The organism is Shinella sp. GW835-FHT14H05 (assembly GCF_058793575.1).
Genome location: NZ_JBXAFY010000024.1, coordinates 1 through 57,671 on the forward strand (window position 1 = coordinate 1; position 57,671 = coordinate 57,671).

Consider the following 57,671-nt stretch of genomic DNA (forward strand, 5'->3'; position numbering starts at 1 on the left):
ATGACTCTCCGCATGATTCATGCAGAAAATGAGCTTCCGCGAACAAACGCGCTACGTGGGATCGCCTACACGCTTACCGTTGGTCAGCCGATGAAGCAGGAAGGCGCCGAGCAGGATCTTGCGGCGCGTATCCAGCACACGCTCCTGCTTGCCCAGGCGCGCTTCAAGTGTCTTTTTCCTGACCTCCAGTTCGGCGATACGCTGTTGAATGGTCTTGCGGGTCATTGTTCGTCCATGCGCTGTTGCTGTTGCGGATGGCCTGATTGAAACCGTATTGGGGCTGACGGCAATGTGCAGATCTGCAGAAGCTCCCCGCTATACCGCCGTGCTACCGTCGCGAAGCAAAGGAAGGACAAGGGCGCACTTACGACTTGCAGCGCAAGTCAGTGCTTGATATCCTCCTTTGAGTTTGGAGGATATCGCTTGGCGATCTACCATCTCAGCGCAAAGCCTATCTCGCGGTCATCCGGCCGCAGCGCTGTGGCATCAGCGGCTTATCGTTGCGCTGTTCGCCTGACCAATGAGCGCGATGGGCTTGTGCATGACTTCACTCGCAAGGGGGGAGTGGAGCATACCGAGATAGTGCTTCCGGAAGGCGTTTCGGCTGATTGGGCTCTGGATCGATCGGCTTTGTGGAATGCGGCCGAGTTTGCGGAAAATCGGAAAGACGCCCGTGTCGCTCGTGAATTCGAGATTGCGCTTCCGCATGAACTATCGGTGGAAGGGCGATTGGAGGTTGCGCGAACGTTCGCTCAGGATTTGGCGAGCCGCTATGGTGCGGCGGTGGATTTTGCGATCCATGCGCCGCATGAGCAGGGCGACATCCGGAATTACCATGCGCATGTGATGATGACGACGCGGCAGGTTGGCGAAGCCGGCCTGGGCGAGAAGACATATCTTGAGCACAAGAATGCGCGGCTGTTGTCGAATGGCATGGCGACGACCGACATGCAGCTTCGCGACATCAGGCAATCATGGGAGAGCATCGCCAACAGCCAGCTTCAGCGTGAGGGGCTGGATATTCGCATCGATCATCGGTCGCATGCGGAACGCGGTCTTGAGCTTTTACCCACCGAGCATATGGGCGTGCACGCCTCGCAGATGCAGCGGCGGGGGATGACCGTCGAGCGGTCGCGGCTGGACGACGATGCGGCGCAGCGTAATGCCGAGTTGATCCGGGAAAAGCCGGAACAGGTTCTGACGCTGATCAGCAATGAGAAGAGCGTGTTCGATCGGCATGACATTGCGAAGACCTTGCATCGCTACATCAACGACGACACGCAGACGTTCCAGAACGCCTTTGCATCTGTCATGGCATCGCCGGCGCTGGTGGAGCTTCAGGCCGAGCGCATCGATCAGGAGACGGGCGAGGTTTCGAAGGCGCGCTATTCGACGCGGGAAATGGTCGATCTGGAATTCGGCATGGCGCGATCGGCGGAGCGGCTGCACCAGGCGCGGAGCCATGGCGTCGATCGGCGGCATGTCGGCCGAGCCATGGAGCGCCAGGACGCGGCGATCCGGAAAAGTTCTGGCGATCCTTCAGCAGGATTGTCTGATGAGCAGCGTCACGCAATCGAACATATTACCGGGCCGGAGCGCGTCGCGGCCGTGGTCGGGTTCGCCGGCGCTGGCAAGTCCACCATGCTTGCAGCTGCTCGTGAGGCATGGGAGGCGCAGGGCTATCAGGTCCACGGCGCGGCGCTGGCCGGAAAGGCGGCCGAGGGGCTGGAGGAAAGCTCCGGCATCCAGAGCCGCACGCTTGCGTCGTGGTCCCGGGGTTGGGAGCGCGACCGCGGGACGATCGGCCGCGGCGACGTGTTCGTCATCGACGAGGCTGGTATGGTCGGGAGCCGCCAGCTCGCTCGCTTTATTGCAGAGGCCGAGCAGCGCGGCGCAAAAATCGTTCTCGTCGGCGACCATGAGCAGTTGCAAGCGATCGGAGCCGGTGCACCGTTCAGGGCGATTGCCGAGCAGATCGGCCATGCCGAACTTTTCGATATTCGCCGTCAGCGCCAGGACTGGCAGCGGGAGGCGTCCGTTGCTTTTGCCACCCATAAGACGGCCGAGGGCCTAGCGGCTTATCGGGATCATGGCGACATTCATTTTGCCGCCAGCCAGGACGAGGCGAGGGCAGAGATCGTGCGCGACTATCTTGCTGACCGTGACGCGCGTCCGAACGGCACCCGGCTTGCCATGGCGCACCGCCGCGCCGATGTGCGGGCGCTGAATGCGGCTATCCGTTCCGAGCTCCAGGACAGTCATCAGCTGGGGCGCAGCGACGGGCTGAGCGACGGCGAGGAGGGTGGTGAACTCACGTTCCAGACCAATGACGGCAAGCGCGACTTCGCCCCCGGTGACCGGATCGTGTTCCTCGAAAACAGCCGCGAACTTGGCGTGAAAAACGGCATGCTTGGCACGGTCGAGCATGTCGAGGACGGCAGGATCATCGCGCAGCTCGACGGCCGAAGCGGCGATAGCGTCAGCATTCCCACGGACAGCTATCAGGCGATCGATCACGGCTATGCGACGACGATCCATAAGAACCAGGGGGCGACGGTCGATCGAGCCTATGTGCTGGCTTCCGGCACAATGGACCGGCATCTGACCTATGTCGCCATGACCCGTCATCGCGACGGCGCGCAGCTCTATGCCGCTCAGGACGAGTTCACCAATGCTGGCTGCTTGGTCGATCATGGGGCGGCGCCCTATGAGCACAACCCGGAAGCGCGCGCGAGCTATTTCGTGACGCTGGAGAATGACAAGGGCGATCAGCGCACGGTGTGGGGCATTGATCTCAAGCGCGCCCTGCAGGAGGCCTCGCCGGCAATCGGAAACAGGATCGGCCTGCAGCATGAAGGGGCCATTCCCGTCACGCTTCCGGACGGCACGCAGACGCAGCGCAATTCATGGCGCGTGGTCGAGGGCGGCGAGCTGGCCTATAGCCAGCTTGAGCACCGCCTGTCGCGTTCCGGCGCGAAGGAAACGACGCTGGATTACGTCAGCGACTTTGCCGAGCGGCGCGGGATTGCGGAACAGTTCGGGGTTAGAAGCGAGATCGAACTTGCTCCTGCCCCAAAGGAGCGCCAAGAACTCTCGTCCCGTGCGGCCCATCCGGAACGGGAGCAGCAGGATCGGCCATTAGAGCGCCAGCATGTTTACGAGGAACGTGCCGGCGATCTGGCGGGCCCTGTTCGCCGCGAGGATCCTCGCGAGGATCTCACCTCGAATAACAGTGGCGATCGGCAGGACGGCCGGGAAGGGGAGAGGGAGAGCTCTCGCCGCCTCCGGTGGTCGAAGGTTATGTCGCCGGCTGGCACTGGTGATGGCGGTGTAGCGGCCAGTGATCGGGACGGAGAGCACAACGCCTTGCAGCCAGAGGCCGGCAGGCCCGCTCCCCTGGTGCCCGCGATCACGCGGCACGATCGCAGTATCGAGGAGGTGGCCCGCGAAAAAGCGATGGCCATCATCGAGCAGAGATTCGACACGGTAGAATCTATATCGCGGCACGTATTCCGCGACCCAGCCGAGGTGGCCGCCCGGCTGCGCACCGCCATCATGGAGAAGGAGGGCAACGGCAAGATCATAGCAAAGGCCATGGCCGAGCAGCCGGAGCGGTTGGGGGAATTACGCGGTAAGTCAGGCATATTCGGGGACAACAAGGAGCGGAAAGAGGCGCTGCACTATGCCAGGTCGGTTTCCGCCCATATCGGCTATGTCTCCGAGGCATGGGAGCGGCGGCTAGGCGAGGAGCGAAAATCCGAAGAGTGGCAGCGCGAAAAGCGTGATGTGGTCGAGGTTCCCGGCCTTACACCGCGTAGCGCCGAAATCATCGCCCAAGCGGAAAAGATGCCGGTTGAGAAGCGGGGCCAGTTTATCGCGGAGCTGCGATCGTCTCCCGAGGGGCTGGCTGCGCTCGAGGAGGTTAAGGTGGTCGCCAATGCACTGACACGTCGGTTCGGCTCTTCCGACCCTCGACATTTCGCCAAGGAGCTCGAGAAGCGTCCGGAGCTGGCCAAGCAGGCCGAGCAGATCAAGACGACCGCCCGCATGGTGGAGCGCACGCGCTTTGCTGAGCTGACCCATGATCATACTTTTAAACAGCAGCTCAATCGTACACTTGGCCTTGGTTTGAACCGATAGCAGCTGGCTCTCGAACCGCACATTGTTCATGCCGGGTATTTAAGCAAGTGGTGTTTGGTTATGCCAATTCACGATGGGAAATAATCACTGGCGTCGACTGCGGCCATAGATAACGTCTCGCTATTTCACGCCTACAGCCATTTCGGCGCGAACGACAGGATCGCTATCTAGGAACTCGGGCTCGACCCTAGCCCCAACCGCATCAAAGTAACGGCTCATGAAACTGCGGAACGAGGCGGCTAATGCTATATCCGCGATATTGAGATCGGTGAAGCCGACGTTCCTCAGCCTCTGAATATCCGCGTTTGTAATCTGCGACGCGTTCCGCATGATCTGCTCCGTAAAAGTCAGCATTTCGATTTGCTGGTTGTCGAGGCCGGCATTCCTAAAGTCCCTCCGGACTGCCAATGTTTGATCTCGCCCAATCATTCCTGATAACGCACGAAAATAGACATGCGAGCAGTAGCTGGAGGGAACGTGTTTAGCAGCAACGAAGGTTATCAGTCGAAAATTCAGGAGGCCAAGCGAAAAACCATCTCTAATTTGATGCAGCAAGTTTTCGACAGGGATGATGATATCGGGACGGGCGGACCAGCATTGGGTCGCCTGCATAATGTGCCCCATGGACTTCGCTTCAGCTTCGTAAAGCGCCGCGAGCTCGCCCGTCGCCTCGCCGGGTTCTATCGTCTTGATGAACATCGCGGCCCTCCACGCCGAAAGTGATCCCGAGACTATCAAGCCTTGGTCGCTGGCGAAACCTCTTGCTTCGGATACGGTGCATTTGACCGCATACAGCTTCGTCCTCCGTGCAAAAGCAAATGACCTAATCGTGCTAAGGTGATCTGTAATATGACACAGAGCTCAAATGGTCCCCTGCAGGACGAATTATGCGTCCTTAGTAAAGCGTTCGCTTATATTCTTCTTCAAGATTATCGTCTATTTTGCGCAACTCTTCCTCGCTTGGTGCGCCGGTCGTTTCATCTAGGATGAATTTAATCAACGATGGCATTTCGCTGCGATCCTGAAAACGTTCCGGGTTCCACAAATGAGAACGCCGAAGCGCCTTTGCACAATGTATGAAAACCTCGCTCACCTTAACAATGATAGCGATCTTGGGCGAGCGGCCGTTAACACTCATGCCCGCCAGCAGCTCAGGGTCGGTTACGAGGGTCGCGTGGCCATTAACGCGCAAGGTGTCGTCAAAGCCTGGAATAATAAACAGTAGCCCGACGTGTGGATTCGCGAGAATATTGACCAAGCTATCAAGCCGGTTATTTCCCGGGCGATCTGGTATCGCCAACGTCCGCTCATCGAGAATTTTGACGAAGCCGGGGGGATCTCCACGTGGGCTAACGTCTGCCTTGCCATCCATGTTCTGAGTGCCGATACAGAGAAATGGAGAGCGCCTGATAAACTCCTGGGCATGTGTGCCGAGTGTGTCGAGGGACTTTTGCAGGGCCAGAGCATGGGTCGCATCAAACAGGCTTCGAAGGGCTTGTTCATCGGAAATGACGAATTGCGTATTGGCCTTAAACCTACTCATCGAATAACCTTTCGAAGACACGCTATCTGACGTACGTACGTCAAGCATGGATATAGCAGGTTCGTTTTTTAAGCAATATTGGCCTCGAAGCCTTTGCTTACATTCACTGGGAGGTCGTGCCGGCGTTATCTTGGGTCCTCTTGGCGGCTCATGATTAAGTTGCTTCGAGACATACGTTTTCATCGACCTCGACCCAGGAGGCCAAGCCCCTATCGGCGAATGCTCCGAACACTGGAAGGCGTGGGCTCTTAATCGGATCGCGCTCACGTCGGCGACCCACGCGGGGAACCGCTACGCGAAATCGACGTCGGAAAGCGGATCGTAATTCAACTTCGCTCCGCAGCGATGGCCGGCTCACGTTTGTCGGCAGGGTCTCCACCTTTAGGCTGGGTCGTCTGCGTTTGCCTCGCTGGCTTTCGCGGCGCGAAGATCATCGTCCGTGATATGCAGAAAATTGCCGCTGGTGGTGCCTTCCTGGTCATACTTTTCGCTGGCGATGCGTTCGAGCAAGGTCCTGTGCCGCTTCAACAAACCGACGGGGCCCAACCTGTCCAGATCAAACGCGTGCAGCGTGCTGGCATAGATAAAGACGTCGAGTGTTTCTCCCGCAGGCGTCTGCATCGGCCAGAACAGTCCGAGTTCCTTGGGCGCCGATGCGCCATTTTTTCTGATGAGCGGCATCTCGTTTCTTGCCTGCACTTCTGTTCGGTGTGGAAGCTCCACGCAGCAAGGCTACGCGGATCATCGGCTCCTTCGCGTGGGACCAAACGCTTTGCCCCATACCCGTGTGCCTGGGTAGCGAAGTCAACTGGTCGTTAAGCCAAGCCGGAGCAGCACCCTACCGAAATGACGAAGGGCGCTCAACCCATTCGGGGAGCGCCCTTCGGACCCGGACGACTACGAACGCGCGACAGAAGCACCATCGCTGCAGGCAGTTATCGATTACGGGCAGTGATCGATAGATGGGGCAGGGACGCTCGGAGTTCAAGACCTGTCATGGCATGCATCTCAGCGTCATGCTCGGATCAGATCGCGCGGACGTTTTCTGCTTTAGACTTTCCAGTCTTACGGTCCTGGCCGAGGTCGTAGCTGACCTTCGAGCCGTCACGAAGCGGTCCACCCGACAGAACGCCGGACACGTGCACAAACACGTCCTGCCCGCCATTCTCAGGCGTTATGAAACCAAAGCCCTTGTCCTGGCTGAAGAATTTAACCGTACCGTTTGCCATCGCGATCCTCCAAAGTGGGCGGCTTCGCGCCGCCGCATGACCTTTACAATAGACTGACAATCTCGCAACCGCAGTCATCCGACGGCCAAGGGAACAGCGCTGATACATTTGCAATGAGCGTCAAGACCGGATTCGATTCCGCAAGATTTCGATACTACCGTCCTGATGGCTTGCCATCAGATGCCATCTTGATGGCAAAGATGAGAAGGCATATATGTGTGTCCATAGGAGATTGGCATGGCCGCACCACAACTTTCTGTCCGCAGTTCCAAGGCACGCGATTTGGCACATCGACTTGCCCGCCGCGAAAACAGGTCGATTGCCGAAGTGGTTGAGCGCGCTCTCGAAGCCTATGAGGTTCGGGAAGCGGGGCGTGAGCCGGCTTCGAGCTTCTATTCTCGTTTGAACGCATATGCCGGGACTGACATCGACCTGGAAGTCGTTATTCGCGAAGATCGTCGCCCTCATCAAGGCATCGAGCTTTGATCTTTCTCGATACCAACGTTGTCTCCGAGACCCTGAAGAAAGCACCGAGCGAAGCAGTCGTCGCGTGGTTGATACGGTTCGATGCGGAACTGGCGCTGCCCACCGTGACGATTGCTGAGATTGCGTTTGGAATTCATAAAATCAGACCGGATCAGCGTGCTGACCGATTGGAACACGGACTGGGTGAGTGGCGTCATCGTTTTGCAGATCGAATATTTGGGCTGACTGAGGAAGCCGCGCTCGCTTACGGGGAGATCATGGCCACCGCTAGCCGAAAGGGGCGGGCAATGTCGGCTCCTGACGGAATGATTGCCGCAATTGCTCGAGTGAATGGCGGCCGACTTGCGACGCGAAACATCAAGGATTTCGAGACGACAGGCCTCGAATTGACGTCCCCGTGGGACTTCTGAGCCAAGGTCGAGCCCGATTATTTCCGAGCCCTGAGCCCTCCGGCGAACCTGATCAGCGCGTTGTCCGGTCGCGCAGGCCGTGATGTAAAGTCGGACGGTTTCCGGATCAAAGGAAGGGGCGACAAACTCTGCCGCCGACAACCATGCAGAAAAGTGCTTCCAGTCGGAGGCGTGGGCTTTCCCTGTGTTGGCAGAGCTGGCGGCCTCAGCGTAGCCGAATGCGCTCGATGAGGTCGTGCCACTGCGGTGGCAGGGGAGGGGTGTAGTCGCTACGCCTTCCCGAGTTCTTCTGGCTTCACTCCAAGGGCGGCCGCCAACGCTGCCTTGCTGTTGTCTGGCATCATTTTGAGACTGAAGTGGATGCCCTCCTGCCACGCAGCGCCGCGACTCCATGCTTCGGTATAGGCATCTGCCAGCAGATAGCCTTGCTTCGTCGCTTGTAGCGCCTCACAGAGTAGCGAGGCTTGAAGGATGTCCTTGTCCCGCTTCGCACGTCCGAGGCCATCACTGTGCCGTCTTGAGGCCACGATGAGCTTGTGGACCGCATACCGTTCTGGAGCGGGGACATTCACGCTCACGCCCTCCCGGTGAAGCAGGACCGTCCGCATTGGCTCGTAGATCAAGTAATCAAGAAATCGCAGGTTTTCCGCCGACGCACCGCCAAGGGCGGGCATGGGGGAGGGCTTGCCCGTGTGTTCGTTCGATCCCCGGTTGCTTGTGAGAAACTCGACTCGGTAGGCGACTGAGTTCACGAAGGCGACGACCTTTGCCTTGTCGGCTTGGTGCGGGACCGCCCGAAATGTCGGATCGACCGATCGCAAGACTTCAAGGATCGGCGGCAGGCTGTCCTCGACGCCCGCCGAAATCGCGAAATCCTGCGCGAAGTCCGCATCGCCTGTCTGGATAGACGAATTTGGGAGCCGGACGCCGATCAGGCCAGAATAGCAGCTAAAGGCCACGGAGCCGATCAGGACCGCACGAAGACGGAAGAGGCCCGCGTCCGCGAGCGCCTTCGTAACCTCGCCCGCGAAACGGTCGGGGGAGGCCATACCGCCGCTACGGAGAAGCATACCGACGAGTCGCCGGCGCTGGCGGATGTCATCCTTGATTTCCTTATGGGCTTTCACCCGAGCCGTGATGTCGGCATCATCTTCGGGGCCGACATAGCTGCGCTTATCTTTCCCCGCAGGAGTAGGGAGATCGAAATACCAATAATTTCGTCCTTTAACCGGGACCGTGACAAAGCGGCCCTCAAGGGGGAAGTCCGCTTGGAACTGGGCGTCGAATGTTCGCTGCGCGAGTTCCGCGAACGCTGTGCGATAAATCAGGTCGATTTGTTTCATCGCGCGCGCCTTCCGTTATAATGCGAAAGATAAAACATTATAACGCGCTCGTTCTTTGTCAACCAATGCTCTCTATCCGAAAGGCCTTGTCAGACTACCCATGGGTCAACAATGTCTATTCCGAAGCCTTCAAAATCCTTGGTATTGCTTGTAGCAAGAGTCAAATCGTGAGCGATGGCCGTGGCCGCGATCAGACCGTCCATTGATGCAAGTCCCCGGCTGCTTCGCTTGGCAAGTGCCATCAGGTCACCCCACGCCAAGGCAACAGCACCTTCGACCGAAATAATCCTGTTGTCGAAACGCTGGGGGAGATCATGCGTAAGCCACTCGTTCAATGCGTCGCGGTTTTGCCCGTCCATAAGCGCAACACCGCGCCGGATTTCGGCAATCGAGACGATGCTGATAAACGTGCGATCTTCATCCAGCCCATGAAGCCAATTCAAGACACCTTCAGCGGGGCGGGGTTTTGTGACTTCCGACAGAACATTCGTGTCGAGGAGGAGCCTCATAGGGACAAGTCGCGCGGCTCGTCGCCTTGCCGCTCAATGTCCAGATCGGTGCCACGCAGAGGCGATGCCAATAGAAATTCCGCAAGCGATCCTCTTCTCGCAGTCTTCTTCTGCCACTCGTCGGCGGAGACGACCACCACGCTCGGCTTCCCATTGCGCGTAATGGTCTGAGGTGCCAACTGCGCACGCTCCATCACTTCTGAAAGCTTTGCCTTCGCCCCAGCGACCGTCCAACTCATTTCGTTGTTCGTAGATGTGCGCATTATCTTATCTATAACCATAATGACCATAGTGACTATAAAGCTCGAGTAGTGTCTCTGCAAGCGCGCGGTCAGACGATGTGGGGAGGGGGACAGCACCATACAGAAAAGTAATTCCAGTCGCCTGCATAGGATTTGCGCGTATTAGCGGAGCTGGCGGTGTCGACATAGCCGCGGGCGCGACTGGCAAGGCGGGCGAGATGAGCTGATCTCGTTATCGCCGACGAGAGAGGGGGTGGGGCTATCGTCCGACGCTTTCGTCGCCGAACATCACGCGTAGGCACCGTGCTGAGAGATGACTCTGAGGTGTCCTCGGTGTGATTTTGGGCGTTTTGCTAGATGATTTACGCCATTTCCCTATGAAAAAACGTAATGAACGATAATGCAAGATTATCAGTTGTTATTAGTGAACAAGAGACGTGCCGTTAGTAGCGAGAAAAGAATCTAAACCGCACGACCAGGTAGCCTGTCCTTGGCCAAAAAAGGTGTGTTCCTATGGAAAGACCTCTGCATTGGCCAGATGAAAGGCCGCTAAATCTTTATCAGACAGTTGCAGGTCTTGGGCCGGAATAGGCCAGTCGATGGAGATGTCCGGGTCGTCGTAGCGGATCGACCGGTCGTGCTCGGGAGAATAGTAGTCCGTCACCTTGTAGACGACCTCGGTGTTCTCGGTGAGCGTGACGAAGCCGTGGGCGAAGCCCTTGGGGACGAGGAGTTGGTTCCACTTTTCGGCGGACAGCTCGACACCGACCCATTGAGCGAAGGTTGGCGATCCCCGGCGGATATCGACGGCCACGTCGAAAATGGCGCCGCGTATCACCCGGACGAGCTTGTCCTGGGCGCGGGGTGGAAGCTGGTAGTGCAGCCCGCGCAGCACGCCGCGCCGGGCGGACAGGGAATGGTTGTCCTGGACGAAGGTGAGGTTGACGCCGGATTTAGAGAGGCGCTCCGCATTGTAGGTTTCGGAAAAGAAACCGCGGTCGTCGCCAAACTTGGCGGGCACGATCTCGAGCACGCCGTCGAGATCTGTCGGGCGTATGTCGCTCATGTCGTTGCCATCTCCCGGGCACGCCGGCGCAGGTAGTTGCCATAGTCGCTGCGTCCCATCTGCTCGGCACGCTGCAGCATCCTGTCGATCGGCAGCCACCCCATTTCCACAGCGATCTCTTCTGGGCAGGCGATCTTGATGCCCTGCCGGTGCTCGATGGTCCGCACGAAGGCGGAGGCCTCGTGCAGGCTGTCGAGCGTACCCGTGTCGAGCCAGGCATAACCGCGGCCGAGCTGCTTCACATGCAGCTTGCCGCGCTCCAGATAGATGCTGTTGACGGTGGTGATCTCCAGCTCGCCGCGCGCCGAAGGCGTGATGGCTGCGGCAATGTCGACGACGTCGTTGTCGTAGAAGTAGAGCCCGGTCACGGCCCAGCTCGATTTCGGAACGACGGGCTTCTCCTCGATCGACAGGGCCTTGCTGTCGGCGTCGAACTCCACCACCCCGTAGCGTTGCGGGTCGTTCACATAATAGGCGAAGACGGATGCGCCGCTTTCGCGCGCTGCCGCCTGCCGGCAGAGGTCGGAAAGGCCCTCGCCGAAGAAGATGTTGTCGCCGAGAACCATGGCGACGGAGGAAGAGCCGATGAACTCCCGGCCGATGATGAAGGCTTCGGCGAGCCCATTCGGATTGGGCTGCACGGCGTAGGAAAGCTGGACGCCAAAAGCCTCGCCGTCGCCGAGCAGTTCGCGGAAGAGGGGCAGATCCCGCGGCGTTGAGATGATCAGGATCTCGCGAATGCCAGCCTGCATCAGCACGCTGAGCGGATAATAGATCATCGGCTTGTCGTAGATCGGCAGGATCTGTTTCGAGACCGCGATGGTGAGAGGATAGAGGCGCGTGCCACTCCCTCCCGCCAGAATGATACCCTTGAATGCCATGTGTGCTCGACCGGTCCCCAGAAGTAAATTGTCGGCCCGAACCTCGCATGGAAGGCCGAACGGTTGCAACACTTACGCGGTATCTCCCGTCCTTGCCCGGCAAGTCGCGCATCGGATAAGGTCGCGCCCCGTAACCTGTTCAAAACAGCGTAGGAAGCTTGCATGCGCGTAGTCGTTACCGGCGGAGCCGGGTTCATCGGATCGGCCCTTGTCCGCCATCTCGTCCTGGAAAAGCGCTATGAGGTCCTGAACCTCGACAAGCTGACCTATGCCGGCACGGAAACCTCGCTGCAAAAGATCAGCAGGGAGCCCAACTATCGCTTCCTGAAAGCCGATATCTGCGATGGCGAGGCCGTGTCGCGGATGCTTGCGGATTTTCGGCCCGACCGGATCATGCATCTGGCGGCGGAAAGCCATGTCGACCGCTCGATCAATGGCGCACAGGACTTCATCAACACCAACATCGTCGGCACCTTCACGCTGCTGGAAGGCGCCCGTGCCTATTGGTCGGCGCTGGAAGCGGAGCGGAAGGAGGCCTTTCGCTTTCTGCACGTCTCGACTGATGAAGTCTACGGCTCGCTCGGCGATGAGGGCCTGTTCAGCGAGGCGACCTCCTACGATCCGAGCTCCCCCTATTCGGCCTCCAAGGCGGCATCGGATCATCTCGCCAAGGCCTGGGAGCGCACCTACGGGCTGCCGGTGGTGGTCTCCAACTGCTCCAACAATTACGGCCCCTATCATTTTCCCGAAAAGCTGATCCCGCTGATCATCCTCAACGCCCTGGAGGGCAAGGCGCTGCCCGTCTATGGCAATGGCGCGAATGTGCGCGACTGGCTCTATGTCGAGGATCATGCGCGGGCGCTCGACATCATCGCCGAGCGCGGCCGGATCGGGGAGACCTACAATGTCGGGGGTCGCAACGAGCGGCGCAACATCGACGTGGTGACGCGGATCTGCGACCTGATGGACGAGTTGCGGCCGGGTGAAACGCCGCACGACCAGCTTATCACCTATGTCACCGATCGGCCGGGGCACGATGTGCGTTATGCCATCGATGCTACCAAGCTCGAAACGGAACTGGGCTGGCGGGCGCAGGAAACGTTCGATACCGGCATCGAAAAGACCGTGCGCTGGTATCTCGACAATGCATGGTGGTGGCAGCCTCTGCGCGAGCGGTATTCCGGCACGCGCCTTGGACTTCCGGCCGGCAGTAAGCAAACCGGCGCATGAGGAACAGTATGGGCGACAAGGCGAGGCGCATGGTCGTGACGGGGTGGGAAGGGCAGGTGGTCCGCTCACTCCTGGAACGCGGGCCGTTGGGCGGGGGATTCGAGGTCATCGCCTTGGGGCGGCCGGCACTCGACCTTGGCGATCCGGACGGGATTGGCGCAGCTCTCCAGCAGGCGCAGCCGGACGTGATCGTCTCGGCCGCTGCCTATACGGCCGTGGACCGTGCGGAAACCGACGAGGCCGCCGCCCATGTCGTCAATGCTGTTGCTGCCGGACGGATTGGCGCTGCGGCTGCGCTCCTCGGCGTGCCGGTCATTCACTTGTCCACCGACTATGTCTTCGACGGTGAAAAGCCGGAACCCTATGTGGAAACCGATCTGGTCGGCCCGACAAGCGCGTACGGCCGCACGAAGCTTGCCGGTGAACGCGCTGTGGCGGAAGCGACGGACAACTATGCCATCCTGCGTACCGCCTGGGTCTACAGTCCCTTCGGCCGGAATTTCCTGAAGACCATGCTGCAGCTTGCCGAAAGCCGTGACCATATCAATGTGGTCGACGACCAGGTCGGCAATCCGACCTCGGCACTCGATATTGCCGATGGAATCCTGGCGATCGCCGGCAACCTTCTCCAAAGCGATGCACCGCTCCTTCGTGGGACCTTTCATATGACGGCTTCAGGGGCTGCAAGCTGGGCAGATTTTGCGACTGAGATATTTTCTGCTTCCGCACGGCATAGCGGGCCAAGAGCCGAGGTCGGGCGGATACCCTCCTTGGCCTACCCGACGCCGGCCCGACGCCCCGCCAATTCACGGCTCGATTGCGGCAGCCTGGAGCGGACCCATGGCGTGCGGCTCGGCGAATGGAAACAGGCTACCGCTGAAACGGTCGAACGGCTTGTAAAGGAAAATGCCGCGTGCCGCGTCTTGTAAGTGCATGCGCACTATAATTCCTCTTTCTCCTCCGCAGGCTTTGGGCGAGCAGCGATGAGTGCTTGGTCGAGTGCGGCGAGCAGTTGGTCGATGTCGGTTTCTTTTTTAGGCGGTGGCCCTTTCGGAGAATTAGCCTTCATCCACGCGAGGAGGTCCAGTGCCTTCTCAAACGTGATTTCCTCTCCGACGATAGGGTCGAAGTACCGGGGGTACAGGATGTATGCGGCCGCAAAAATCTCCTCCACCGAGCGTTTTGCCGTCCGCCTGGGGCACTCCTGCCGATCATCGGTCGCACCCCAACCGGCATAGAAGGGCATCCCGTAGCATGTGACGGGAATTCCTCGAATGAGCGCCTCGAAACCGGATAGGGACGTAATGGTGTAGACGTGGTCGACGGTCTTGAAGGCATCGGCAAGGGTAATGTCCTGGGTTAGAACCTGGGCAACGCCGCTCACCTCGTAAGGATCCGATTGGGGAACGTCCTTGCGGATGCCGCGCAGAACTTCGGGATGCGGCTTATAGATGATCTGTGCGTCGGGGTTTTCTCGCGCGACGTACCAAACGAAGGAATTATTGTCGATCGGGCGATTACACCCCTTTTCGATGGACATGTCTCCTTCGACCTGTCCAACGACGAGAATGCGTTTTTTGATCTTCGGCCCGTAGATTTTTTCAATGTCGGCGTCGGTCGACACATTGTACTTGCTGAGGCGCGAGCCGATCAGCTTCTGGATGCCGCTACGGGCGCGCTCCATCAGTTCAGGATCGTTTGCAAAATCGTAGTTCTGGATAATGCGCTCGAGATCGCTCTCACCCGTGGCATCATAATACAGATAGCCGGATCGGTCGAAGCAGAGCGAAATGGGCGGAGCGCGAAGGGCACCAAGGTTCACGGAACGAATGAATCCGTCTTCAACACGCACGAGCGGCATGCGGTGTCGCTTGCAAAACGCCTCGATGAAATCCGGTTGCTTATAGCCCCAAACATACACCTCGGTGCGCTTGTCCCACAGCATCCAGGGCATCCATTTGGCAAGAAATGGTCCCAGGCTGAGATTGACGCCGGCCCTGTGAACATTTCTGTCGCGCAGCCAGGTCTCGATGAATTTTTTCCACGGGCTGAAGCCGATGAGAAACGCCGGGGGCATGCCCTTTGGCGATTGACTCCTTTTGATTGGAATCATCGCATATCGCCCTACGGCTTTGATCAACGTCTTCATGAACGTACAACTCCGATTTTGGGGTGCAATACTGCACAATCACCCCCCAGTCAAAGACCGGGTTTTGCGGTGCGGCATCCTTATATGGCGACCTTGAGATGGCCTTCTCAACCGGATAAACCTCTCCCCCATTGCTGCTAGGGGGATCAATGTTCAGCGACATTTTGGGCGGCATTTTCAAACGGAAGAAGGCCAAGGTACCACAGGCTGGTGGCAAGCCTTCCTATGTTCTCTCTCTCCCCGACACCAATACTTTCGATTGCTCCGCGGCAGCGGAAGTCAAGGGTCGGATCACGGTGACCGGTAAGAACAACGAGATCATTCTTGCCGAGGGTGCGCGTTTTTCCGGAAGCATTACAGTTAAGGGAAAAAACAACCGCGTGTATTTGGGCAAGAATACGTGGTTCCGTGGCGACATTCTGGTTAAGGAGGGTCAGGGCCAGACGGTCCATTTCGGGGACAACTCCACCACTGTCAGTGTCTATATCCTGTGCCAGGAGGGGTGCGATGTAAGAATCGGCAAATGGTGCATGTTCTCACGGGAAATCGAAATCAGGACGACGGATGCGCATTCCGTCATCGATTGTGAAAGCGGCAAGAGGGTAAACCTTCCGGCATCCATTGAGATCGGCGATCACGTCTGGGTCGGGGTCGGGGCCATCCTCAATAAGGGTACCAGGATCGCGGATGACAATATCGTTGGGGCCATGTCCTTTGTCTCGAGCGCGTTCGAGGAGAGCCGGACGGTGATCGCAGGTGTTCCGGCAAGGGTGCTCAAAACCGGCGTCACGTGGTCCCGCTCACGGAAAAAAACCTTTAGCCCCGACGAAATGCGTTACTGGCGATAGATTTTACCGGACTAGAACAGTCGAAGCGGTGTTTTTCAGCACTTCACCACCCTGCACAACGGAAACATCGACCTCGTAGCGGCCAGGAGCAAGCGTGCGCTTCCTGCCGGCAAAGATCGAGTATGTCGCCTTGTCCCGGTCGAGCGGTTCGCTCGTATGGTCTACCAGAACGCTCCCCTTCTCGTCCTTCAGGACGAGCTTGATCGCGTTACCTTTTTTGAGGTTCGCGAACCAGGACCAGGCAACGAACACGGTGTCGCTTGAGGAAACCTGCGACGGCGGACCCTCACGGACAAGAGCCTGGTGATCGATCGGCTTGCCGGCGAGCCCCGAGGCGAGGATTTCCGGTTTGGTCAGGTCGAGTTTTTCGACGATGTCGGGAGAAAAGAGCGAGGCATTCTGCTGGAACGTCGCGGTGCAGCCTTCCGTGAGCTTGCGGCCCGTCAAGGGGTCGAGGACCTCGCCGTTGTGCGAGACGGTGATGTGGACATGGGGGAACTGGGCAAGACCGGAAGAACCGATGTCTCCGAGGCGGACGCCCTTTTGCACATCCTCTCCCGGCTTGACGGCAAGGCTTCCCTTCCGGAGATGGCAGTACTGAACCTCGTATCCGTCCGCCAGTTGCATGACCAGGCCGTTGCCGCATTCCTTTCCGGAGATTTTAGCCCTGTCGCTTTCGGTCTCGACGAGATGGTCGTCCTCCCCGTCGCGCACGCGCAAAACCTTGCCGTCGCTGACGGCGATCACGGGGTACCCTTTTTCCATGTCTTTCAGGGAGAGGATGCGTAGATCGGTTCCCTTGTGGCCGTCATAGGACTGGCTGCCGCACAGGGGGTCGGCCGTGCCAGCGCCGGCGTCCATGTCGGGATATTGCTGCATGAAGCATGTCTTGCCGAGTTCGCATTGCGCCGGCAGGCCGAGCTCGATCGCCAAAGCGGGCGAGGCGAGCAAAAGGGAGGCGAAGGAGATAGACGCCAAGAGGAATGGAAAGTTTCGCAACGGATTTTCCTGATTTCAAAGGATTGATCGGAACGCAGCCCGGCATGTGGAAGGGTCGATGGTTGACGGGTGGGTTGGCGAAGCTCTACCTAGCAAGCCGCAAGGAGACAGGCGGAATATGGCCATTTTAGCGTTCGTGTTGATAGCCCATGAGCCGGCGGGCATTGTCGGGAAATCGATCGATATGCTCCTGCAGGCCGACAAGGAATGCTCGGTCACTGTCCATCATGATCGCAATGCTCCGCCCGCCGAATTTGCCGAGCTCAAGCGGCGCTATGGTTCGAACGAACGGGTTCTCCTCGTCGAGGACAGGGTGCGTTGCGGCTGGGGGCAGTTCGGCCTCGTCGACGGAACGATCCGCGCCCTGCGCCTGCTTGCTGCGTCTCGGAAAGCCTATAGCCACGCCTACCTTGTCAGCTGCTCCTGTTGGCCGATCCGGCCGCTCGTCGAACTCCGGCGGTTCCTCGACCATAACGGCGGAATCGATTTCATCGAAAGCCATGATGAGCGCTGGATGACCGGCGGTCTCAGGGAGGAGCGCTATACGCTGCGCCATCCTTTCAGCTTTGCCCGCCAGCGCCGGCTGTTCGAAGCGAGTGTTCGCCTTCAGCGGAAATTCGGGTTCAGGCGGAAAATCCCGGCCGGGCTCGAACCGCACTATGGATCGCAATGGTGGTGCCTGCGGCAGGAAACGATCGCCAAGGTCCTGGGCTGGGTGGAGGAAAACCCGGCCGCCTACCGTTTCTACCGCGAGGTCTGGATACCGGACGAAACCTTCTTCCAGACGGTCGTTCAGGCAGTTGGAGGCGTGCCGGCGCCAGGCAGCTACATTCCGACCCTCTATACCTTCAACGCTCATGGCAAGCCGATCGTCTTCTACGACGACCATCTCGCATGGCTTCAGCAGCAGCCCCATTTCTTTGCGCGAAAGGTTGCGCAGTCGGCAGAACATTGCCGCGCTGTGCTGTCGACCCGAGCATGCCTGTCTCATCCGACGGATACGGCGATCGTCGCCGTGCCGGAGACCGGGACGCGAACCCCTCCGGGAGCAGGGACCCGGCCCCGTTACGGCCGAATATTCGAACCCGGTTCCGGCATTCGAAACTGGCCGAAGAACCTTGAGACGATGAACCAGCTGAGCGCTGTCCTCTATGGACCACCGCAGTTGACCCGGCTTGCGGCGGAGTTCCTGCGCAGCGCGAGCGATCTCACCGTATTGGGGCGATTGTTTCATCCCGACCGGGTTGAGTTCCAGCCGGGGCAACCCGATCTCCAGGGACTGCAATCTGACGAGGTCCGGCTTCGCGACTATGACCGAGCGCTCTATCTGTCCCGCACGCTGCCGCGTTGCGCGCATTTGCCCGTGTTCGAGCTCTGCCCCGGCGATGACCCCGTGTTGGAAAAGCTCGTCTTCGAGAACGAGAAGACCTTCATTGCGATTCCGCTCCTGCCGGGTGGCCGGTTGCCTGTCTGGCGCCTCCTGTTCTGGTATCTCGCCCTGCCGGAACAGCAACGGATCGCCATCGATGCCGTTGAAGTCCGGCTCGATCGCTTGCAGCACATCGAAGAGGTGGCTGCAAAACAGTTCGGTCCGAAATACATGGCAGCCATCGAAAGGAAGTTGTTCGGCACGGCTGCCGGGGAGGCGGGCATGGTGTTTTCGGGTGCCGGCACCTCGGTCGATCCCGCCTGGAAGGCCTCGCTCAGGTTCCTGCATGGTGCGCGGATAGAGCCGTTGCTGCTGTCCTTCGACAGGATTGCCCAGAATTTTGCCGAACAGGATTGGCGACTGCTTGCCCCGGCGCTTGCCGAACAGGCCGGGGAGGGCACAGCGCGGCATGGCTAAGAAACTCCGGAACCGCTTCATCAGCAGCCGTACCTATAATTTTGTTCTGAGCCGCTGGCAGGACGCCCGTTTTGGCAGCCAGCTGCGGTGCATCCAGAATCGTCTTCGCAAGGACGACGGCTGTATTCTGTTCAGCTGCATTCGCAACGAAATGTACCGGATCGAATTTTTCTACAAATATTACAAGGATCTGGGCGTCGACCACTTTGTCTTCATCGACAATGGCTCCACCGACGGCCTTCAGGAATGGTGTGCCGGCAAGGATGACGTCTCGCTCTGGCATACGGACAAGGGGTATAAGAAAGCCGGTTTCGGCGTTTACTGGTGCAACTACCTCCTGCAGAAATACGGGACGGGCAAGCTGTGTGTGACGGTCGATCCGGACGAGTTTCTCGTTTATCCGCACATGGAGACCCGCACGATCAAGGATCTCGGCCAGCACCTGAAGGAAATCGGCCGGCCGTGCCTGAACGTGCTGATGCTCGATGCCTATAGCGACCGGCCGATCGAAGAGACGGTCATGGCCCCCGGCGACGACCCTTTCGCGCTCTGCCCCTATTTCGATCGCGACGGCTATGTCCAGAGGGCAAACTACATGTCCGGGACCTTCGTCCAGGGTGGGCCTCGGTTGCGCGCCTTCAACCGCGATACACCGAAGGAAGCTCCAGCCCTCAACAAGATGCCGGTCGTCTGGTGGAAGAAGCACTACCGCTATCAGAGTTCGGCCCACAGCATGTGGCCCTGGCGGCTCAACAGGACCTCGACGAAGTTCGGCATTCCCCTGTCAGGGGCACTCTTTCATTTCAAGTTCGTATCTTCCCTCACAGAGAAGGTGGAGGAGGAAATGACTCGCCGCCAGCACTATGGCGGCAGCCGGGAATACAAGCGCTACAAGGACAATATCGGCAGAGCGCTTTATCTCGAGGGTGTGAGCGTGAAATATGAGAATGCCGATCAGCTCATACAGTTGGGTTTGATGAACCTGGGAGAATGGGTGTGACACCACAGGAGGCCAAAGCGGATATCCTGCTGGAGGGAGAAGGCGTAACGCCTGAGCGGCTGCTTGGGCTGGAGGTGTTCGGAAAGAACAACATTCATCGTCATCGAGCAAAACTCTGGCCAAAGACCCGCTTGCTCGTTGAAAGCCCTGTCTGGTTGGCGGGCGACATCACCATGCGAGGCTCCATCGGTGCCTATACGTTCCTGCGTGATGGTGTCCGGATCGCGGGGCAGGTGTCCCATATCGGCCGGTTCTGTTCCCTTGCGCCCGGCGTGGTGATCGGCGACAGCAATCATCCGACCGAATGGCTTTCAACCCATTCGTTTCAATGGGGCGAAGGAAGCTGGATACCGTCGCAAGCGCTCACGCGATTTGACACGCCTCTTGAGCGTAAAGGGCGGCGAACGCTGATTGGCAGCGATGTCTGGATTGGCGCCAACGCCATTGTTCTTTCAGGGATCACGATAGGCGACGGGGCAATCATCGCCGCGGGCTCCGTCGTTTCTCGCGACGTGCCGCCCTATGCGATTGTCGGCGGTGTCCCGGCACGCGTCATTCGGTTTCGTTTCGACGAAATGACGATTGAACGCCTCATGAAGGTTCGCTGGTGGCGCTTTTCACTGGACGACCTTTTCGGCCTTCCCTTCAACGACATTCACGCCACCCTCAGCATGCTGGAAGAGAGGCTGGCAAACAAAACCCTCCGCAAGCCGGATCCCGTGCTCTACGTGGTGACACCCGACGGGATAGCAGACAATGACGATCCCAAGGCGCTGGCGCTTTTCCGGCGCAGGATCAATGGAGCATCTCCCAAGACAATACACGATCCGGTGGCCATTCAAGAAACCCTTGAGGAGCCGGGGCTGCTAAGAAAAATAGTCGCTTCGTGGAAGAGATTCGTGCTGTGGGGCGCTGTTTTTGTTTCGGGTATCGCTGCCAGTGCAACTTTTAGTTATTTGCTGGACTAGCTTCCATGGCGAAAATTCTCTTCGTTCATAATTTTTTTCCTGGCCAGTTTGGCTTCATAGCGTCTGAGCTGGTTCGGCTTGGCAATGACGTTGTTGCCTTGGGCGGCAAGACATCCAGCGATCTCCCAGGTGTTTCTCTCGTGCGTTGGCATCATAAACGTGGCACGACGCCCAATATCTTGCCGACAGCCATACGGGCCGAGGCAGACATGATACGCGCTGCGGCCGCTCTCGAGGCCGCGCAAGGCCTTGCCGGGCAAGGGTTCTCTCCAGACGTGATCATCGGGCATCCCGGTTGGGGCGAGACCCTGTATCTCAAGGAGCTATGGCCCGAGGCCCGGCTTATCCTGCATGCCGAATTCTATTACGGTTCCGCTGGCAGCGAACTTGGCTTCGATCCGGAATTCGGTGAAGCGACATTGGCAGAACGTTGCCGCGCGGTCGCAAAAGGTGCCACGCTGGCACTCGCCTATACCCAAGCCGATCAATTGGTGTCGCCGACACCCTTCCAGGCAAGCCGTCTTCCAGAGATCTTCCGGTCGCGCCTGGCCATCATACACGAGGGCGTCGATCTTCAGCAGGCCCGGCCGGACCCGGAAGCGGTCGTTACCATCGGGACGAAGACCTTCAGCCGTAAGCGACCGTTCGTCACCTTTGCCAGCCGGGTGCTGGAGCCGCTACGCGGCTGTCACACCTTCTTCCGATCGCTCCCCAAAATCCTCGAGCAGGTGCCCGATGTGGAGATCGTCATTGCAGGCGAGGAAGCCGGCGCAGGTTACGGCGCATCTCCACCCGACAACGAGACCTGGAAAAGCCATTTCTGGAAGGAGATCGAGGGGAAGGTCGATGCGTCGCGTATCCATTTCGTGGGTTGGCTGCCGAACGAGACCCTGAATGCCCTGATGTCGATCTCAGCGGCGCACGTCTATCTGACATACCCGTTTGTGCTTTCCTGGTCTATTTTGGAGGCCATGGCATGCGAAGCCCTGGTGATTGCCTCAGACACGTCACCGGTGCGCGACGTCATCGTCGACGGCGAGAATGGCATCCTCGTGGACTTCTTGAGTCCTGGCCAATTATCGGAGGCCGTTATCGCAGCCATTCGCAACCCAGAGCAGTTCACGGGGATACGCCGCGCAGCGAGGCAAACCATTCTCAATGACTACGATCGCAATGAGATCTGTTTGCCGCAGTGGTTGAATATCATTCGATCGGTATCGACCTGAATTAACAAGGTGCAGGACAGCGTGCCGCGTGGTGCTTCAGTAGGAGTGTCGGGTCTCCATGACCTTCTTGTAGGCCTCCGGGTCGAACGGCACGCCGAGAAATTCGGTCAGCTGTCGGGCATGGTCCGGCCCTTTGACCAATTCATCATATTCGACGTGGAAGGCATTTTCCGCGCCGGCAAAGCGATTGTCCCGCAGCCGCTGGTCCATGCCGCGGATCGTGGCATAGGAATGGGCCGTGTCCTTCCACCAACTACTTTGAGAGGTGGCGAGGATATCGCGATGGTTGAAGATGATCTTCACGTCGCCAAAGATCTCCGTCACCTCGGCGAGGAAGCCATCGAGGTCCTTGATTTCGTTCCAGTTGATGCGGATCTCCTTGCAGCCGACGACCTTTGCATCCGCCGGCGGCTTCAGGATCGTCTCCACGAACGTATTGCGCAGGGTGTCCCGCACCTCGTCCGGCTTGATCAGGTCGGCCCCATACCAGGGATGGACCGGCAGCATCGATTTCTTGGCAACCTGCCCCTTCGTATCCTTGGCAGACCGATAGAAGCTGCACAGATGCGCGAGCGCGTTGTAATTTTCCCCTCGGATACAGAAACCCGGCAAACTGTTGAGATAACCCATCAGCAAGGTCGAGCCGGAACGGCCATAGGTGAAAATGAAGACGTAGCGATAGGGATCGCGGCTACTTGGAGCCCTCTTCGGGGAATTCGAAGCGCCAGCGGGTTTTGCTTTCGAGAATTTGCTGATTAAGCTTCGAAATGATTTCATAGATCTCAAAAGTCCTTTCAACGCTGGATATATCGCCGATGACCGCGCCCTCGTAATCCCGATCGTCCTTGATGTAAATTTCTCTGATCGAGAGAAACTTCGAGTTCAGCGCTGCGGCTTCCAGACCGTTAGCGCTCATGACCCTGCCGGTGGCATAGTCCTCGAGCATATGCTGATATTTCGACAAGGGCGTCGAGGCAATGAGACCGGCAGCCTTGCGGCTCAGGAAATAACCGCCCTGGCCGTCGTACCAAGTCTGCTCCGGGTCGATCTCGAAGATCAGGCCGGCCAGTTGCTTGTTGAAGACTGCCGGGCTGTGCCAGTCAAAAGCGGTACGGCTTCCCAGATTGACGTCGCTGCCGACGTAGTCGAAGTCCTCGTAGGCGAATTCCAGAAGCTTCTGGACGTTGAGCAGGCAATCGTCGTCAAGCTTGAGATAGTGGTCCGCATCGAGGAGGCGCAATGCCGCCGAGACGCCGTGCCAGATTTTGTGCGACAGATATTCATAGGTATCGGGAACCGGCAAGATCAGCCGATCATCGACCAAAACAGCTTCGGACTGCTCCGGATGCCCTTCGATGAAATAGACGTCGATATTGGCAAGGCGGGCATCCTTGGCCCAGGTGTCGCGAATAGCCTGCTGCTTGTGGCGGTTCCGCTTGCAGCTCGTGACGAGAACCGCCAGCTTGCCACGACGCGTTATGCGAGTGCTTTTCTGGCGATCGAACAGCATGACCGGGGCGCCCGCCAACCGGACTTCATCCATATCCCATTCCAGGCTTGCTTTGGGCGCCGCCGCCGGCGCGAGGACCGGATGGCGGCCGGCAAGGTCTTCAGGAGACAGATGCAGCTTGCCATCGACTTCGATGAAATGGGTTTGTTTTCCAATGGAAAACGCCTGGAGATATTTCGGGCGGTCTTCATCCAGCAGAAGGAAGTCATCCGTCCTGCTGCGCAATCTTTTGCTTCGGACGAGGGAAGCAAGACGATCCGGGTCGGTCGCTGAATCGAGGAATATGACGTTGCGATGACGGACTTCGGATAGCGCCCTGTTCATGAAGAGCGCGCCCTTCAGCTTGCGCAGCGAACCGTCGCTCTTGACGGTCATCTCGACCACCGCCGTGCGGAGGTTGAAATAGGTGCTTTGCAGGCCGACGAAGAAGCTGTGCCGAAACAGGTTCGAATTGTGCACGACGACGAGAAGCTCATCGACATAAGAATGGGCCTTTTCGACCAGACGGGTCAGCGCCTCCTCGTTGCCGTCCCAAAGGTAGAGCGCGGAAAGCCCTGGCTTCAGGCCTTCGCTCTCCCCGAGCGCCCGCAGCCGCGAGCCAAGTCCCATGCGGAACCTGTATTCGGGAAAGAACCGCCAGCGCCTTGAAAGAGCTTCCGTAACCGGCTCATCATCGCCGAGCGTCAGGTAACGGAAATTGCCGTAGACACTCCAGACGATGGACTTCGGGAAGGCCTTGCAGGGGAATTCCAGCCGGAAGTCCTTCAATTCCAGGATGAATGTTTCGCCTTGGAGAGAGAGCTTTCCCTTGATCGCATGACCCTTGAAAGGAAATTCATGTGTCTGCGGTTTGCTCCAGACACCGGCATAACGGTCCTTGATAAAGAGCGTGCCCGTTTCCTTGTCGAACTCGACATGGAACAGCACGTCATCGGCAAGGCTGTCGACGATGTGGAAATAAAGCCGTGCTTCCTTATCGATTGCGGAAACAGAAAAATGAAGAGGACTATCGAACCTCTTGATAATCTTTATTCTCTTCATCGTCTCAGTGCCACCTTAATCATTCAAGCCAAAATTCCATACTAAGGCAAATTCACATCAGGCTTCGGAATTTTGAATATTTCACATTGATAATCGTTAGGTTTCTGCTTGAATCCTATAAAAGCAATTTCTCTGTTTCGACCTGGTACAGATACCACTACGGGAAAACCAGAGCGCTTAAACGCATTGGCCAGCGATTTCCTTGTAAAACCCGTTTTATGGGCATAGAAATCAACCCCAGATTCTTCAATCTTTTTTCCGTAACCGTAAAGAATATCCTTAACTAAGATCGGTCCCATACCAGATGTGTAAAGTACATCATCGATGTCGATGTTCTTTTCGGCAACTTCTCGTATAACCGCCCCAATATCCGGAACTCGAACTTCTGCGAAGCCGTCTGGTTTCAAGACGTGCGCAAAACCAGAAAGGACTCTCGGCACATCGTGAGCAAAATAATGCTCGAGATTATGCGAGCAATAAATTGCATCATACTGATCCTTAGGAAGAGATGAAAGCTCGCGCGCATCCATACAGACATCCGGACAAACGGCCGGATCTATATCGAGAAGCAAATGTTCCCAATCCGCGTAATAAGGCGGTATAGCAACCTTTTTGCTGCCCCCGCCGACATTTAGTACACGCTTTGTCATTCCGTCCTCCAGTGACGTCAAATTGAAGGCGGCTGCCCGCTGGCGATGCGCTCTATCAGGTTGAAATACTTTTTGGTTAGATCATTCATATCGTAGCGCTCCAGCATGAGTGCCCGCGCGCGTTCTCTTAGTGGCGCGTAATGAGCCGGATTTGCTAATACATCAGCAAGTCGCGCGGCCAGCGTCTCAGGCTCGAAAAATGGCACGAGAAGACCGTTTTCCCCGTCCGTTATGACCTCCCGCACTGGGGCGGTGTCCGAGCCAACAATGAGGGCGCCAGCGCTCATGGCCTCCATCATGGACCAAGAGAGTACAAAGGGTACGGTCAGGTAAACGTGTGCGGCGGAAATGCGCAGGACATCGCGCAGCGTACGAAGGGGCTGGCGACCGAGGAAATGGATGCGGCTTTCATCCAGAGTGAGGGTCTCCAGCGCCAGTTCCTTGTATGTTTTGCCATCCTTTCGCTTGGGGCCATAAGCGACATTTTCGTCACCGATAATGATAACGTGGGTTTCCGGCCGTTTTTTCTGCAAGATCGCCACCGCTTCCATGAATTCCGGAAAACCGCGATAAGGTTCCATGCCACGCGCGATGTAGGTGATAACGGGATCGCCTTTGCGGAAGACCTGTTCACCGACAGAGAAGGTTGTGGTATCGTCTGGTGAGAAATACTCCGTATCGACGCCATCGTGCAGGACCGAAATGCGTTCGCGAAAAAGGGCCGGAAACTGGCTTTTTTGAAATTCAGTCGGGCATTGCCCCCAATCCATCGCAGCCAAATCATGTAATATGGCCGTATTCTTCATACGAACGCGGAGCTCTTCGTCCGGTTTCTTAGGAGCATCCCGATCAAGAAACGATGCGTCAGAGCCATAGGCATGATAGTACCATTCTAGGTAAGGCATATACTTTGCCTGTGGCCAAAGATCCTTTAGAAAAATACCGTCGCCGAAGCCCGAATGCGCAAGAATGATATCAGGGTTCCAACCGCGTTTCTTCACCGGCATGAAAGCAGTGTAGGCAGCCTGTCCGCGAATAACCGTCATTTCCGAATAGCGTAGTGCCGGGTGGATATCCTTGCGAGCCTCTCGATGCGGTGTGTATTCCACCCGTTTGATCAGTGGTGCCTGCGTATTCGAGGCAAGCGACCCGGACAGCATGTCGACATCCCTGCGCCCCTTCAGGTGACGCACGATGCGCGCATACTGCCCGGGGAAATTGTTGTGAACAAATAGGATGCGCATGCGACCTCTCTTGCGGATTTTTCGCCAGCGAAGCCTTTAAAGCAAGGACCGGCCGAAAGAAACCTTCCTTTTCGACCGGCATTGCTCGTCAGTCCTGGTAAGTTCTAAGCGCAAATCGGGTCAGCGGGTCGGCAAGATGCTGGAGCAGCGTGCGCGCCTCCGTCTGGAAGAATACTTCCGCGACGTTGCCGGGTAGAATATTGCGGCCATGAGGATCGCCGCTTATGCGGACACGGGCGACATAATAGGAAACACGCGTATCCGCCGGCATCGTCATGGTGTCGGCGGAGATATAAGCGACCTCGCCCTTCAGCGGCGGCGTGACCGTCACCTGATCGTTCGGGAAGATGACCTCTACATTCTGACCAGTGAAGATTTTCGTGATGTCCTGCGGTAGGATCGGCACTTCGAACAGGAGCGGCGCATCCTTCGGCAGGATTTCTGCGATCTTCTCACCGGGCTGCACGACGGCGCCGATCGACTTGACCGGCATGCTGAGCACGATGCCGTCTACGGGGGCAAGAACATCAGCACGGCGCAGACGGTCGTCGAGTCGGTTGATCACGTCCTCGGTCTGATTGAGCTTCTGTTGCAACTCTGTGATCTTCTGGCTGGTTGTGGCAGCATGTTCAGCCATGAACCGCTGCTTCTCATCATTAAGAGAGCGGATATTGTGATGGGACTTCTGAAGCGTTGCCTCCGCATTTGATTTCTGCGCATCGAGGCGAGACATCTCGCGCTGGAGGGAGAGTACACGCGTGCGCTGGGTCAGACCCTTGGCAAGCAGTTCCGAAAGGTCGGTTTCTTCCGCGACAATGAGCGCTTTCTGTGCATCATAGGCGGAAACCTGAGCCTTCAGGTAGATGAGGTCTTCTTCCTCGTTGGCAATCTTGCCGTCCAGCACCAACAATTGCTGCTCGCGTGCCTCGCGTGAACTCTTGAACTCTGCGACCTGGCTTTCATAAGCCTCTACGACACGCGGATTGTCGGCAACCGGCGCTAGCTTTTCCGGGGCAACCGTAAAATTCTCGGCATTGTCATCGCGCTCGGTACGCCAACGCTCCAGCTCGATGGTGGCAAGCGCACGGTCGATGTGCATCCGGCCGAGTTGGGAGCGGTTCGCCGTTTCGTCCATCTGCGCGATGATATCGCCGCGCCGCACGGTATCTCCCTCATGCACGCGGATGTCCTGGATAATGCCGCCCTCGAGATGCTGCACGATGCGATTGTTACCCTCGGTGATAACGCGGCCGCTGGCAATCAGCGCGCCGCCAAGTTTGGCGGTCGCAGCCCAGGCGCCGCCGAAGCCGAAGATGACGAGCAGTACGAGGCCGGCAAACAACATCGGGCCGCGGCGGCTCGTCGGAATCCGGTCGCTCCAACTCTGAAGGACATCAAGCCGGAGGCCGGAAAGCGGCGGCGCGGTCGGCCGGGCGGTTTCCGTCTGGAGTGCCTGGTTCTCGTTTGACATGGGTGTTTTCCTGATCAGGACGCCTTGTTCGGAACGGAACGGATGAGTTTGCCCGGCATGACGTCGGCCGGATTGCCGAAAGCTTCTACCTGTCCACCCTTCAATACCAGAACCTTATCGACGTGATTAAGCAGCGACAGTCGCTGGGTGACGACGATCGAGGCGATGCCGGCTGCAGAAGCCCGTTGCAAAGTGCCGAACAGGATCTGCTCGCCATCGGTATCGAGACTGGCGTTCGGTTCATCGAGCACCACGAAAGCCGGGCCGCCATAATAGGCGCGGGCCAGGCCCAGCAACTGCTTCTGGCCACCCGAGGGCTGAAAACCATTTTCCGAGATCACGGTGTCGTAACCATTGGGAAAACGCATGATCATCTCATGAATACCAACGAACCGCGCCGCCTCAATTGCGAATTCCGGCGGATCTTCGCTACGCATACGGGCGATGTTTTCACGCACCGTCCCCTCGAAGAAACCGACTTGCTGCGGCAGATAGCCCATATGAATGCCGCGTGTCACGGGATCCCAGGCTTTGAGGTTCTGTCCATCCAGCAACACCTGGCCGCCTGTGGGCTCGAGGAAGCCGATCAGCACGCGTGCGAAAGTCGATTTGCCCGCACCGCTTGGGCCAACAATAGCAACGTTCTGGCCCGCTGGGATAGCACCGCTGATGCCCTTCAGGATCGGCTGCTGGCCTGGCGCCGGCATATAGACGACCCGATCCGCCGTCAGGCTATGCGTCGGGCGGGGAAGTGGCGTCGGTCGATCTGAAAGCGTGAAGGTTGAGACACGCTCATCGAGCTTCTTAAGCGCGAGACTTCCCTGCTTCAATTGACGCCATCCACCGACGATCGCCTCGATCGGAGCCAGAGCGCGTCCGGCAATAATGGACGTGGCGAAGATGATGCCTGGCGTGACGTGGTCGGAAAGCACGAGGACCGCACCGCCACCGATCATGGCGATCTGGAGCAGTTGTCGGATCAGCTTGGAGGACGAGGACAGGGCACTGCTGCGGGCCAGCAGATTGAGAAGCTCTGTCAGATGTTTCGCCTGAGCCCGGCCCCAATGGGCAACGGTTTGTGGGTAGAGACCGAGCGCACGAATCGTTTCGTGCTGCTGCAGATGGCTGTTGAGTGTCTTGCGCGCAGCCAAAGCCGCATCTTCCGTCGCCTTGACATTGCCGCTTGTCAAAACCTCGCCAAAAGCGGCAACTGCAAGAAGCAGGATCATGCCGACGAAAACGATCCCGCCCAGAAGGGGATGGATCAGAAAGACGAGCAGCAGGAAGAGCAACATTACCGGCAGGTCGAACAGGTTCGGGAAGACGTTCGAGCTGACCAGCTTGCGGATTTCCGCGAGCTGGTGGACGCTGCTGGCGGAGGTGCCGCGCGGCAGGGCCAGTTCGCCGGTCAGGAACAGACCGGATACGCGCGCCTCGAACTGTACGCCGATGCGAGCGAGCAGGATCTGGCGTAGCGTGTCGAGCAGACCGAAAGCGATCAGCACGACGCAGGCGATGACGGTAACGGCGATCAGCGTTTCGAAGCTGCGCGAGGCCAGGACCCGGTCATAGACCTGGAAAAGATAAAGCGGCATGGCCAGAAGGCAGAAGCTGGAAATGATAGAGACGACCGCAACGCCGCCCATGGCGCCCAGCGCTGTTCGTTTTTCCGCGCGGTAAGTTTCGGCAAGGTTCATCGACGATCCGCTCGCTCGCATCTTACGAGATCGCATACTCTGTCTCGTAGAGCGTTCGAAAACAGCAGAAAGAGGCAGGAAAGCGATGTCGCTACAGGGTATTATACCCCTTTATACAAAGAAAGGAGGGGAGCAAAAACTCCCCTCCTCGTATCATCTAAACAGCTTCACTTTATTAGAAAATGAAGTTGCTTTCGCCCAGAGCGGCATTCAAAACGCCATCAATGGTGATGATGTCGCTGCCGATCGTAATGATCGAGTCGCCTGCAGCCTCGGTGAGAACACCTGCTGCTTCGAAGGCTTCAAAGTCAGCGAAGTGAGCTGACAGGTCAATCCTGTCTTCAGCGGCAACGAAGGTAAGGATCGTATCCTCACCGCTTCCAGCGACGAAGCCAAAGACGTCGTTGCCAGCACCGCCCGTGAGCGAAGCATCGTCGCCAGCGCCGCCCCAGATGGTGTCGTTGCCCGCGCCACCAACGATGGTGTCGGCACCAGCACCACCGAAGATGAGGTCGTTATCGTCACCGCCATTTACGGAAGCGTCGTCACCCGCGCCAGCGTAGATAACGTCATTGCCAGTGCCACCGTCGATGGTGTCGGCGCCAGCGCCGCCACCGACCGTGTCGTTGCCAACACCGCCAAGAACGGAAACGTCATCACCTTCACCTGCGTAGACAACGTCGTTGCCGATGCCGCCGTCCAAAGCGGTGTCGGAACCAGCACCGCCGTAGATGCTGTCGTTGCCCTTTTCACCGATGATGTTGTCAGCACCGCCGCCACCACCGATAACGTCGTCACCGTCGCCACCCTTGATGATGTCAGCGCCAGTGTCACCTTCGCCAGCCCAAATGCTGTCGTTGCCAACACCACCTTCAATGCTGTCAATGCCGTCGCCGCCGCTGATGAAGTCGTCGCCAGCCTGACCCGTGATGGTGTCAGCGTCGTTGGTGCCCTTCAGGTTGTCATTACCGATTGTGCCCGTGATCGTAGCCATATTTAGAGGCTCCCTCTTCAAAATTGTTCACTGCTGGGATGCATAGCTGCAGCTATGCTTCGACGTGCATGCCAAGATTACAAAGGAAAGTCAACTCGGCCCGCTCGGGAATTACGCTTGCAACGCGGTGAATATTCTCACCGCTTGCATGTTTACCCGGATTTTTCGACAGAGCTGCAAAACTGTTGCAGTGGCGCAACACAGAGGCTGGAAGCTGCTGAAAACAGCCAAGAAACAAAGGAAAACGCGGAAGGCCCAGCAAACCTTCCGCGTTCTAGCCTCTAAAGCTGCTGATTTCCACGGCACAGCAAATCTTGCTTACGCGAAAACTATGAGACATTCAATACGGCCCCACTTAAATTAATCCACGTACGCGCAAAAGCGTGGCGCTTGCGCTTCCTGCGATACAACGCTTATGAGGTGGACAGCAGCAGGATAACGGCATGTCATTTTCCGTGACGGCGACAAGATTCGAGCTCAGCGCTTGGACCATGAACCACGAGGTACATCCCTTGACTGACACTATCGAGCATTTCGGCATCCGGCTGCGCATCGATCCGGAATTCATGTCGCCCAAATTGATGGAAGTCATCCGCGAGGGGCGCTACGAGACGCCGGAAGCGCGCAAGATCGGCAAGATCGTCCAGCAGGGGGACGTCATTCTCGAGATCGGGGCGGGCCTCGGCTTCATGACGGCGCTGATGTTGAAGAACCCGGCGGTCGAACGGGTCGTTTCCTTCGAGGCCAATCCGCTGCTCATTCCGAAGATCCAGAGGACGCTGGACGATAACGGGATCGGCGGGCAGCGGTTCGAGCTGCACAATGCCATTCTCGGCGCAGAAGATACCGGAACGATCGACTTTCATATCCACCAGGATTTCTGGGCGTCTTCGCTGCGCAAGACGAGCGCCACGATCCACTCCTTCCCCATTTCGCTCGTCAGCTTCGACAAGACCATCAAGACCGTGCGGCCGACGGTAATCGTCTGCGACATCGAGGGGGGAGAAAAGGTGCTGTTCTCGACGTCCGATCTTGCCGGTGTGCGCAGCGTCTATCTCGAACTGCACCAGCGGGTGATCGGGCCGGCCGGCATGCGCGACGTCTTCCAGGCTTTCCACGATCGCGGCTTCCATTACGACCAGAACCATTCCGGCGGGGCGATCGTGCTCTTCTCCAGGATACCGGACCCGGCCGGTTAGGCACCGGGCGCTACCAGAGCTTCGAACAGCCTCGCGCAAGTCGGGTGGGGGACAGTCCGCCAAACGGTCAGTTTCCCGGAGAACCCATGTCGCAGGTCAGTTCAATCGGCGCAACGTCCCCGCTCGCCAGCAGGATTTCGGCTCCCACCTATAGTGCGGAGCGTTTCTATATTCCCGAGGAGCTCAAGGCCGGCAACGCCTCCTCTGCGCAGGCAGCCGCGGACCCCGAGACGCTGGAGGCGCTGATTGCGGAGCAGCTGGCAGACACGATGGCTCTTCTGCAGGAGCAGGGATCGCTTTCCGCAAACGGCACGCATATAGCGCTGTTCAATGCGATCATGCAAAACCGGGACCAGTTTCCCGCAGAGTCTTTTCATATCAAGACTGATCTTCCGGGCGGAGCGTCCATAGAGACCGAAATTCCGGCGAGCGGCGCTGGAACCTCGTTCTCCCAATCACCCCAGGTCATCTCGACCTCCAGACTTATCGCGGCTGCCCTTTCCGCTTTCGAACAAGCCTCTTGAGATATTTCAGGAGCTTTTGCCCCGTGGACGCCTGAGGTTCCGGCGGTTTCGGGGGCATGATGCGGGTCTTGTCCAGGCTCGCCTTATAGATGCGCTGCGCCTTCTGGATGTTCTCGGCCTTGTTCACCCACCACGCTTCTTCATCTTTGCCGAGCCGCAAAATCGGGTGGTCGATCGTCTGGAGGGAGCCTTCGCGCTGCCGCCGCTCGATCTCGGCAATGGCAGCGTCGACGTCGTGAAACGGAACGCCCACCAGGGATTCGGACGTGTATTGCCACCATCGCAGCCGCAGCAGCCGTCGCACCGTTTCGCGCGGAAAGCGGTATCTGAGGATTTTTCCCGGAACGCCGACGACGATCGCATAGGAAGGAACATCCTTCGTAACGATGGCGCCCGCCCCAATGATTGCGCCATCTCCCACGACGACACCATGCATGATGACCGCGTTCGCGCCGATCCAAACGTCATTGCCTATGATCGTTCTCTTGAGAGGGCCTTTCTTCGCAGACGCCTGTTCTTCACCGACCCTGTATGCGGGGGCAGTGGCAAACGGATGGGTCGTCAGCCAGTCGATATGATGCTGGCCGTCCCCCATTGCGACACCGGGAGCAATCGAACAGTAACGCCCGATCGAACGCACGCCGCCGCCAAGTCGCGAACCACCTCTTACATAAGAGTAAGCGCCAATGAAGCCGCTCATGAATATATCGGCACTGAGCTTGGCAGGGGCCTCGACGAAAACACCCGAGCCGGGCTTTCTCTTGAATGATGGATTAACGAATATCTGAAAGTCGTCTTTTTGGTAATTCATGAAGCGAACGCTCTATTCGAAATGCCTTTAGAGTGGAACGCTATGCAATTTTGAGTGCTATTTCTACAGTCAAAGTTCCCGTTTCACGGGCTCACTGGAAACGGTTTTTCCTTCCGGCCCAGCCGCTGCCACCAGGGTCGCCGGATTTCCTCGAGGCGGCGGACGATTCCCTTTTCGCCCGGCCTGAGCGCCAGGGCCTGCTCGAGGCAGCGCACGGCACGCGCCTTTGCGCCGTCGTGGAGATAACATTCGGCAAGGCAGCGCAGGTGACGCGGATTGCCCGGCTCGCGCAGGTGCAGCATCTCGAAGAGCCTGGCGGCTTCGACGAAGTCCTCCCGAGCAAAAGCGGCTTGTCCCTTTTCACCCAGCGCCCTGGCCGAGGTGCTCATCATCTCTTCCAGTGCGCCGCCATAGCGCTGCACGCCGATGTCGCGGAGATACTGGAGGAAATTGGCGTTCTCCGGCTCACGATCGTGCGCGACCGTAAACATCGCGATCGCCTCGTCGTAATCACCTTGAGCCCGCGCCTCCTTGCCCTTCTCGACGATCCGCTTCAGCGGCGTCGTCGCGAGCTTCACGGCGGGGGAACCGCCAAAGGAATAGTAGAGGGGGGCAAGGGTCGTCACCCGGTCTGGCGGCGTGCCGAGCTCGATCGCCGTCGGCGTCAGTCCGCAGAGAGACGAAAACTGTATGCGGCTTACGAGACGGCTCGTGCCGCGGGTTTTCGTCTGCTTGGTGAGATATTTCCCTTTGCCGAAGGAATAGAACTCCTGCGTCAGGTACTGGAAGAAACGAAGCCGTTTTTCCTCATCCGGCAATTGGGGGTGAAGGACGGTCGTCACCAAGTCCTCTTTCGAGCTGGCCGTTCGGGCAAGACCCGGATGGGCGTAGTAGGCATCGCCACAGCAGACGACGGGTTTGCCGCAGCCGAGTGCGATGAGACCGACGCCGGAATTGATGACGACGACGGTTTCGGCGGCCTCTATCAGGTCCATCACATGCGTTGCGCCATCGACGAAGACGACATTCGGGATATCCGGTGCCTCGGCTTCGAGAGGATGTTTCTTGGCGACGACGACATGGGTTTGCGGATCAAGGCTGGCCGCCAGATGGGCAAGCCATTGGTTGAAGCCGTCGGCATCCCCGCAAGGGCCGGAGAAATAGACCGTCGCCGTATCCTGCGGGCGCTGAAGGGCGGCAAAGACGATCGTCTTGCCCTCAGCCTTCAGCCGATCGCGCAAGGCCGCCGCACCGATCCGTTCGCCGTTTTCCTCTAGCGTTTCGCCTGCCCGGTGCGCGTCCAGCCATTCCTGGGTCGCCTGACGCTTTTCGGGTGCCAGCGGCTTGTCCCACTTTTCCGGCGAGTAGGACGAGCTTTCGGCGAGAAACCCGCCCGGATCGAAAAACCAGCTGTCGTTCAACCCGCCGCGATCCCAGACGATGAAACGCCGGCCGACCGCCTTCAACCCCTTGTAGAGGGAAAGGCGGTGCGCATTCCCATAGGGGTTGAGGAAGAAGGCACGGGTGAAGCCCCCCTCGTCCATTGCCTGCACCAGCGCATCGGCATCCGCAAACGCCGTCTCGCGCCGGATGTCATACCGTCCGAAGGCCGGAAAGGCATGCCGCAGCGCCTGGATGGACGGAGCCGTCTCCTCCTTCACCAGGACCAGCGTGTTCTCCGGAGAATGCGGGTCGACGAGAGGCGGGACCCAGGATTTTCCGGCGTCATAATCCGCCATGACCTGGGAGACCCGCTCCTGATTGTGGGTTTTGGGCGCGATGTAGCTCGTATCTTCCCGCCGGGGATGCCAGAGATGCGCGATCTGCAGGCCGCGCTGAAAAAGCTCGATCCCGTAGAGCGCAAAATAGGCGCGAAACCCTTCGTAACGCCGGATCGAGTTGTTCATCGTGTTGCGGTAATAGTTCAGCGTCTTCGGACCGCGCGGCGCATAGGACACTAGCCGGTGCATCAGCTCGAAATCTTCCGCGCCGTGGCCGACAAAACTCTTGTCGTGACCACCGATCGCCAGGAGATGATAGCGGGAGGCAACGATCGCCGAGATCGCATAGGTATGGTTCTCGTAGACGGACTTGTCGCGTCGCATCACACCGTCATGGGCGAGCGTGTCCGCAAAGGCAGCCTCGCCCCGGGCGAAGAGATCGAGATAACGGCGGGTGAAGTCTTCCGTCAGGTAGACGCCGGGCAGCGCGAAAAATCCATAGGCATTTTCCGGCATGCCGCGAAGCCGCGCCTCTTCCAGAACGCGTTCATAGCCATGCGGAGACAGAAGAAAGTCGATGTCGTGATAGAGAACGATCGGCGTTTCGGCATGCTGCGTGCCGATATCACGCGCATGGCCGACGCTGAAAGGCTGATCGCCCGTCTCGACCCGAACCAGCTTCGTGCCCGTAGCCGCGGCGAGATCCCGCAACTCCCCCGTCCTTTCCTCCGCCGTCCCATAATCGACGACAAGCGGCACAAAGCCGGGTGGCAGCGTTGCCACGATCCGCGCGATGCGCTCCGGCTCGTCATACAGCCGGTCAGTGGAAAGCCGAACGGGAATAACGGCCGTAATGACCGGATTGTAGGACAAGGCTTCTCCTCCCTCACCTGCGCAAATCGAAAGGATAGAGAACCTTTCCAACGAAGCGAAGCTGTGAAGACCGGTGCTCCCGGAAGTAGCGTATCGGATTGGTCTTGAACCGCTTGGCGCTCTTCTTGTTGCCGAAAAGCCGGATCACCGGCGCCAGCGCGTAGGTCAGAAGATGGCGCCAGCCCAGGACGCCGAACGCGCCCCATGGCTCCCATACGATCGGCTTGTCGGCATCGAACTCGTATTGGTATCTATTCGGATCACGAAGCCGCGCCTTCAGCCAGTCGACCGCCTGCTCGAATGAGTATTCCTTGCCGGTCTTCGGTTCGAAATAGCGGGGATAGAGCAGATAGGCCGCGGCAAAGACCTCTTCCACCGACCGGCGCCTGGTTCTCCTTGGATTGGGCTGCCGGTCGTCGGTCAGGCCCCAGCCGGCATAGAACGGGCAGCCGAGCACCGTCAGCGGAATGCCGCGCAGGAGCGCTTCAAAACCACCGAGAGATGTGATGGCATAGGCCTTGTCGATGGTTTCAAAGGACCGTGCGAGCGGCACGTTCTCTCGCATGATGTAGCACAGGTGCTCGACATCCGCCGGGTTGGACTGCGCTTCGCGCACGCCGTTCAGCACATCCGGATGCGGCTTGTAAATGATCTCAGCGTCAGGGTTTTCCTCAGCCGCGATCCGAACGAGATCGTTGTTGGTGACTTTCCGGTTGCAGCCGTAGCGGATGGATGCATCGTCTTCCACCTGCCCGATGACGAGGACCCGTGGCTTGGTCTTCTTGCCGAGAAGCGACGACAAGGACAGGGACGAAACCGCATTGTACTTGCTCAATCCTCCGTCGACGATGAGGCGGATGCCGTCCCTAGCCCGTTGCAGGAGCATGGGATCGGCTGTGAAGTCATGGGTTTCGAGAAGAATTTCGAGGTCGGAAGGCCCCCGGCTGTCGAAATAGGGGCGTCGGCTGTCGAGTGCGAGCGACAAAGGGGGCGTTCGGGCGGCGTTCGGACGGTTCGACCGCAGGAAACCATCCTCGATGAAATAGCAGGTAATGCCGGCCTCGTGGACGAACGCTTCCAGATTGGCGGGCACGTTCTGGCCCCAGATGAAGATTTCCGCTCCCTCCGCCGCCGTGATGCGCGGCATCCACTTTTCCGCGAATGCCTCCGTCGTGACGTGCAGGGGCAGATAGGTGAAGCGCCGCTCCGGAAAGAACGACTTAAACACCATTCTCTTCCACCCGTTTATGTGAAAGGCAAACGTGGGGATACGATAGCCGTCGGTAGTCATGCCGCCATTTTCTCCGCGAACGTCCTGTTCTGGATGCTGATCCAACGCCTGCGGGGCGGTTTGTAATGGGGGGACATTGCTCTGTAAAGTTTGTACCACTACCGACCTATCCAAGCCATCCGGCCTGTTATCTACGCGTTTCGCCATTATAGCCCTGAAGCAGGGGCGTGCACGCTTTTGCAGTAGAATTCGTCCCTTGAAGGGCGCAAGCGCAAATCGCCAGGCTGTTTGTGCCAAGCGGCAGAATGCAGGTCCGCGACGACCGCATCATGCCTCCATCCGGCTTTCCAGAACGGCATGGATCCGCATCGCCAGTTCGTCCGGATCCGTTCCGACCGTTTCGAGATGCACTTCGGGATGTTCCGGCGCCTCATAGGGCGAGCTGATGCCCGTGAAATTGGCGAGCTCGCCCCGCATGGCCTTCTTGTACAACCCCTTCGGGTCCCGGCGCGCGCATTCCTCGATCGGCGTATCGACGAAGACCTCCATGAACTCGCCGTCGACCATCAGATCGCGCGCAAGCCGGCGTTCGGAGCGGAAGGGCGAGATGAAGGAGACCAGCACGATCAGGCCGGCATCCGCCATCAGTTTCGCGACCTCGGCAACGCGGCGGATGTTTTCGACGCGATCCTCATCGGTGAAGCCCAGATCCCGGTTGAGGCCGTGGCGGACATTGTCGCCGTCCAGCATGTAAGTGTGGCGGCCTTCGGCATGGAGCAGCTTCTCCAAGCGGTTTGCTACCGTCGACTTGCCGGAACCGGAGAGCCCCGTGAACCAGACGACAGCAGCCTTCTGATGCTTGAGCGTCGCGCGCGCCTTACGGTCGATCTCTATCGCCTGCCAATGCACGTTCTCGGCCCGGCGCAGGGCAAAGTCGATCATGCCCGCACCGACCGTGCGGTTGCTCATCCGGTCGATCAGCACGAAATTACCGGTAATGCGGTTGTCGGCGTAACTGTCGAAGGCGAGCGGCGAACGGGTAGAAAAGTTGCAGATCGCAACCCCGTTCATGTGCAGCGCCTTGGCGGCGAGATGGGCGAAGGTGTTGACGTCGACCTCGTATTTGAGGGTGGTCACCGTCGCCTCGACGCTGTCCGTTTCCGTGCGCAGGATGTAGCTGCGACCCGGGATCATCGGGTTTGCATCGAACCAGATGATATGCGCCTGGAACTGGTCGGCGACATGCGGCCGGTCATCCGGCGCGACCAGCATGTTGCCGCGTGACACTTCGAGCTGGTCCTCGAGGACCAGCGTCACCGCCTGCCCTTCCACGGCCCGCTCGAGCGATCCGTCCTGGGTGACGATCTCCTTGACCCGTGTCGACTGGCCGGATTTTGCAACGGTCACCGTATCACCGACGGCAACGGAGCCAGAGGCAACCTGGCCGGCAAAGCCGCGAAAATCGAGATCGGGACGGGAGACATACTGGACCGGGAAGCGGAACGGCTTTCCGAGATTGGCATCTTCGATCGGGACCGTTTCCAGGTATTCGAGCAGATGAGGGCCGCCATACCAGGGCGTATTCTCCGAGCCACGGGTGACATTGTCGCCGTGGCGGGCCGACAGCGGGATCGGCTGGATCGTGGCAAAGCCGAGATCGCCAGCAAAGCTCCTGAAATCCTCGACGATCCTGTCGAACACCGCCCGGTCGTAGCCGACGAGATCGATCTTGTTGACGGCGAGCACGATGTGCCGGATGCCGAGCAGCGAGGCGATATAGGCATGGCGGCGGGTCTGGCGCAGGATGCCCTGCCGGCTGTCGACCAGCACGACGGCAAGGTCGGCCGTCGAGGCGCCGGTCGCCATATTACGGGTATATTCCTCATGGCCGGGCGTATCGGCGACGATGAATTTCCGGCGGTCGGTCGCGAAAAACCGATAGGCGACATCAATGGTGATACCCTGCTCGCGCTCGGCCTCCAGCCCGTCGACCAGGAGCGCGAAGTCGATATCGTCGCCGGTCGTGCCGTGTTTACGGCTGTCGCGCTCAAGGGCGGCCAGCTGGTCCTCGAAGATCAGCTTGGTGTCGTAGAGCAGGCGGCCGATCAGGGTCGACTTGCCGTCATCGACGGAGCCGCAGGTCAGGAAGCGGAGGAGCGACTTGTTTTCCTGCTCGCGCAGATAATCGACAACGCCTTTCACAGGCACATCCGGTGCGATGGCCACCATCAGAAATACCCCTCGCGCTTCTTCTTCTCCATCGAGCCGGCCTCGTCCTTGTCGATCATCCGGCCCTGACGCTCGGAGGTGCGTGCCGTCAGCATTTCCCGCACGATGTCCTCGAGCGTTACGGCATCGGATTCGATCGCGCCGGTCAGCGGATAACAACCGAGCGTGCGGAAGCGCACCAGGCGCTTCTCGACCTTGTCGTCCGGGCCGATCGGCATGCGTTCGTCATCGACCATGACCAGCATACCGTCGCGTTCAACGACCGGCCGAGGGGCTGCGAAATAGAGCGGCACGATCGGGATATTTTCCTTGAGGATGTACTGCCAGATATCGAGCTCGGTCCAGTTCGAGAGCGGGAAGACGCGGATCGATTCCCCAGGCGCCACGCGCGTATTATAGGTTTTCCACATTTCCGGGCGCTGGTTCTTCGGATCCCAGGCATGGGCGGCATTGCGGAAGGAGAAGATGCGCTCCTTCGCCCGCGACTTCTCCTCGTCACGCCGCGCACCGCCGAAGGCCGCGTCAAAACCATATTGGTCGAGCGCCTGGCGCAGCGCCACCGTCTTCATCACATGGGTATGGATGCTGGAGCCGTGCACGAAGGGGGAAATCGCCTGCTCGATGCCTTCCGGATTGATGTGGACAAGCAGATCAAAACCCCGTTCGGCCGCCATGCGGTCGCGGAAGGCGATCATGTCCTTGAATTTCCATGTCGTATCGACATGCAGGAAGGGAAAGGGCGGCTTTGCCGGGTAAAAGGCCTTCATCGCCAGATGCAGCATGACCGAGGAATCCTTGCCCACGGAATAAAGCATGACGGGCTTGGAAAAGGTCGCCGCGACTTCCCGGAAGATGTGGATCGCCTCTGCTTCCAGCCTCTGGAGATGTGTGAGAGACGTCAAGGCGTGCTCCGATGGTCCGTTGAAAGATTCCGCTCTCTTTGCACAACGTTCGGGCGATAGCAAAAGGCTTTCTGGGACACTCTAACTGGCGGCATCACGTTCTCGTGCGACTTTCAAAGAAGATCAAGGTGCTAGCGTCTCACCCAACTCGTGCGCCCATAATCCGTGGAATATCGTTCCTGATGTGTGAGTGGGCCCTCCGTAAACCTCGCCCCAAAAGCGATTAAGCTACGCCCCAAAAGTCGGAAGTGACGCCCCAAAACGCGGGAAACAGCGCCCCAAAAACATATTGTAAGCGCCTGATTTAAATATATGTTTTTCCTATAGACTTCTTCTATAGACATTAAAGAGATTAAAGAGATTAAAGAGACGCAACATGGACATTTGCGCGAGCTTGGCTGAGCTCCAGATACTTTAAAGCGCCATTTAATCCGCATAGTAAAATAGCGGAAGTGACGCCCCAAATCTAATGCTGAACGCCGCCCAAGGCATGCCTTCGAGCGGCGCAACGATCCGCTCTGGCAGAAAGGGTGTCCCGTTTGTTATATCCTCTGTCTTGACGCCCCACAGCATGGCCAGGGCGAAGACAGGACTATCCAGATATGAAGGCTCCCCGGTTTTCTATGATGACGCGCGCTGATTTCAGCGATCTTTCCTTGCATGAGAAAAACACCTACCTGCAGACCCTTGCCTACCAATATGCCGACCAGCACGAGCGCGAACGCGTGACGCTCGACAAGGATGCACTGAGCCGGCTGCGGCGCTATTACAGCCGGAGGGTCTGGGCCGACCTGAAGCTCGAGAGCCTGAGCGACAACAGGACGGACATGTTGCTCGCAAGGCTCGGTGAGGCAATCCGCAACGAGTCCATCAAGGCCGACGTCACCGCCGCCCTCATGCAGGAGACCACGCCCAAACGCATTCTCCGCACGGCGCCGCAGGACGACGCCCAGCTGATGTTCTTCGTGCCGACGATCTACGATGCGCCGTTGAAGGACGATGTCCATCTCATGGATGTCGCCCCCTTCTCACTCAGCAAGAAGGCCAACAAGGGCATCATCAAATACGAGCTGAAGGATAGTCTCATCACCATCGAGGGCGGTGCGGAAACGGGGCTTGCAACGGTCTTCGACTACGACATCTTCCTCAATATGGTGTCGTACCTTGCCGACGAGGTTAAGAATTACCGCAGCAATGAGGCCAAGGGGCTGCGCCCCAGCCTTCCGCCCAAGACCTACCGGCCAAGCACCTCCCATATCCTGAAATTCTGCCGGCGATCGGACGGCGGCAAGGCCTATGAGGACCTCGAGGCCGCGCTCGACCGGCTCGCCAACACCACAATCAAGGTCGTCAACCTCTCCGGCGGCAAGCGCCGCCAGGTGGACAGCCGCCCGATGATCAGCGGCTACAGCGTCGTCAGTCGCACGGGCGCCAACCGGATCGAAACCATCGAGATCAGCATTCCGGACTGGGTCTATACCAGCATCGTGCGCAACGAACGCACCCTTCCCCTCCTGACGCTGCACCAGGATTACTTTCTGATCAGCTCGGGCCTCGGCCGCTTCATCTATCGCCTGGCGCGCAAGGCCGCCGGCAAGACCGAGGCGACCTACAGCCTGAAGGAACTCCACAAGCGCAGCGGATCGGCGCAGGAACTGCGGAAGTTTTCCTACGACCTCAGGGAATTCGTCACCCGGACACTCGCCTTTCCCATGCCCGAATACGACCTGTCGCTCGAAGACGGCAAGGACGGAGCCGTGCTCCGCATGCGCTACCGCGAGGAGGATGGCGTGGCTCTTTCCCCGCTCATCGCCAACCTCTGATTTTTGTCGTGGCTCCGTATTTTACCGACGACAAAAATCTGGCGCCAGCCCGTACATCACCGACGACAAATTTCCCCGTTCGCCGTACATTGCCGACGACAAGTTTGACGGCGAAGCGCCCTCAGCGAAAGGTATGCGAATTTTTGTCGAAACCGTATTTCGCCGACAATTTTCCGTACATCGCCGACGACAAACCGTACATCGCCGACGACAACCCGTACATCGCCGACATCTAATGGAGGCAACACATTGTTATAAAACAGGAAAATAGAACTTTTTCGGCCTAAAACTTATTAAAACTATTAAAACCAGCCAAAACGAGGCTTCGCCTCTTTTCAAGGATATTTTTGATGAGATTTTAAGGGGCGTTGTACCCTTCAAGGTGACAGTTTCCGGGACATTTCCACGGGGACAAAATTGGAATTTGTCGTGCGTTCTGTAAAATCTGAATTCCCCGAACCGTCATTCTATCGCCGTCTTCACCGGGGAAGCAGGATCGCATCGATGGTACCAAGACAGACCGAAACGGATTAATACCGCTGCATGACAAATGAAGCCCACAATGCGAAACGGACGATGAGCGGCCAAGAAAACGACAAATCCACACCGACCTGGCGCTTCCTGTGGGAGCTGAAGATCGCGGCCGGATCCGTAACCGACGTCTATGTCAGCCTGTCCCTGCTCGGAGGGCATTATGTCAGGGTGGCACCGAAGGATTTCTTGGATGCGATCACCGACATGCAGGCGGTCAGCGCGACCCATGTCCATCCCAAACGGTTCCAGTTCACGATGGAAAACAGCGTTTTGTGGGTGCATTCCTCGATGATGCCGCGGAAGCGAATATCGGCGCCTCCGGACGGAAACGCGACATGACAAGAGCCGGCTGTGCCCTCCTCCTCGGTCTGCTGCCGGTCATGGCGGCCGTTTTGCCTCTTTCCGCCCGGGCGTCGCAAGCCGCCCCCACCTGCAGCGCGGAAAAGTTCGAGGCGTTTTCGAGAAACAATCGCCCCGGAAAACAGATTTCCATCGATTGTAGCCTGACGCTGCCGAAGGGTTTTCAAGTCTGGGCCAACATGGTCTTCGAAGGCTCGAAAGCCTCCGGCGCCGTGCTCGACTGCGGTGGTGCGACGATCGATGTTTCCGGCAACAAATCGCGGATGGCCAAGACGGCGATCATTGTCCGCTCCGTGCAACGGAAAGACGGCACCTGGGACGCGCCGGAAGACGTCACCGTGCGCAATTGCACCATCAAGGGTTTCATGCGGGTCTACGGCCTCGACGAGAATGCCAACGGCCCGAACATGAAGGAATCCTCGCGCCATCCCGATCACACGGAATTCGCCCAGGCAGCCGCCCCCAAGCGCACGACCTTCGAAAACCTTACGATCCTCGCTCCCAATGGCATTTCCCTCTATGTGGGGCCAGGGAGCACGTGGACGACGCTCATAAACTCGCGCCTGGAGGGGGAATCCCGGGGAACCGCCATCTATCTCGATGCCGAGTCCGGACGAAGCGTGATCAAGGACAATATCTTCGACGTCGAGACGAAAAGCCGGGAACTGATCGCCATCGACGGTTCAACGCGAAACGAGATCATCGGAAATACCTTCTACGATCCCGTCAACGGTGGCATTTTCGCCTATCGAAACTGCGGCGAAGGCGGCGTGATCCGCCATCAAGCGCCCAATTTCAACACCATCTCCGACAACAGCTTCGTCTACAGCAGCAAGGATATCAAAAAGCCCGCCGTCTGGCTCAATTCGCGCAACGGCAAGCAGAGCCACTGCTTCCTCGATCCCCGCTACGATTTCGGCAGCAGCAAGAGTTCGCTGGATTTCGCCAAGAAGAACGTCGTCAGTATGAACAGGATTGTCGGCGGTGACCTGAAACTGATCCGCAACAACGATGCGTCCAACGAGATCTACGACAATTTCGCCGAATAGACGAAAAACGCCGCGCCTCCGAGGGAAGACGCGGCGTTCCTATTTCTGGTTCATCCGATCAAAGGATGAAGTAGTCCTTCAGGAACGTCGTGCTGCCGGCGACCTGAATGGCGAAGTCCGCAGTTCCGTCGCCGTCGACGTCGCCATAGATGAAGGTATCGGACGCCGTCTTTTCGAAACGCAATTCGCCAGCCTTGTTGGAGAACTGCTCGGAGCCGATGAAGGCGAAGGCCTGGTTGCCGCCTGAACCCTTGTTGGCATCGATTCCGGAGAGGTCGATGCGATCGCCGGCCTTGCCATCGAAGTCGAGGATCGTGTCGCGGCCGGACGTCTTGACGGTGGAATCGGCAAGCGTGTTGAAGACGAAGGTGTCCCTGCCGGCGCCGCCGGTGAGCAGGTCCGCCCCCTCGCCGCCGACAAGCCTGTCATTGCCCGCGCCGGCCTCGATGAGGTCATTGCCCTCCCCGCCACGCAGCTTGTCATTGCCTTCGCCGCCCTGGAGCTCATCCTTGTCGTCGCCGCCATAGAGGTCGTCGTTGCCTTCGCCGCCATAAAGCTCATCGTTGCCTGTTCCGCCGTAAAGGATGTCCCGCCCAGCGCCGCCATAGGCTATATCCTTGCCGACGCCGCCATAAAGCTGGTCGTTGTCAGCACCGCCGAAGAGCTCGTCGTTGCCAGTCCCGCCATAGAGGATATCCTTGCCGGCGCCGCCATAGGCCTGGTCGTTGCCGGTTCCGGCGAAGAGTTCGTCGTTGCCTTCGCCGCCGTTCAGAACGTCATGGCCGCCCTGACCGTAGAGCTTGTCGTTGCCGGCGTGGCCGAGCATCCTGTCGGAGCGGCTCGTACCCGGCATGGCGTCGTCGCCGGCCGTCCCTTCGATGATGTCGGAGACTTCCGGCGTGCCGATCGTCACGGTCTCGTCGGAGAATTTTAGCTTTTCGATACCCTTGATCGTGTCGACACCGTCATTGCTGCCGGAGCGCTTGTCCGTCACTGTCCAGGTGCCGTTCGTGTTCTCCACCCAGGTGTAGTCGGCCTTGTTGCCATTTAGCACGAAGGTGTCCTCGCCGAGGCCGCCGTCGATGGTGTCGTTGCCGCCATTGCCCTTGACCGTGTCGTTGAAGCGGGTGCCGGCATAGGTATCGGCACCTTTGGAGCCGACGACGTTCTGGGCGAACTGCTTCAGGTGCTGCAGGTAGAGCGCCAGGCGCGCTGCATCGCCGCTGGATCCATACATATGGGCCGACGTGAAGTTGTGCACTTCACCCGTCGCGGAGTCCGCGTTCACGTTGTTGGCGAGGTCGAGGCCGGTGATCTTGAGCAGCGCAGTGCCACCCGTGAAGGAGCCGCTGCCGTTGAACGAACCTGTTCCACGGGTGCCATATTCGATCGTATTGATCTCGCCGGCAATGCGATGTGTGTTGATGTCGTAGCCGAAGGATCCGCGCGCGGTGATGTATTTCGACGTTGCGGTCGTACCGTAGTTGAAATAGGCCTCAGTTCCGCTGAAACCGCTGCCATTGTCGAAGCCTGGGAAGCCGGTGCTGGTCGTGCCGGCGAGGAAGCCGCCGAGGAGGAAGGCATCGAAGTTGATGCCGTTCGAGCCGGACGCATCCAGGGTGATCGTACCACGGGATTGGTCCGTCGGCGGCTCGTCGACATCCGTCACATTGACTGCAACCGACTGATTGTCGGACAGGCCGCCCGTATCCGTGGCACGCACCACGACGTCATAAACATTGTTCGCACCGCTGTCGGTCGGATTCTCGAAGTCCGTGGCCGTCTTGAAGGAAAGCGCGCCGGTTGCGCTGTCGATCTGGAACAGGGAAGCATCGCTGCCGCCGGAGATCGAATAAACGATGGCGTCACCGGCATCCGCATCGCTCGCGGCAACCGTCGTGACGGCTGTCGTGTTCTCGGCAACCGAGATTGTTGCCGTTGTTCCTCCACCGTTGGAGTTGATGACCGGCGCCGTGTTTTCTTCCACTGTCTCCTCCAGCGTGATGCCGAAGGTTCCGTTGACATAGTCCTTGATGACCACGGTCTGCGGGCTGCCTGTACGCACGATCGTCAGGTCGTCGCCCGTCCAGCTCAGTTTCAGGTCAACGGAGGCACCGGTGTTGTCGGTGATGGCAAGGTTCCACTCGCCTTCGCTCACCTGTGTCGCCGTGCCTGCGATGCTGTAGCCGCTGGTGGCGCCCGGCGCCGGGGTCCACGAGGCCGGGTAGGTCTCAGGCCGGAACGTGCCATGGAACAATGCACCGTCGTCGTCGGTGATTGTCGTCGTGCCCGTATCCGTGAAACGGACCACATAGGTATCGTCACCTGCGCCGCCGATTACCGTGTCGTTTCCGGCGCGTGCGTGGATCACATCACTGCCGTCTCCGCCTTCGACATAGTCGTCGCCGCCGCCGGTGAAGATCACATCGTTGCCGTCGTCGCCGTAGATTTTGTCAGGATGCGACGCCCTGTTGCTTGTGACGATGTAGTCGTCGCCTGCGCCGCCATGGACTTCGATGCCCGAGGAAGTCAGGTTCAGAGAATCGCCCGAGAACATGTCGTCGCCGGATGTCAGGATGTGCTGGCTCAATACGTCCAGGCTCACTGAGGCGACGTTCGACACGTTGCCGTCATTGTCCATCACCGTATAGGTGAAGCTGTCGGCGCCCACATAGCCGGTCGTCGGCGTATACGTGATTGCGCCCGTGGTCTGGTTGATCGTGAGCGTGCCATGCGCCGGGGCGTCGACGATCGTCACGCTGGCAGGATCCAGCGTACCGTTGGTGTCCGTGTCGTTGGCCAGAACGTCGATTACCTTCGACAGATCCTTCACCGTCGAAGCGGAATCGTCGTCTGCAACGGGTACCCCTTCCAGCGTGATGCCGAAGGTTCCGTTGACATAGTCCTTGATGACCACGGTCTGCGGGCTGCCTGTGCGCACGATCGACAGGTCGCTGCCCGTCCAACTCAGCGTCAGGTTGACGGTCGCGCCGGTATTGTCGGTGACGGCAAGGTTCCACTCGCCTTCGTCAACTTCGGTCGCCGTGCCCGCAATGCCGTAGCCGCTAGTCGCGCCCGGCGCCGGGGTCCACGAGGCCGGGTAGGTCGTGGGCCGGAACGTGCCATGAAACAGTGCGCCGTCGTCGTCGGTGATCGTCGTCGTGCCGATATCCGTGAAGCGGACCACGTAGGTATCGTCGCCCGCGCCGCCGATCACCGTGTCAATGCCGGCGCGCGCATGGATCACGTCGTTGCCGGTTCCACCTTCGACATAGTCGTTGCCGCCGCCGGTGAAGATCAGGTCGTTGCCAGCGTCGCCGTAGATGACGTCGGGATGCGCTGCGCTGTTGCTGGTGACGATGTAGTCGTCGCCGTCTCCGCCGTGAACCTCGATGCCCGAGGAGCGCAGGCCCAGTGAATCGCCCGAGAACACGTCGTCGCCGGATGTCAGGACGTGCACGCCCGTTACGTCCAGGCTCACTGAGGCCACGTTCGACACGTTGCCCTCGTTGTCCATCACCGTATAGGTGAAGCTGTCGATGCCCACATAGCCGGTCGTCGGCTTGTAGGTGATGGCACCCGTGGTCGTGTTGATTGTAAGGGTACCGTGCGTCGGGGCGTCGACGATCGTCACGCTGGCAGGATCCAGCGTACCGTCGGTATCCGTGTCGTTGGCCAAAACGTCGATCACCTTCGACAGATCCTTCACCGTCGAAGCAGAATCGTCGCCCGCCACCGGCGTCGCGCCCAGTGCTGCCATCCCGACGATGCTTGACGAGCCAAGTGCGCTCGAATTGATTGTAGTTGCCTTTATGGTCGCCACCTGATTGCCCTCTAACGCTAAACACGCACCCTCTCCCTCACACGGGATGTGCGGTACCAAATGAACTTGAGCTGCTTCTGGGTTTTCGCCGTCAGCGCACTCGACAGTGGATGTCGGCGGGAGCAGGCGTGGAGCGATGGTGGAAGGTGCTCATGACTTTTTGTGCATACAAATCCGCACCCCCGGTAATCGAGCAGGCCGCAAAACGTATCAGATGCCGGTTTGCCGGCATTGGGTCAGGCTGCTAAAAGTTGAATGGCTTTGTCAGCTTATGGGGAACGGATAAATATTATGATTTTTAAAGTCAACATTAATCATGCTTTGCCTGGGACAGGTCGGAATTGAGGGAACAGCTTCCCGAAAGCGAAAACGACGCCGGAATGAAAATCCGGCGTCGTGATAGGAGAAACAGGAGGTTGCTGTTCGAATGATCAGCTACTGGTCAAACCTATAAAAACCAATCGGAACTGATGTTATCAATGGAAATGCCGAGCAAGGTCACGCTTCCACCGCCCGATAGTTCAAGCACGGCGTCGCCGTCTGTGCTTTCGACGACAGTGTAGGTTTGTGTGCCCAATTCGATCACGTCGCGTCCGGCCTCAAAGTCCCGGATCACGTCATCGCCCTCGTTCTTGCCAAAGATGAAGGTGTCGATGCCAAAACCACCCGCCAACTTGTCGTTGCCTTGGCCACCATCGAGCGTATCCTTGCCAAGGCCGCCAAGCAAAGAATCGTTGCCTTTGTTGCCGAAAATCTCATCGTTGCCATCGCCACCCAAAAGCTTGTCGTGGCCCGCGCCTCCATAGAGGTCATCATTCCCGGCGCCGCCACCTATGACATCGTCGCCATTGGCCCCCTTCAGGAAGTCGTTGCCCTGACCACCCTTCAGTGTATCTTTCCCCTCGCTCCCATAGAGGAAATCTTGACCGCCGCCGCCGTTGAGAAGATCGTCGCCGATGCCGCCATATACGGCATCATTCCCGCTACCACCTGAAATCCGGTCATTGCCCGCTTCGCCGTAGAGTGCGTCGGAACTGTCGCCGCCGTCTATGTCATCGTCACCGAGCCCGCCCTTGACGATATCATTGTGTGCACCGCCGGAGATCGTGTCGTTCCCAGCCAGCCCCATTATGACATTTCTTCCGCTGTCACCCGTCAGAACATCATCGTTGCCGGTACCCGTTATCTTCGTAGGCCCGGGTTCGCCGCGCACCGGCTTTTCCCAGGAAAATGTCAGTTTTACGAATTCATTCGGATCGGTGTCGAGGTTATCGACCTCTGGGCCCATCGTATAAGTAATGTTGATGGTGCCGTCGCCAATAATACTGGCCCAGTCAGCGGCTGAAATTGAGTGCGTCGAGCTCGTATATTGGGACTGCAGCCCCTGAAATTTTCCAAGATCGTATCCGTCAATGTTTACCGAAAACCATTCATCCGGATACAGTGTATTGAAGTCTCCAAAGTCACCTAAAAAATCTACCGTAACTTCCGCATCACCAGAAGTCGTTTTGGTTACGCCGATAAGGGTATCGCCCAGAACCTTGTTTCTTGAATCTCCTGTATCGGCAAAGCCTAGTATTTCGCTCGTTACCGTCTCCATTTTAGCCTCCAACCGAATGGTGGTGAGTTAGAGGCTAAATTTATATTATCGGGCGGCGACGGCTTAGTTGGTTAACCGGCTAGATCAGCATCTATTCGGAGTACCTGCAGGTAAAAGTGGGCGCTATAAGGAGTAGGAGCGTAGAGCGTAAATGCGCCGACTGAGCTGTGCGTGAGTAGGCTCCGCGCTACGCTTGTGCGCCCGCCGCCTGAAACCCCTTGCCCTTGCTACCACCGACCTCGCCGGTCAGGTAGAGTTGCGGGAAACCTGCAACCGCCTTCCAACTGTCATCGGTTTATGCAAAGCCTTTCCTGCGGCCCATCACCCGTCCAGACTTTTCTCGAGAAGATCTACAGCGCGTTCAAAGGCTTCGCCTAGTACCCAGCCCTGTGCATCTGCAATCGCGTAGAAGGCTGTAATCGTCTCCGGCTTCACTTTTAGGTTTAGCTGCGCGGAGCGTCCGGTGCGCCGGCGCCGGCTTTGGCGTGCGAGGGGGGGAGTAACAGCCGTCGCAGGCTTCGCCTCCCGGCTTTTGAAGTTGGCTTTCTCAGCCGCCTCTGCGACCTTTTCCTTGTCCGGCCTAGTAACCGACTTGGGCTGAAATCCACTTAGATCCAACACAGAAGCTGCGGCCTGAGCAGCCGGTGCCTCTTCGTCGTCGAACCCGAGGCTTGGACGTGTGCTCATCAGGCCGCCCTCCCCTGCACTGCCGCGCTCTTGAGACGAGCTACGACCTCTTCTGTAAACTCCCGAGCATTCTGCATGGCCTTTTCAAGATTGCTGACCAATTTCGGGTCAAGGTTGGCGAGAAGCCCGCCAAAATCGAGAAGGTCGCGATACGCCGCACGTTCGACGATCGAACTCGTGAACACGTCGATGCCGGCCGCATCCAGTTGCTCCCTTACGTTCTTGAGCGAACGCGACGCGACGGCTGCGCTGACGCGGGTCAGGAGGACGGCGTGGGGGATCTCGCGCTTGGCGAGACGTGCCTGGTTGCGGATCAGCTTGATCGTCTTGGATGCGCCCTTGGCGTCCATCGATGCGCCCTGGGTCGGGATCACGACCAGGTCGGACATGCCGATCGCATGCGCGACCATGAGGCTCGCGGTACCCTCAAGGTCGATAATCACAAACTGGTGCTCGCCCGCGGTTTCTTCGACAAGGTCAACGATGGTGTCCTCGCTGACGTCGCTGACAACGGTGACCGTGGGCGGCTTACCTGGCAGCGCGCCCCACTGGGAGATCCAGCGCTCGGGATCGGCGTCAATGATGGCGACGCTCGCGCCCAGTGAGGCAAGTTCGCCGGCCAGCAACAGGGCTGAGGTCGTCTTACCCGCGCCGCCCTTGGGGTTGGCAAATGAAATCACAGGCATCGGCTTTTCCTTTCAATTCGTCTCACCCTATGCCGGAAAAGCTAACAGATAGCTACCAGCTAGCCAATGGTAGGCAGTAGCTATCCGCTACCCAATAGTATTTTTAGATAACGAGTAGCTACTAGTTACTATTGTGGTATCTAGTAGCTATCTATTAGCAGCCTGACTTTCCTGTAGCTTAGCAAACTGCTGGAAATGCAGGCACGGGATGCGATGGAAAGCGCCCAGACCGGTTGGCAAGACTCAGCCAGCGGACTAGGGTGTACGATGGCCTCTAAGAAGCTCAATCTCAAATCCCGCGAAGCGTTCGCCGAACTGTCGCTGCACGGCAAGAACGCCTACCTACAGGATGTTGCCGCCCAGATCATGGCCGCGCGAGGGGAGGGGGCTGTCGAACTCGATAAGGACGCCCTGGCTCGGCTCCGGCGCTATTACAGCCGCCGGTCCATGGCTGATCTTAAGCTGGCTGAACTCGGCGGCCATCTGCGTGGCGCACTCGAACGCATCGCCGACGGCATCCGTACTGACGAGGTCAGGAAAATCCTTGAGCATGAGCTGCCGGCCACGCGCCGTCCCGGGGGTATAACGCGAGCGGCGCCGCTAGATGACGCCCAGCTGATGTTTTTTGTCCCCGAGGTGCGCGACGCGCCGGTCAAGGACGACTTTAACCTCATGGACATCGCACCATTCTCGCTTGCAAAATCCGGCGGAACCGGTGTTATCCGGTACGAGCTTAAAGACTCGATCATCACGATCGAGGGGGGCGCCGAAGTAGGACTGGCCACCGCCTACGACTACGATATCGTCATCAACATGATTTCCTATTTAGCCGAGGCAACCCGCCGTTACCGCGTCGACGAGGCTAAGGGGCTCAAGCCGAGCATCCCGCCACGGGTATACCGGCCGGCAGCCGCCGAAATCTTGAAGTTCTGCCGGCGCGAGCTGGGTGGCAAGCAGTACGAAGATCTCGAGCGGGCACTCGCTCGCCTGCAGGCGACCCATATCCGGATCACCAATCTCAAAGGCGACAAGGACGCCCGTGACCGCCGAGCAACCGAGTCCTTTCCCCTGATCGGACGCTACAAGGTCGTAAGCCGCACGTCACAGGACCGTATCGACCAGGTCGAAATAGAGATCCCCGACTGGGTCTTCGAGGGTGTTGTGCGCCCCGACGGCAAGCCGACCATCCTGACACTGAATCCCGATTACTTCCTGCTGTCGCGCCCCATTGCGCGCTTCATCTATCGCCTGGCGCGCAAGGCAGCCGGTGAAACGGTCGCCTGCTACTCGCTCAAGGAGCTGCACAAGCGGAGCGGGGCCAAGGTCCCGATGCGAAAGTTCCGGCGCACCATTGAGGAGATCGTGAACACCGCCAAAACCACGCCGCTGCCCGACTATGACCTGTCGCTCGAAGATCGTGGCCATGACCTGATGCTTCACATGACAAAGCGGACCCGTAGCGTGGCCATCGAAATGGACCTTCCCGCGCTTACCTGATTTTTGTCAGGCGCCGTACTTCGTTCCTCCATCCTTTGACAAAAATGGCTCGCTCTCTGGCTCTACTTTTTGGCAGAATCACCGTACTTCGATCCGCCCTGTTTTGACAAAAAATGTCTTGGAGACTGGCCTAATAGAGGTTAGGCCCCATGTGCTAGGGATATGTCACGGTCTACCGTACTTCGATCCGCAAAAACCGTACATCGTTCCGTCAACGCCGTACATCATTCTGTCAATCACCGTACATCGTTCTGTCAAAACCGTACTTCATTCCGAAAATCCCCTCCAACTAACTGTTTTATTTAAGCAATTTTACTTAAAACTTATATTAAAACGTCTTTTCTTTAAAACTATTAAAATGGGTTCAAAAACGCTGCGCTTGTTTTTGACATTTGCTTGAATTTTTTGGAGTGCTTCCTTGTAAGGAAAAGTATGACACTGTCGTACACGTGCTATAATGGTCGGGGAAGGAACCATGCCATCGCACCAAGCAGACCCTTTACGATCACCCTCGGTAAACAGCAGGCGAGCGTCGATGTACGTGTCGCATCGAGTGCCTGCAATGTTCGCCAACAAGGTTGGTACGCGCGGCTTTGCGCGTCCTGGACCGTGAGGAAGCTGCGCTGCACGAGGTCCTTCGCGCCAATGTCAAAGAGGCAATCGACGACCTCCGTCCGTGTACTCCTGCCGACCAGGTATTTGCAGATCTGAGGGCGCTGCATTCTGCATCTGCAAAGGCGCCTAAAGGTGTTGCATAAGATCGTTTTCCGGCCGACACCAGCGGAAAACCTCAAGCAGCTTTACCTCTACATCGGCCGAAGAAGCCGGGCATGAAAGGGGACTATCTTGCCGGCATCGAGGAAGCATGTATGTCGCTGCAGACATTCTCGGAGCAAGGAACGGTCCGCGATCGTATGCCGCCTGGTCTCCACATTATAGCTTTGAGCTAAGCGCGGCCATCGCGTTCCGTGTCATCGGCGATACGGTCGAGGTCTTGCGGATCCTTCTACACGGTCAGGATATTCCCTACGCGTGGCCGGGCGATTAAGCGGCTTCTGTAAAGCATCTTCAGAAGGTTCTGCCCCATCCATCGATGGTTCCAAAATCGATCCTGCGACGGTTTTCAGCGACCTGATGGCCCGCGTCTCAATAACCAGGTGCATGGGGATCACGGGATCACGTGGCTGCATGTCACGGATCTCCCTCAGCAGGCGGATCACCCCGTCCGCTGTCGCAGCCTTTACCTCGAACTCGTCGGTGCGGATCGACGCCCCGTGACCGAGGAAGGCCCCGAGGCGCTGTATTGACCACTCTGCAAGATCCTTATACCAGGCCATGTCCAGCTCCTTTAATGGCGTTGTCTACCGCGCGAATGGTCGGCGGCACAAAGCACAGATGCCGAATCATAACACCGCTCTGGCACTGTTCGGTGTGAGCTGGTGAATCTTCCAATGAAATCAACAAACGCTATCTGCGGTCATCCTCACCGGAACCGTCAAGTGCGCTGTCTAGCGTGGTACTCGGAATGTCTGCCGGCGGGAGTGGCGGAAGCGATCACCTCGGCCATGAGTACCCGTTGGGGTCCAAATGGTTCAGTCGCGCTTCGCACACCTGCTTGACGAGATTTTGCAAGATGGTGATCCGCTTTACAAGCCAGTCGAGTTCCTCTGTGGTGATCTCGTAATGGGCAGAATAACGCGCATCGACATAGGCTCGATCGAGCCTTGTGAAACTGCGTCGCGCGAACTTCGTGTCCTGTGGCCAGGCCTCGATCAGTTTTGAGGACGCGCGCTCTGCCTGCCGCCGCAGTTCGGTCAGACGATGGAGTTTGGGACTGTAAAGCGTCAGGGTTAGAAGCGTGCAGTGATAGGCGCGTTCTGTCGCCTGATGGAGCATAAACGCTCCATCGCGCCAATTATTCGATTGCAAGGCGAACATCGCGACTTCCAACGCACCTTGGGACGTTTTAAACCACTGCTCAAAATGCCGCTGCGCTTCAGCCAGGGCCGCATCGGGGGTGAGAGGCTTCGGCTCCGCCAGCGGGTGTCCCGGCTCCTCGTAAAGCATGATGCCATCGCGGGCGATGTCCATGAAGAAGGGCAGGCCGCGCGCCAGGCGGTCGTTGACGTCCATGAGGCTGTGAGCAATGACTTTGGCTGAGGTCTCGAGATGACCGGTGATCGAGAATTCCTTCAACAGCCGTTCGTCGATGCGCCTCCAAATGTCGTGATCATCGGCGAAGGCCGGTGTGTTGACGACAGCAAGCAGATCATAATCGGACTTATAGCCAGAGTTCTTGTCCTCAACCCAGTCGCCCCGGGAATACGAGCCGTAGAGGATCAACTTGAGGATTCGGCCGGGGCGCCGTTTGCTAGAGAGCTTGCCCTTCTGAATAGCGTCGAATTCCTCGAAGATGATCTGCATAACGCGGGCAATCTCGCGCCGATTGCCGACGGGCAAATGATCGAGTTGTTCGAGTACCAATGGGGAAGACCTTACCTGCGACTGTGAGCCGTGATCGGCACGGGAGGGATTCTGGTACGGCGGATCGGAAAGCGCAAGAGGTGCTGCGGTGGTGGTTGCAAGCCCTGGCTTGACGTCGCGGTCTGCCGTTTCGACCATAGGATCAAGAGAAGTCATGACGCGGTCGTCCTGTCCAGGTTCGCTAGGGAAGCGAACTCTGGATCAGAGAAATATCGCAGTTTCTGCGCAATGACCGGCCGTTGACCGGCAAGGAACAGCAACTGCGCCCGTGCCGGGAGGTTGCGCACTTCATCGGGGGTGAGGAGAGGGCGGCCGACATGCTGCTGACTAAACGAGAGGCCAGACCTGTCGGAATCAAGCGATCGGGCCATGGTCTGGAAAACGACAGTCTCCTGGCCTAGCAGATCCGAGATCACCCGCGCGCTCTGGTGATCGTTGACGCCGAACACTTGCAATAGGCCGGCATTCGATAAGAAGGTGCCGGACCGCTGGCCATAGGTGGCGCGTAGCTGATGGATGTCCTGCAGGATCGGCCAGAGCTGGACACCGTATCCGGCCATCAGCCCCATGGCGCGCTCGACAGCCGCAAGGTGGCCAAGTGCTGCAAACTCGTCGAGCAGATAAAGCACAGGAAGTGGCGGGGCGGCGGTCGAGACGGCTATTTCGATCAGGCTCTGGGTGACGAGCAGCCGCAGCCACCGCGCGTAGCTGGCGAGCCGGTCTGGCGGCAGGACGAGAAAGACCGTGATGGTTCTGGTCTTCAGATCGCTGAAACGGAAATCCGAGCGTGCGAGAGATGCTGCCATGCGCGGGCTGTCGAGGAAATGGGTGTGGCGCTGCGCGGCGGAAAGAACGCCGGCTGCCTCGCGATCGGATTTTCCCAGATGTCGGTTCGCAGCGCGCGCGATCAGCCCGCGAGCGGCTTCGCTTTCCTGCATGTAGGTAAGCAGGGATGCAAAGCGCTCCGGCGCGAGCGTCAGATCACGGCGCAGCGTCGACAGCGTTTTCTGTGCCGGCGGTTCGCTCGCGACGATGCGAAGAATAAGGCCGGCGATCAGCGCCTTTGCCTCCTCGTTCCAGTGCGCCTCGCCACCCATGCCGGGTTCGTCGAACACCAGCGCGTCGGCAAGTGTGTTGACGTCGTCGGCAAGATCGATGCTGTCGGGATCAAGCCCGTTCAGCGGATTGAAAGACGCGGTGGAGTGGCCGGTAACGCCGAAGGGATCAAGTATATGGACGGGCCCGAACATCTGGCGCGCACGCGCTGTGATCACGGCATTCTCGCCTTTGGGATCGATGCAGATCACCGAGCGCTTTGCGGTCAGAAGATTGGGAATGATGGTGCCGACCCCCTTGCCGGTTCTGGTCGGCGCCATGGTCATCAGATGGGCTGGGCCATCGTAGCGCAGCAGCCGGTTTGTCTGCGCATCACGACCGATCAACAGACCGGATTGAGCTTTGGCGAGCGGAGCGATTTCCCTGGCATTGGCAAAGCGCGCGGAGCCATGCGTCCCGCCGTCGGTATCGCCAAAGTGGAGAATGAGCGGGTTGGTAACAAGCCGAAACAGCACCAGCAACAGAAAGATCAACAGTAGAAGATCGCCGATACGCAGGATCAGCACGTCGGGATGATCGCCGGAGATCCAGTGGATCAGGAAGCGGACACTGGCTGCACAGCGGCAATCTAAGTGAGATTTAGCGTCAATCAGGATGAGACTCGCGCCGGGGTGTGACGGAGTGAGGGCGTAGCCCGATCGTAGTCATACCCCGGCGTGGCGCAGATTTTCGGCGTCTCATGATCGCGGTCGGTTCGGTACATTTGCGGTTTTCTGGATTGGAGAACCAGTTTGTGCCGGGTCGCCATGTAACCGATCATCAGATGAGACTCTTCATGAAGTACCGACAAACGCATTCCGTAGAGGTCGCCGCGTCAAAAGCGTCGATCAGCCGAGCCACGGCATACCGCCTCGACAAGGAGGTACAACTACCATCTCAGAGCAAAGCGCCGCGTGGACGCCGCCGCCCTGATCCCTTGGAGCCGATATTCGAAACTGAAGTCGTCCCGCTGCTGAAGGCCGCACCCGGCATCCGTGCCGTCGCCGTCTACAACGAGATGCTGCGCCGACATCCAGAACTCTCTGAAGGTATCCGCCGCACGCTTGAACGACGCATCCGGTCGTGGCGGGCTGTCCATGGCGAAGCGCAGGAGGTCATCTTCCGCCAGACGCACGAGCCAGGCCGGCTGGGCCTTTCGGATTTTACCGACGCCAGCGGTCTTGGTGTGACGATCGCCGGCCAGCCGCTTGATCACCTGTTCTATCACTTCCGGCTTGTCTGGTCGGGCTTCGAACATGCCCATGTCATTCTCGGCGGGGAAAGCTTTGTCGCGCTGGCCGAAGGGCTTCAAAATGCCCTGTGGTCCGTGGGCGGTACGCCGCTTTATCATCGCAGCGACAGCCTGTCGGCGGCATTCCGCAACCTCGACGCCGACGCCAAGGTTGATCTCACCCACCGTTACGACCAGCTTTGCTCCCATTATCGAATGACCCCGACGCGCAACAACAAGGGCGTCGCACATGAGAACGGCTCGATCGAAAGCTCCCATGGCCATCTCAAAAATGCCATTCATGATGCCCTGCTGATGCGGGGGACCAAGGAGTTCGACCATCTCGGTTCCTACCGCGCCTTTGTCGACGAGATCGTCAGCCGTCGCAACGCTGACCATCGCAAGCGCATTGATGCAGAGCGATCCCATCTGCAGGCGCTGCCAGAGCGCCGGACCACGGACTTCGAAGAGATTGTCGTCACGGTGTCCCGCACCGGCGGTTTTACCTTGCGCAAGGTTTTCTACACCGTGCCGTCCCGCTTGATCGGCCACAGGTTACGAGTTCGCCTGTTCGACGATCGGCTGGATGT

47 protein-coding genes and 2 pseudogenes (1 of these 49 running past the window's edge) are annotated in these 57,671 nt (G+C 58.5%); 17 read left to right on the plus strand and 32 right to left on the minus strand.

Going from position 1 to position 57,671, the window contains the following annotated elements:
- Positions 1-66: 66 nt before the first annotated feature.
- Positions 67-225, minus strand: a pseudogene (locus tag AC1Q6Z_RS32925) (mobilization protein); the annotation flags it as partial.
- Between the two features lie 198 nt (positions 226-423).
- Here AC1Q6Z_RS32925 and traA point away from each other — a divergent pair.
- Positions 424-4,140, plus strand: coding sequence for a Ti-type conjugative transfer relaxase TraA (gene traA, locus AC1Q6Z_RS32930; RefSeq protein ID WP_492650431.1), 3,717 nt, complete (start codon positions 424-426; stop codon positions 4,138-4,140).
- Positions 4,141-4,260: 120 nt separating this feature from the next.
- On the opposite strand, the gene AC1Q6Z_RS32935 is transcribed toward traA, so the two are convergent.
- The 4 genes from AC1Q6Z_RS32935 to AC1Q6Z_RS32950 form a co-directional block, all read right to left on the minus strand.
- Positions 4,261-4,839 (minus strand): carboxymuconolactone decarboxylase family protein, encoded by a 579-nt coding sequence (locus AC1Q6Z_RS32935; RefSeq protein WP_492650432.1) that lies wholly within the window; start codon positions 4,837-4,839, stop codon positions 4,261-4,263.
- A 196-nt stretch (positions 4,840-5,035) separates the two neighbouring features.
- Positions 5,036-5,683 (minus strand): pyridoxamine 5'-phosphate oxidase family protein, encoded by a 648-nt coding sequence (locus AC1Q6Z_RS32940; RefSeq protein WP_492650433.1) that lies wholly within the window; start codon positions 5,681-5,683, stop codon positions 5,036-5,038.
- Between the two features lie 381 nt (positions 5,684-6,064).
- Positions 6,065-6,364, minus strand: coding sequence for a hypothetical protein (locus tag AC1Q6Z_RS32945; RefSeq protein WP_492650434.1), 300 nt, complete (start codon positions 6,362-6,364; stop codon positions 6,065-6,067).
- A 344-nt stretch (positions 6,365-6,708) separates the two neighbouring features.
- Positions 6,709-6,912 carry a cold-shock protein gene (locus AC1Q6Z_RS32950; RefSeq protein WP_492650435.1) on the minus strand — a complete coding sequence of 68 codons (204 nt, stop codon included), beginning with the start codon at positions 6,910-6,912 and terminating at the stop codon, positions 6,709-6,711.
- Between the two features lie 237 nt (positions 6,913-7,149).
- Between AC1Q6Z_RS32950 and AC1Q6Z_RS32955 the strand changes: the two genes are divergently transcribed.
- Together AC1Q6Z_RS32955 and AC1Q6Z_RS32960 are read left to right on the plus strand one after the other, a co-directional pair.
- The gene (locus AC1Q6Z_RS32955) at positions 7,150-7,398 is read left to right on the plus strand and encodes a type II toxin-antitoxin system VapB family antitoxin (RefSeq protein WP_492650436.1); all 249 of its coding nucleotides are present in this window, start codon (positions 7,150-7,152) and stop codon (positions 7,396-7,398) included.
- Complete coding sequence (locus AC1Q6Z_RS32960; RefSeq protein WP_492650437.1) at positions 7,395-7,808, plus strand: type II toxin-antitoxin system VapC family toxin; 414 nt, start codon at positions 7,395-7,397, stop codon at positions 7,806-7,808. Before AC1Q6Z_RS32955 ends, AC1Q6Z_RS32960 begins: the two co-directional genes overlap by 4 nt.
- A 63-nt stretch (positions 7,809-7,871) precedes the next feature.
- Here AC1Q6Z_RS32960 and AC1Q6Z_RS32965 read toward each other — a convergent pair.
- From AC1Q6Z_RS32965 to rfbA, 6 genes and pseudogenes are all read right to left on the minus strand, one after another.
- Positions 7,872-8,039 (minus strand): annotated as a pseudogene (locus tag AC1Q6Z_RS32965) (integrase); the annotation flags it as partial.
- Positions 8,040-8,077: 38 nt separating this feature from the next.
- Positions 8,078-9,151: a nucleotidyltransferase family protein gene (locus AC1Q6Z_RS32970; protein WP_492650438.1), complete on the minus strand. Its 1,074-nt coding sequence runs from the start codon at positions 9,149-9,151 to the stop codon at positions 8,078-8,080.
- A gap of 89 nt (positions 9,152-9,240) precedes the next feature.
- Positions 9,241-9,660 carry a type II toxin-antitoxin system VapC family toxin gene (locus AC1Q6Z_RS32975; protein ID WP_492650439.1) on the minus strand — a complete coding sequence of 140 codons (420 nt, stop codon included), beginning with the start codon at positions 9,658-9,660 and terminating at the stop codon, positions 9,241-9,243.
- Positions 9,657-9,923 (minus strand): type II toxin-antitoxin system prevent-host-death family antitoxin, encoded by a 267-nt coding sequence (locus tag AC1Q6Z_RS32980; RefSeq protein ID WP_492650440.1) that lies wholly within the window; start codon positions 9,921-9,923, stop codon positions 9,657-9,659. Before AC1Q6Z_RS32980 ends, AC1Q6Z_RS32975 begins: the two co-directional genes overlap by 4 nt.
- Positions 9,924-10,413: 490 nt before the next feature.
- Positions 10,414-10,968 carry a dTDP-4-dehydrorhamnose 3,5-epimerase gene (gene rfbC, locus AC1Q6Z_RS32985; RefSeq protein WP_492650441.1) on the minus strand — a complete coding sequence of 185 codons (555 nt, stop codon included), beginning with the start codon at positions 10,966-10,968 and terminating at the stop codon, positions 10,414-10,416.
- Complete coding sequence (gene rfbA / locus AC1Q6Z_RS32990) at positions 10,965-11,849, minus strand: glucose-1-phosphate thymidylyltransferase RfbA (RefSeq protein ID WP_492650442.1); 885 nt, start codon at positions 11,847-11,849, stop codon at positions 10,965-10,967. Before rfbA ends, rfbC begins: the two co-directional genes overlap by 4 nt.
- Before the next feature lie 162 nt (positions 11,850-12,011).
- Here rfbA and rfbB point away from each other — a divergent pair, with 162 nt between their 5' ends.
- Both rfbB and rfbD read left to right on the plus strand, forming a co-directional pair.
- On the plus strand, positions 12,012-13,079 hold the full coding sequence (rfbB, locus tag AC1Q6Z_RS32995) for a dTDP-glucose 4,6-dehydratase (RefSeq protein ID WP_492650443.1): 1,068 nt from the start codon (positions 12,012-12,014) through the stop codon (positions 13,077-13,079).
- On the plus strand, positions 13,076-14,008 hold the full coding sequence (gene rfbD / locus AC1Q6Z_RS33000) for a dTDP-4-dehydrorhamnose reductase (protein ID WP_492650444.1): 933 nt from the start codon (positions 13,076-13,078) through the stop codon (positions 14,006-14,008). Before rfbB ends, rfbD begins: the two co-directional genes overlap by 4 nt.
- An 11-nt stretch (positions 14,009-14,019) precedes the next feature.
- On the opposite strand, the gene AC1Q6Z_RS33005 is transcribed toward rfbD, so the two are convergent.
- Entirely contained in the window at positions 14,020-15,156 is a 1,137-nt protein-coding gene (locus AC1Q6Z_RS33005; protein WP_492650477.1) for a capsular polysaccharide export protein, LipB/KpsS family, read from the minus strand.
- 221 nt (positions 15,157-15,377) lie between these two features.
- On the opposite strand from AC1Q6Z_RS33005, the gene AC1Q6Z_RS33010 reads away from it, so the two are divergent.
- Positions 15,378-16,076, plus strand: coding sequence for an acyltransferase (locus AC1Q6Z_RS33010; protein WP_492650445.1), 699 nt, complete (start codon positions 15,378-15,380; stop codon positions 16,074-16,076).
- Positions 16,077-16,079: 3 nt separating this feature from the next.
- Here AC1Q6Z_RS33010 and AC1Q6Z_RS33015 read toward each other — a convergent pair whose 3' ends face one another.
- Entirely contained in the window at positions 16,080-16,955 is an 876-nt protein-coding gene (locus AC1Q6Z_RS33015) for a M23 family metallopeptidase (protein WP_492650446.1), read from the minus strand.
- A gap of 166 nt (positions 16,956-17,121) precedes the next feature.
- On the opposite strand from AC1Q6Z_RS33015, the gene AC1Q6Z_RS33020 reads away from it, so the two are divergent.
- The 4 genes from AC1Q6Z_RS33020 to AC1Q6Z_RS33035 are packed head-to-tail and all read left to right on the plus strand — an operon-like array spanning position 17,122 to position 22,115.
- Positions 17,122-18,921: a beta-1,6-N-acetylglucosaminyltransferase gene (locus AC1Q6Z_RS33020; protein ID WP_492650447.1), complete on the plus strand. Its 1,800-nt coding sequence runs from the start codon at positions 17,122-17,124 to the stop codon at positions 18,919-18,921.
- Positions 18,914-19,921 (plus strand): glycosyltransferase family 2 protein, encoded by a 1,008-nt coding sequence (locus tag AC1Q6Z_RS33025; RefSeq protein ID WP_492650448.1) that lies wholly within the window; start codon positions 18,914-18,916, stop codon positions 19,919-19,921. The genes AC1Q6Z_RS33020 and AC1Q6Z_RS33025 overlap by 8 nt, the downstream gene beginning before the upstream one ends.
- Positions 19,912-20,889 (plus strand): CatB-related O-acetyltransferase, encoded by a 978-nt coding sequence (locus AC1Q6Z_RS33030; protein WP_492650449.1) that lies wholly within the window; start codon positions 19,912-19,914, stop codon positions 20,887-20,889. Before AC1Q6Z_RS33025 ends, AC1Q6Z_RS33030 begins: the two co-directional genes overlap by 10 nt.
- Before the next feature lie 5 nt (positions 20,890-20,894).
- Positions 20,895-22,115: a glycosyltransferase gene (locus tag AC1Q6Z_RS33035; RefSeq protein WP_492650450.1), complete on the plus strand. Its 1,221-nt coding sequence runs from the start codon at positions 20,895-20,897 to the stop codon at positions 22,113-22,115.
- Between the two features lie 36 nt (positions 22,116-22,151).
- Here the strand turns inward: AC1Q6Z_RS33035 and AC1Q6Z_RS33040 are convergent, their stop codons facing one another.
- The 7 genes from AC1Q6Z_RS33040 to AC1Q6Z_RS33070 all read right to left on the minus strand — a co-directional run bounded on the left by AC1Q6Z_RS33040 (position 22,152) and on the right by AC1Q6Z_RS33070 (position 30,722).
- Positions 22,152-22,892, minus strand: a complete 741-nt coding sequence (locus AC1Q6Z_RS33040) for a sulfotransferase (RefSeq protein WP_492650451.1) — start codon at positions 22,890-22,892, stop codon at positions 22,152-22,154.
- On the minus strand, positions 22,807-24,666 hold the full coding sequence (locus AC1Q6Z_RS33045; RefSeq protein ID WP_492650452.1) for a hypothetical protein: 1,860 nt from the start codon (positions 24,664-24,666) through the stop codon (positions 22,807-22,809). Before AC1Q6Z_RS33045 ends, AC1Q6Z_RS33040 begins: the two co-directional genes overlap by 86 nt.
- A gap of 41 nt (positions 24,667-24,707) precedes the next feature.
- Positions 24,708-25,316, minus strand: coding sequence for a class I SAM-dependent methyltransferase (locus tag AC1Q6Z_RS33050; protein WP_492650453.1), 609 nt, complete (start codon positions 25,314-25,316; stop codon positions 24,708-24,710).
- A 17-nt stretch (positions 25,317-25,333) separates the two neighbouring features.
- Positions 25,334-26,560 (minus strand): glycosyltransferase, encoded by a 1,227-nt coding sequence (locus AC1Q6Z_RS33055; RefSeq protein WP_492650454.1) that lies wholly within the window; start codon positions 26,558-26,560, stop codon positions 25,334-25,336.
- Positions 26,561-26,648: 88 nt separating this feature from the next.
- Complete coding sequence (locus tag AC1Q6Z_RS33060; RefSeq protein WP_492650455.1) at positions 26,649-27,905, minus strand: HlyD family type I secretion periplasmic adaptor subunit; 1,257 nt, start codon at positions 27,903-27,905, stop codon at positions 26,649-26,651.
- A gap of 140 nt (positions 27,906-28,045) precedes the next feature.
- Positions 28,046-29,728 (minus strand): type I secretion system permease/ATPase, encoded by a 1,683-nt coding sequence (locus AC1Q6Z_RS33065; protein WP_492650456.1) that lies wholly within the window; start codon positions 29,726-29,728, stop codon positions 28,046-28,048.
- Positions 29,729-29,903: 175 nt separating this feature from the next.
- Positions 29,904-30,722 (minus strand): calcium-binding protein, encoded by an 819-nt coding sequence (locus AC1Q6Z_RS33070; protein ID WP_492650457.1) that lies wholly within the window; start codon positions 30,720-30,722, stop codon positions 29,904-29,906.
- A gap of 512 nt (positions 30,723-31,234) precedes the next feature.
- On the opposite strand from AC1Q6Z_RS33070, the gene AC1Q6Z_RS33075 reads away from it, so the two are divergent.
- Positions 31,235-31,921: an FkbM family methyltransferase gene (locus AC1Q6Z_RS33075; RefSeq protein ID WP_492650458.1), complete on the plus strand. Its 687-nt coding sequence runs from the start codon at positions 31,235-31,237 to the stop codon at positions 31,919-31,921.
- 86 nt (positions 31,922-32,007) lie between these two features.
- Entirely contained in the window at positions 32,008-32,445 is a 438-nt protein-coding gene (locus AC1Q6Z_RS33080) for a hypothetical protein (RefSeq protein WP_492650459.1), read from the plus strand.
- On the opposite strand, the gene AC1Q6Z_RS33085 is transcribed toward AC1Q6Z_RS33080, so the two are convergent.
- From AC1Q6Z_RS33085 to cysD, 5 genes are all read right to left on the minus strand, one after another.
- The gene (locus AC1Q6Z_RS33085; protein WP_492650460.1) at positions 32,405-33,256 is read right to left on the minus strand and encodes a CatB-related O-acetyltransferase; all 852 of its coding nucleotides are present in this window, start codon (positions 33,254-33,256) and stop codon (positions 32,405-32,407) included. The two genes, AC1Q6Z_RS33080 and AC1Q6Z_RS33085, sit on opposite strands and share 41 nt — an antisense overlap.
- A gap of 83 nt (positions 33,257-33,339) precedes the next feature.
- Positions 33,340-35,850: a capsular polysaccharide export protein, LipB/KpsS family gene (locus AC1Q6Z_RS33090; protein ID WP_492650461.1), complete on the minus strand. Its 2,511-nt coding sequence runs from the start codon at positions 35,848-35,850 to the stop codon at positions 33,340-33,342.
- A 13-nt stretch (positions 35,851-35,863) separates the two neighbouring features.
- Positions 35,864-37,288 (minus strand): capsular polysaccharide export protein, LipB/KpsS family, encoded by a 1,425-nt coding sequence (locus tag AC1Q6Z_RS33095; RefSeq protein ID WP_492650462.1) that lies wholly within the window; start codon positions 37,286-37,288, stop codon positions 35,864-35,866.
- A 120-nt stretch (positions 37,289-37,408) separates the two neighbouring features.
- On the minus strand, positions 37,409-39,310 hold the full coding sequence (cysN, locus tag AC1Q6Z_RS33100) for a sulfate adenylyltransferase subunit CysN (RefSeq protein WP_492650463.1): 1,902 nt from the start codon (positions 39,308-39,310) through the stop codon (positions 37,409-37,411).
- Complete coding sequence (cysD, locus tag AC1Q6Z_RS33105; RefSeq protein ID WP_492650464.1) at positions 39,310-40,275, minus strand: sulfate adenylyltransferase subunit CysD; 966 nt, start codon at positions 40,273-40,275, stop codon at positions 39,310-39,312. The genes cysN and cysD overlap by 1 nt, the downstream gene beginning before the upstream one ends.
- A 593-nt stretch (positions 40,276-40,868) precedes the next feature.
- Here cysD and AC1Q6Z_RS33110 point away from each other — a divergent pair.
- The 3 genes from AC1Q6Z_RS33110 (at position 40,869) to AC1Q6Z_RS33120 (ending at position 43,978) form a co-directional block, all read left to right on the plus strand.
- Positions 40,869-42,035, plus strand: coding sequence for a replication initiator protein A (locus AC1Q6Z_RS33110; RefSeq protein WP_492650465.1), 1,167 nt, complete (start codon positions 40,869-40,871; stop codon positions 42,033-42,035).
- A gap of 543 nt (positions 42,036-42,578) precedes the next feature.
- Positions 42,579-42,908, plus strand: a complete 330-nt coding sequence (locus AC1Q6Z_RS33115) for a hypothetical protein (protein WP_492650466.1) — start codon at positions 42,579-42,581, stop codon at positions 42,906-42,908.
- Positions 42,905-43,978, plus strand: coding sequence for a right-handed parallel beta-helix repeat-containing protein (locus tag AC1Q6Z_RS33120; RefSeq protein WP_492650467.1), 1,074 nt, complete (start codon positions 42,905-42,907; stop codon positions 43,976-43,978). Before AC1Q6Z_RS33115 ends, AC1Q6Z_RS33120 begins: the two co-directional genes overlap by 4 nt.
- 58 nt (positions 43,979-44,036) lie before the next feature.
- Here the strand turns inward: AC1Q6Z_RS33120 and AC1Q6Z_RS33125 are convergent, their stop codons facing one another.
- From AC1Q6Z_RS33125 to AC1Q6Z_RS33140, 4 genes are all read right to left on the minus strand, one after another.
- Positions 44,037-47,738, minus strand: coding sequence for an Ig-like domain-containing protein (locus AC1Q6Z_RS33125; protein WP_492650468.1), 3,702 nt, complete (start codon positions 47,736-47,738; stop codon positions 44,037-44,039).
- Between the two features lie 511 nt (positions 47,739-48,249).
- Positions 48,250-49,401: a calcium-binding protein gene (locus AC1Q6Z_RS33130; RefSeq protein WP_492650469.1), complete on the minus strand. Its 1,152-nt coding sequence runs from the start codon at positions 49,399-49,401 to the stop codon at positions 48,250-48,252.
- A gap of 321 nt (positions 49,402-49,722) precedes the next feature.
- Complete coding sequence (locus AC1Q6Z_RS33135; RefSeq protein WP_492650470.1) at positions 49,723-50,088, minus strand: stability/partitioning determinant; 366 nt, start codon at positions 50,086-50,088, stop codon at positions 49,723-49,725.
- Positions 50,088-50,774, minus strand: a complete 687-nt coding sequence (locus AC1Q6Z_RS33140; protein WP_492650471.1) for an AAA family ATPase — start codon at positions 50,772-50,774, stop codon at positions 50,088-50,090. Before AC1Q6Z_RS33140 ends, AC1Q6Z_RS33135 begins: the two co-directional genes overlap by 1 nt.
- Positions 50,775-51,041: 267 nt before the next feature.
- Between AC1Q6Z_RS33140 and AC1Q6Z_RS33145 the strand changes: the two genes are divergently transcribed.
- Positions 51,042-52,271, plus strand: coding sequence for a replication initiator protein A (locus AC1Q6Z_RS33145; RefSeq protein WP_492650472.1), 1,230 nt, complete (start codon positions 51,042-51,044; stop codon positions 52,269-52,271).
- Between the two features lie 971 nt (positions 52,272-53,242).
- On the opposite strand, the gene AC1Q6Z_RS33150 is transcribed toward AC1Q6Z_RS33145, so the two are convergent.
- The 3 genes from AC1Q6Z_RS33150 to AC1Q6Z_RS33160 all read right to left on the minus strand — a co-directional run bounded on the left by AC1Q6Z_RS33150 (position 53,243) and on the right by AC1Q6Z_RS33160 (position 56,368).
- Positions 53,243-53,608 carry a hypothetical protein gene (locus AC1Q6Z_RS33150; protein WP_492650473.1) on the minus strand — a complete coding sequence of 122 codons (366 nt, stop codon included), beginning with the start codon at positions 53,606-53,608 and terminating at the stop codon, positions 53,243-53,245.
- 217 nt (positions 53,609-53,825) lie between these two features.
- Complete coding sequence (locus AC1Q6Z_RS33155) at positions 53,826-54,911, minus strand: HEPN domain-containing protein (protein WP_492650474.1); 1,086 nt, start codon at positions 54,909-54,911, stop codon at positions 53,826-53,828.
- Entirely contained in the window at positions 54,908-56,368 is a 1,461-nt protein-coding gene (locus AC1Q6Z_RS33160; protein ID WP_492650478.1) for a type IV secretory system conjugative DNA transfer family protein, read from the minus strand. The genes AC1Q6Z_RS33155 and AC1Q6Z_RS33160 overlap by 4 nt, the downstream gene beginning before the upstream one ends.
- A gap of 236 nt (positions 56,369-56,604) precedes the next feature.
- On the opposite strand from AC1Q6Z_RS33160, the gene istA reads away from it, so the two are divergent.
- On the plus strand, positions 56,605-57,671 hold the 5' portion of the coding sequence (gene istA, locus AC1Q6Z_RS33165; RefSeq protein ID WP_492650479.1) for an IS21 family transposase. The gene runs 439 nt beyond the window's last position; 1,067 of the gene's 1,506 nt are visible here — the first part of the coding sequence; its start codon is at positions 56,605-56,607; its stop codon lies off the right edge, out of view.

What these genes read in the sequence shown, in the direction of transcription:
- AC1Q6Z_RS32935 (WP_492650432.1), bottom strand. Translation starts at nt 4,839, where the DNA reads ATGTTCATCAAGACGATAGAACCCGGCGAGGCGACGGGCGAGCTCGCG.
- AC1Q6Z_RS32940 (WP_492650433.1), bottom strand. Translation starts at nt 5,683, where the DNA reads ATGAGTAGGTTTAAGGCCAATACGCAATTCGTCATTTCCGATGAACAA.
- AC1Q6Z_RS32945 (WP_492650434.1), bottom strand. Translation starts at nt 6,364, where the DNA reads ATGCCGCTCATCAGAAAAAATGGCGCATCGGCGCCCAAGGAACTCGGA.
- AC1Q6Z_RS32950 (WP_492650435.1), bottom strand. Translation starts at nt 6,912, where the DNA reads ATGGCAAACGGTACGGTTAAATTCTTCAGCCAGGACAAGGGCTTTGGT.
- AC1Q6Z_RS32955 (WP_492650436.1), top strand. Translation starts at nt 7,150, where the DNA reads ATGGCCGCACCACAACTTTCTGTCCGCAGTTCCAAGGCACGCGATTTG.
- AC1Q6Z_RS32970 (WP_492650438.1), bottom strand. Translation starts at nt 9,151, where the DNA reads ATGAAACAAATCGACCTGATTTATCGCACAGCGTTCGCGGAACTCGCG.
- AC1Q6Z_RS32975 (WP_492650439.1), bottom strand. Translation starts at nt 9,660, where the DNA reads ATGAGGCTCCTCCTCGACACGAATGTTCTGTCGGAAGTCACAAAACCC.
- AC1Q6Z_RS32980 (WP_492650440.1), bottom strand. Translation starts at nt 9,923, where the DNA reads ATGCGCACATCTACGAACAACGAAATGAGTTGGACGGTCGCTGGGGCG.
- rfbC (WP_492650441.1), bottom strand. Translation starts at nt 10,968, where the DNA reads ATGAGCGACATACGCCCGACAGATCTCGACGGCGTGCTCGAGATCGTG.
- rfbA (WP_492650442.1), bottom strand. Translation starts at nt 11,849, where the DNA reads ATGGCATTCAAGGGTATCATTCTGGCGGGAGGGAGTGGCACGCGCCTC.
- rfbB (WP_492650443.1), top strand. Translation starts at nt 12,012, where the DNA reads ATGCGCGTAGTCGTTACCGGCGGAGCCGGGTTCATCGGATCGGCCCTT.
- rfbD (WP_492650444.1), top strand. Translation starts at nt 13,076, where the DNA reads ATGAGGAACAGTATGGGCGACAAGGCGAGGCGCATGGTCGTGACGGGG.
- AC1Q6Z_RS33005 (WP_492650477.1), bottom strand. Translation starts at nt 15,156, where the DNA reads ATGCCCCCGGCGTTTCTCATCGGCTTCAGCCCGTGGAAAAAATTCATC.
- AC1Q6Z_RS33010 (WP_492650445.1), top strand. Translation starts at nt 15,378, where the DNA reads ATGTTCAGCGACATTTTGGGCGGCATTTTCAAACGGAAGAAGGCCAAG.
- AC1Q6Z_RS33015 (WP_492650446.1), bottom strand. Translation starts at nt 16,955, where the DNA reads ATGCAGCAATATCCCGACATGGACGCCGGCGCTGGCACGGCCGACCCC.
- AC1Q6Z_RS33025 (WP_492650448.1), top strand. Translation starts at nt 18,914, where the DNA reads ATGGCTAAGAAACTCCGGAACCGCTTCATCAGCAGCCGTACCTATAAT.
- AC1Q6Z_RS33030 (WP_492650449.1), top strand. Translation starts at nt 19,912, where the DNA reads ATGGGTGTGACACCACAGGAGGCCAAAGCGGATATCCTGCTGGAGGGA.
- AC1Q6Z_RS33035 (WP_492650450.1), top strand. Translation starts at nt 20,895, where the DNA reads ATGGCGAAAATTCTCTTCGTTCATAATTTTTTTCCTGGCCAGTTTGGC.
- AC1Q6Z_RS33040 (WP_492650451.1), bottom strand. Translation starts at nt 22,892, where the DNA reads ATGAAATCATTTCGAAGCTTAATCAGCAAATTCTCGAAAGCAAAACCC.
- AC1Q6Z_RS33045 (WP_492650452.1), bottom strand. Translation starts at nt 24,666, where the DNA reads ATGAAGAGAATAAAGATTATCAAGAGGTTCGATAGTCCTCTTCATTTT.
- AC1Q6Z_RS33050 (WP_492650453.1), bottom strand. Translation starts at nt 25,316, where the DNA reads ATGACAAAGCGTGTACTAAATGTCGGCGGGGGCAGCAAAAAGGTTGCT.
- AC1Q6Z_RS33055 (WP_492650454.1), bottom strand. Translation starts at nt 26,560, where the DNA reads ATGCGCATCCTATTTGTTCACAACAATTTCCCCGGGCAGTATGCGCGC.
- AC1Q6Z_RS33060 (WP_492650455.1), bottom strand. Translation starts at nt 27,905, where the DNA reads ATGTTGTTTGCCGGCCTCGTACTGCTCGTCATCTTCGGCTTCGGCGGC.
- AC1Q6Z_RS33065 (WP_492650456.1), bottom strand. Translation starts at nt 29,728, where the DNA reads ATGAACCTTGCCGAAACTTACCGCGCGGAAAAACGAACAGCGCTGGGC.
- AC1Q6Z_RS33070 (WP_492650457.1), bottom strand. Translation starts at nt 30,722, where the DNA reads ATGGCTACGATCACGGGCACAATCGGTAATGACAACCTGAAGGGCACC.
- AC1Q6Z_RS33080 (WP_492650459.1), top strand. Translation starts at nt 32,008, where the DNA reads ATGTCGCAGGTCAGTTCAATCGGCGCAACGTCCCCGCTCGCCAGCAGG.
- AC1Q6Z_RS33085 (WP_492650460.1), bottom strand. Translation starts at nt 33,256, where the DNA reads ATGAATTACCAAAAAGACGACTTTCAGATATTCGTTAATCCATCATTC.
- AC1Q6Z_RS33095 (WP_492650462.1), bottom strand. Translation starts at nt 37,288, where the DNA reads ATGGCGAAACGCGTAGATAACAGGCCGGATGGCTTGGATAGGTCGGTA.
- cysN (WP_492650463.1), bottom strand. Translation starts at nt 39,310, where the DNA reads ATGGTGGCCATCGCACCGGATGTGCCTGTGAAAGGCGTTGTCGATTAT.
- AC1Q6Z_RS33115 (WP_492650466.1), top strand. Translation starts at nt 42,579, where the DNA reads ATGACAAATGAAGCCCACAATGCGAAACGGACGATGAGCGGCCAAGAA.
- AC1Q6Z_RS33120 (WP_492650467.1), top strand. Translation starts at nt 42,905, where the DNA reads ATGACAAGAGCCGGCTGTGCCCTCCTCCTCGGTCTGCTGCCGGTCATG.
- AC1Q6Z_RS33125 (WP_492650468.1), bottom strand. Translation starts at nt 47,738, where the DNA reads ATGGCAGCACTGGGCGCGACGCCGGTGGCGGGCGACGATTCTGCTTCG.
- AC1Q6Z_RS33130 (WP_492650469.1), bottom strand. Translation starts at nt 49,401, where the DNA reads ATGGAGACGGTAACGAGCGAAATACTAGGCTTTGCCGATACAGGAGAT.
- AC1Q6Z_RS33135 (WP_492650470.1), bottom strand. Translation starts at nt 50,088, where the DNA reads ATGAGCACACGTCCAAGCCTCGGGTTCGACGACGAAGAGGCACCGGCT.
- AC1Q6Z_RS33140 (WP_492650471.1), bottom strand. Translation starts at nt 50,774, where the DNA reads ATGCCTGTGATTTCATTTGCCAACCCCAAGGGCGGCGCGGGTAAGACG.
- AC1Q6Z_RS33145 (WP_492650472.1), top strand. Translation starts at nt 51,042, where the DNA reads ATGGCCTCTAAGAAGCTCAATCTCAAATCCCGCGAAGCGTTCGCCGAA.
- AC1Q6Z_RS33150 (WP_492650473.1), bottom strand. Translation starts at nt 53,608, where the DNA reads ATGGCCTGGTATAAGGATCTTGCAGAGTGGTCAATACAGCGCCTCGGG.
- AC1Q6Z_RS33155 (WP_492650474.1), bottom strand. Translation starts at nt 54,911, where the DNA reads ATGACTTCTCTTGATCCTATGGTCGAAACGGCAGACCGCGACGTCAAG.